The sequence below is a fragment of the Bacillus ectoiniformans genome (assembly GCF_016908875.1).
In the GTDB taxonomy this organism is placed as follows: Bacteria; Bacillota; Bacilli; order Bacillales; family Domibacillaceae; genus Bacillus_BX; species Bacillus_BX ectoiniformans.
The window spans coordinates 115,343-173,013 of sequence record NZ_JAFBES010000001.1 but is presented as its reverse complement, the minus strand read 5'-3'; the positions used below and the strand labels follow the sequence as shown (position 1 = coordinate 173,013).

At 41.2% G+C, this 57,671-nt stretch carries 60 protein-coding genes and 1 other annotated feature (2 of these 61 running past the window's edge); of the genes, 53 read left to right on the top strand and 7 right to left on the bottom strand.

The window, feature by feature from the left end; genetic code table 11:
• From ctaD to JOC78_RS00860, 5 genes are all read left to right on the top strand, one after another.
• On the top strand, positions 1 to 869 hold the end of the coding sequence (gene ctaD / locus JOC78_RS00880; RefSeq protein WP_204552105.1) for a cytochrome c oxidase subunit I. 1,003 nt of this gene lie to the left of the window's left edge; only the last 869 of its 1,872 coding nucleotides appear in the window; its start codon lies off the left edge, out of view; its stop codon occupies positions 867 to 869.
• The gene (locus tag JOC78_RS00875; RefSeq protein WP_204552103.1) at positions 869 to 1,498 is read left to right on the top strand and encodes a cytochrome (ubi)quinol oxidase subunit III; all 630 of its coding nucleotides are present in this window, start codon (positions 869 to 871) and stop codon (positions 1,496 to 1,498) included. The genes ctaD and JOC78_RS00875 overlap by 1 nt, the downstream gene beginning before the upstream one ends.
• 3 nt (positions 1,499 to 1,501) lie before the next feature.
• Positions 1,502 to 1,834: a cytochrome c oxidase subunit IVB gene (gene ctaF / locus JOC78_RS00870; protein WP_204552101.1), complete on the top strand. Its 333-nt coding sequence runs from the start codon at positions 1,502 to 1,504 to the stop codon at positions 1,832 to 1,834.
• Positions 1,835 to 2,016: 182 nt separating this feature from the next.
• Positions 2,017 to 2,940, top strand: coding sequence for a cytochrome c oxidase assembly factor CtaG (ctaG, locus tag JOC78_RS00865; RefSeq protein WP_204552100.1), 924 nt, complete (start codon positions 2,017 to 2,019; stop codon positions 2,938 to 2,940).
• Positions 2,941 to 3,016: 76 nt separating this feature from the next.
• Positions 3,017 to 3,478, top strand: coding sequence for a DUF420 domain-containing protein (locus JOC78_RS00860; RefSeq protein ID WP_204552098.1), 462 nt, complete (start codon positions 3,017 to 3,019; stop codon positions 3,476 to 3,478).
• Positions 3,479 to 3,530: 52 nt separating this feature from the next.
• On the opposite strand, the gene JOC78_RS00855 is transcribed toward JOC78_RS00860, so the two are convergent.
• Positions 3,531 to 3,890, bottom strand: coding sequence for a YugN family protein (locus JOC78_RS00855; RefSeq protein WP_204552096.1), 360 nt, complete (start codon positions 3,888 to 3,890; stop codon positions 3,531 to 3,533).
• A gap of 244 nt (positions 3,891 to 4,134) precedes the next feature.
• Between JOC78_RS00855 and JOC78_RS00850 the strand changes: the two genes are divergently transcribed.
• Positions 4,135 to 5,181, top strand: coding sequence for a CAP domain-containing protein (locus JOC78_RS00850; protein WP_420829891.1), 1,047 nt, complete (start codon positions 4,135 to 4,137; stop codon positions 5,179 to 5,181).
• Between the two features lie 41 nt (positions 5,182 to 5,222).
• On the opposite strand, the gene JOC78_RS00845 is transcribed toward JOC78_RS00850, so the two are convergent.
• Positions 5,223 to 5,711: a PaaI family thioesterase gene (locus tag JOC78_RS00845; RefSeq protein WP_204552094.1), complete on the bottom strand. Its 489-nt coding sequence runs from the start codon at positions 5,709 to 5,711 to the stop codon at positions 5,223 to 5,225.
• A 141-nt stretch (positions 5,712 to 5,852) separates the two neighbouring features.
• Here JOC78_RS00845 and ylbD point away from each other — a divergent pair, with 141 nt between their 5' ends.
• The 5 genes from ylbD (at position 5,853) to JOC78_RS00820 (ending at position 7,802) form a co-directional block, all read left to right on the top strand.
• A complete protein-coding gene (gene ylbD, locus JOC78_RS00840) occupies positions 5,853 to 6,176 on the top strand; it encodes a spore coat protein YlbD (RefSeq protein ID WP_204552093.1) in 324 nt (107 codons plus the stop codon).
• A 29-nt stretch (positions 6,177 to 6,205) separates the two neighbouring features.
• Positions 6,206 to 6,496, top strand: coding sequence for a YlbE-like family protein (locus tag JOC78_RS00835; RefSeq protein ID WP_204552091.1), 291 nt, complete (start codon positions 6,206 to 6,208; stop codon positions 6,494 to 6,496).
• Positions 6,497 to 6,539: 43 nt separating this feature from the next.
• Positions 6,540 to 6,929: a hypothetical protein gene (locus JOC78_RS00830; RefSeq protein WP_204552089.1), complete on the top strand. Its 390-nt coding sequence runs from the start codon at positions 6,540 to 6,542 to the stop codon at positions 6,927 to 6,929.
• A 55-nt stretch (positions 6,930 to 6,984) separates the two neighbouring features.
• A complete protein-coding gene (locus JOC78_RS00825; protein ID WP_338023145.1) occupies positions 6,985 to 7,422 on the top strand; it encodes a YlbF/YmcA family competence regulator in 438 nt (145 codons plus the stop codon).
• Positions 7,423 to 7,526: 104 nt separating this feature from the next.
• Complete coding sequence (locus JOC78_RS00820; RefSeq protein WP_204552086.1) at positions 7,527 to 7,802, top strand: YlbG family protein; 276 nt, start codon at positions 7,527 to 7,529, stop codon at positions 7,800 to 7,802.
• A gap of 34 nt (positions 7,803 to 7,836) precedes the next feature.
• Here JOC78_RS00820 and JOC78_RS00815 read toward each other — a convergent pair whose 3' ends face one another.
• Positions 7,837 to 8,226: a DUF7147 family protein gene (locus JOC78_RS00815; RefSeq protein WP_204552084.1), complete on the bottom strand. Its 390-nt coding sequence runs from the start codon at positions 8,224 to 8,226 to the stop codon at positions 7,837 to 7,839.
• Positions 8,227 to 8,415: 189 nt separating this feature from the next.
• Here JOC78_RS00815 and JOC78_RS00810 point away from each other — a divergent pair, with 189 nt between their 5' ends.
• The 3 genes from JOC78_RS00810 (at position 8,416) to coaD (ending at position 11,221) form a co-directional block, all read left to right on the top strand.
• On the top strand, positions 8,416 to 9,834 hold the full coding sequence (locus JOC78_RS00810; RefSeq protein WP_204552082.1) for a stalk domain-containing protein: 1,419 nt from the start codon (positions 8,416 to 8,418) through the stop codon (positions 9,832 to 9,834).
• A gap of 328 nt (positions 9,835 to 10,162) precedes the next feature.
• A complete protein-coding gene (rsmD, locus tag JOC78_RS00805) occupies positions 10,163 to 10,720 on the top strand; it encodes a 16S rRNA (guanine(966)-N(2))-methyltransferase RsmD (RefSeq protein ID WP_204552080.1) in 558 nt (185 codons plus the stop codon).
• Positions 10,721 to 10,732: 12 nt separating this feature from the next.
• Positions 10,733 to 11,221, top strand: coding sequence for a pantetheine-phosphate adenylyltransferase (coaD, locus tag JOC78_RS00800; protein WP_204552078.1), 489 nt, complete (start codon positions 10,733 to 10,735; stop codon positions 11,219 to 11,221).
• 45 nt (positions 11,222 to 11,266) lie between these two features.
• On the opposite strand, the gene JOC78_RS00795 is transcribed toward coaD, so the two are convergent.
• Together JOC78_RS00795 and ylbJ are read right to left on the bottom strand one after the other, a co-directional pair.
• On the bottom strand, positions 11,267 to 11,407 hold the full coding sequence (locus tag JOC78_RS00795; protein WP_204552076.1) for a hypothetical protein: 141 nt from the start codon (positions 11,405 to 11,407) through the stop codon (positions 11,267 to 11,269).
• Positions 11,408 to 11,483: 76 nt separating this feature from the next.
• Positions 11,484 to 12,683 (bottom strand): sporulation integral membrane protein YlbJ, encoded by a 1,200-nt coding sequence (gene ylbJ / locus JOC78_RS00790; protein WP_239586921.1) that lies wholly within the window; start codon positions 12,681 to 12,683, stop codon positions 11,484 to 11,486.
• 202 nt (positions 12,684 to 12,885) lie between these two features.
• Between ylbJ and JOC78_RS00785 the strand changes: the two genes are divergently transcribed.
• Both JOC78_RS00785 and JOC78_RS00780 read left to right on the top strand, forming a co-directional pair.
• The gene (locus JOC78_RS00785; RefSeq protein WP_204552072.1) at positions 12,886 to 13,680 is read left to right on the top strand and encodes a patatin-like phospholipase family protein; all 795 of its coding nucleotides are present in this window, start codon (positions 12,886 to 12,888) and stop codon (positions 13,678 to 13,680) included.
• Positions 13,670 to 14,704, top strand: a complete 1,035-nt coding sequence (locus tag JOC78_RS00780) for a SepM family pheromone-processing serine protease (RefSeq protein ID WP_204552071.1) — start codon at positions 13,670 to 13,672, stop codon at positions 14,702 to 14,704. Before JOC78_RS00785 ends, JOC78_RS00780 begins: the two co-directional genes overlap by 11 nt.
• A gap of 43 nt (positions 14,705 to 14,747) precedes the next feature.
• Here JOC78_RS00780 and JOC78_RS00775 read toward each other — a convergent pair whose 3' ends face one another.
• Positions 14,748 to 15,959: a nucleotidyltransferase gene (locus tag JOC78_RS00775; protein ID WP_204552069.1), complete on the bottom strand. Its 1,212-nt coding sequence runs from the start codon at positions 15,957 to 15,959 to the stop codon at positions 14,748 to 14,750.
• A gap of 477 nt (positions 15,960 to 16,436) precedes the next feature.
• Between JOC78_RS00775 and JOC78_RS00770 the strand changes: the two genes are divergently transcribed.
• The 3 genes from JOC78_RS00770 (at position 16,437) to JOC78_RS00760 (ending at position 18,093) form a co-directional block, all read left to right on the top strand.
• Positions 16,437 to 16,964: a YceD family protein gene (locus tag JOC78_RS00770; protein ID WP_204552067.1), complete on the top strand. Its 528-nt coding sequence runs from the start codon at positions 16,437 to 16,439 to the stop codon at positions 16,962 to 16,964.
• 66 nt (positions 16,965 to 17,030) lie between these two features.
• Positions 17,031 to 17,204 (top strand): 50S ribosomal protein L32, encoded by a 174-nt coding sequence (gene rpmF, locus JOC78_RS00765; RefSeq protein WP_204552065.1) that lies wholly within the window; start codon positions 17,031 to 17,033, stop codon positions 17,202 to 17,204.
• 124 nt (positions 17,205 to 17,328) lie between these two features.
• The gene (locus tag JOC78_RS00760; protein WP_204552063.1) at positions 17,329 to 18,093 is read left to right on the top strand and encodes an enoyl-CoA hydratase/isomerase family protein; all 765 of its coding nucleotides are present in this window, start codon (positions 17,329 to 17,331) and stop codon (positions 18,091 to 18,093) included.
• Positions 18,094 to 18,141: 48 nt separating this feature from the next.
• Here JOC78_RS00760 and JOC78_RS00755 read toward each other — a convergent pair whose 3' ends face one another.
• On the bottom strand, positions 18,142 to 18,603 hold the full coding sequence (locus tag JOC78_RS00755) for a GNAT family N-acetyltransferase (protein ID WP_204552061.1): 462 nt from the start codon (positions 18,601 to 18,603) through the stop codon (positions 18,142 to 18,144).
• Positions 18,604 to 18,791: 188 nt separating this feature from the next.
• Between JOC78_RS00755 and JOC78_RS00750 the strand changes: the two genes are divergently transcribed.
• From JOC78_RS00750 to carB, 34 genes are all read left to right on the top strand, one after another.
• On the top strand, positions 18,792 to 19,688 hold the full coding sequence (locus tag JOC78_RS00750) for a 2-dehydropantoate 2-reductase (protein ID WP_204552059.1): 897 nt from the start codon (positions 18,792 to 18,794) through the stop codon (positions 19,686 to 19,688).
• A 79-nt stretch (positions 19,689 to 19,767) separates the two neighbouring features.
• A complete protein-coding gene (gene bshC / locus JOC78_RS00745) occupies positions 19,768 to 21,390 on the top strand; it encodes a bacillithiol biosynthesis cysteine-adding enzyme BshC (protein WP_204552057.1) in 1,623 nt (540 codons plus the stop codon).
• Between the two features lie 294 nt (positions 21,391 to 21,684).
• Positions 21,685 to 22,116, top strand: coding sequence for a division/cell wall cluster transcriptional repressor MraZ (gene mraZ / locus JOC78_RS00740; protein ID WP_204552895.1), 432 nt, complete (start codon positions 21,685 to 21,687; stop codon positions 22,114 to 22,116).
• A gap of 23 nt (positions 22,117 to 22,139) precedes the next feature.
• Complete coding sequence (gene rsmH, locus JOC78_RS00735) at positions 22,140 to 23,078, top strand: 16S rRNA (cytosine(1402)-N(4))-methyltransferase RsmH (RefSeq protein WP_204552055.1); 939 nt, start codon at positions 22,140 to 22,142, stop codon at positions 23,076 to 23,078.
• A 20-nt stretch (positions 23,079 to 23,098) separates the two neighbouring features.
• Positions 23,099 to 23,455 carry a cell division protein FtsL gene (ftsL, locus tag JOC78_RS00730; RefSeq protein ID WP_204552053.1) on the top strand — a complete coding sequence of 119 codons (357 nt, stop codon included), beginning with the start codon at positions 23,099 to 23,101 and terminating at the stop codon, positions 23,453 to 23,455.
• Complete coding sequence (locus tag JOC78_RS00725; protein ID WP_204552051.1) at positions 23,452 to 25,725, top strand: penicillin-binding protein; 2,274 nt, start codon at positions 23,452 to 23,454, stop codon at positions 25,723 to 25,725. The genes ftsL and JOC78_RS00725 overlap by 4 nt, the downstream gene beginning before the upstream one ends.
• Positions 25,726 to 25,812: 87 nt before the next feature.
• The gene (locus JOC78_RS00720; RefSeq protein ID WP_204552049.1) at positions 25,813 to 27,729 is read left to right on the top strand and encodes a stage V sporulation protein D; all 1,917 of its coding nucleotides are present in this window, start codon (positions 25,813 to 25,815) and stop codon (positions 27,727 to 27,729) included.
• Between the two features lie 236 nt (positions 27,730 to 27,965).
• Positions 27,966 to 29,444: a UDP-N-acetylmuramoyl-L-alanyl-D-glutamate--2,6-diaminopimelate ligase gene (locus tag JOC78_RS00715; protein WP_204552047.1), complete on the top strand. Its 1,479-nt coding sequence runs from the start codon at positions 27,966 to 27,968 to the stop codon at positions 29,442 to 29,444.
• Position 29,445: 1 nt separating this feature from the next.
• Positions 29,446 to 30,420, top strand: coding sequence for a phospho-N-acetylmuramoyl-pentapeptide-transferase (gene mraY / locus JOC78_RS00710; RefSeq protein ID WP_204552045.1), 975 nt, complete (start codon positions 29,446 to 29,448; stop codon positions 30,418 to 30,420).
• Positions 30,421 to 31,773, top strand: coding sequence for a UDP-N-acetylmuramoyl-L-alanine--D-glutamate ligase (murD, locus tag JOC78_RS00705; RefSeq protein ID WP_204552043.1), 1,353 nt, complete (start codon positions 30,421 to 30,423; stop codon positions 31,771 to 31,773). It abuts the gene before it with no gap.
• A gap of 81 nt (positions 31,774 to 31,854) precedes the next feature.
• Complete coding sequence (gene spoVE / locus JOC78_RS00700) at positions 31,855 to 32,955, top strand: stage V sporulation protein E (protein ID WP_204552042.1); 1,101 nt, start codon at positions 31,855 to 31,857, stop codon at positions 32,953 to 32,955.
• A 437-nt stretch (positions 32,956 to 33,392) separates the two neighbouring features.
• Complete coding sequence (murG, locus tag JOC78_RS00695; protein ID WP_204552040.1) at positions 33,393 to 34,484, top strand: undecaprenyldiphospho-muramoylpentapeptide beta-N-acetylglucosaminyltransferase; 1,092 nt, start codon at positions 33,393 to 33,395, stop codon at positions 34,482 to 34,484.
• 24 nt (positions 34,485 to 34,508) lie between these two features.
• Positions 34,509 to 35,417: a UDP-N-acetylmuramate dehydrogenase gene (gene murB / locus JOC78_RS00690; RefSeq protein ID WP_204552038.1), complete on the top strand. Its 909-nt coding sequence runs from the start codon at positions 34,509 to 34,511 to the stop codon at positions 35,415 to 35,417.
• A gap of 135 nt (positions 35,418 to 35,552) precedes the next feature.
• Positions 35,553 to 36,344 (top strand): cell division protein FtsQ/DivIB, encoded by a 792-nt coding sequence (locus tag JOC78_RS00685; protein WP_204552036.1) that lies wholly within the window; start codon positions 35,553 to 35,555, stop codon positions 36,342 to 36,344.
• A gap of 347 nt (positions 36,345 to 36,691) precedes the next feature.
• A complete protein-coding gene (gene ftsA, locus JOC78_RS00680; protein ID WP_204552035.1) occupies positions 36,692 to 37,984 on the top strand; it encodes a cell division protein FtsA in 1,293 nt (430 codons plus the stop codon).
• A 41-nt stretch (positions 37,985 to 38,025) separates the two neighbouring features.
• Positions 38,026 to 39,183 (top strand): cell division protein FtsZ, encoded by a 1,158-nt coding sequence (gene ftsZ / locus JOC78_RS00675; protein ID WP_204552033.1) that lies wholly within the window; start codon positions 38,026 to 38,028, stop codon positions 39,181 to 39,183.
• An 886-nt stretch (positions 39,184 to 40,069) separates the two neighbouring features.
• Positions 40,070 to 40,996, top strand: coding sequence for a sigma-E processing peptidase SpoIIGA (gene spoIIGA, locus JOC78_RS00670; protein ID WP_204552031.1), 927 nt, complete (start codon positions 40,070 to 40,072; stop codon positions 40,994 to 40,996).
• Between the two features lie 45 nt (positions 40,997 to 41,041).
• Complete coding sequence (sigE, locus tag JOC78_RS00665; protein WP_204552029.1) at positions 41,042 to 41,761, top strand: RNA polymerase sporulation sigma factor SigE; 720 nt, start codon at positions 41,042 to 41,044, stop codon at positions 41,759 to 41,761.
• A gap of 155 nt (positions 41,762 to 41,916) precedes the next feature.
• Positions 41,917 to 42,693: an RNA polymerase sporulation sigma factor SigG gene (gene sigG / locus JOC78_RS00660; protein WP_204552027.1), complete on the top strand. Its 777-nt coding sequence runs from the start codon at positions 41,917 to 41,919 to the stop codon at positions 42,691 to 42,693.
• A gap of 118 nt (positions 42,694 to 42,811) precedes the next feature.
• The gene (locus tag JOC78_RS00655; RefSeq protein ID WP_204552025.1) at positions 42,812 to 43,087 is read left to right on the top strand and encodes a YlmC/YmxH family sporulation protein; all 276 of its coding nucleotides are present in this window, start codon (positions 42,812 to 42,814) and stop codon (positions 43,085 to 43,087) included.
• 67 nt (positions 43,088 to 43,154) lie between these two features.
• Positions 43,155 to 43,988 carry a peptidoglycan editing factor PgeF gene (gene pgeF, locus JOC78_RS00650; protein WP_204552023.1) on the top strand — a complete coding sequence of 278 codons (834 nt, stop codon included), beginning with the start codon at positions 43,155 to 43,157 and terminating at the stop codon, positions 43,986 to 43,988.
• On the top strand, positions 43,985 to 44,656 hold the full coding sequence (locus JOC78_RS00645; RefSeq protein ID WP_204552021.1) for a YggS family pyridoxal phosphate-dependent enzyme: 672 nt from the start codon (positions 43,985 to 43,987) through the stop codon (positions 44,654 to 44,656). The genes pgeF and JOC78_RS00645 overlap by 4 nt, the downstream gene beginning before the upstream one ends.
• A gap of 17 nt (positions 44,657 to 44,673) precedes the next feature.
• Positions 44,674 to 45,105 carry a cell division protein SepF gene (locus JOC78_RS00640; RefSeq protein WP_204552019.1) on the top strand — a complete coding sequence of 144 codons (432 nt, stop codon included), beginning with the start codon at positions 44,674 to 44,676 and terminating at the stop codon, positions 45,103 to 45,105.
• Between the two features lie 6 nt (positions 45,106 to 45,111).
• Positions 45,112 to 45,375 (top strand): YggT family protein, encoded by a 264-nt coding sequence (locus tag JOC78_RS00635; RefSeq protein WP_204552017.1) that lies wholly within the window; start codon positions 45,112 to 45,114, stop codon positions 45,373 to 45,375.
• A 68-nt stretch (positions 45,376 to 45,443) separates the two neighbouring features.
• Positions 45,444 to 46,220, top strand: a complete 777-nt coding sequence (locus tag JOC78_RS00630; protein ID WP_204552015.1) for a YlmH/Sll1252 family protein — start codon at positions 45,444 to 45,446, stop codon at positions 46,218 to 46,220.
• Positions 46,221 to 46,327: 107 nt separating this feature from the next.
• Positions 46,328 to 46,837 carry a DivIVA domain-containing protein gene (locus JOC78_RS00625; protein ID WP_204552013.1) on the top strand — a complete coding sequence of 170 codons (510 nt, stop codon included), beginning with the start codon at positions 46,328 to 46,330 and terminating at the stop codon, positions 46,835 to 46,837.
• Between the two features lie 57 nt (positions 46,838 to 46,894).
• Positions 46,895 to 47,121: a binding site (T-box leader), on the top strand.
• Positions 47,122 to 47,193: 72 nt separating this feature from the next.
• Positions 47,194 to 49,962: an isoleucine--tRNA ligase gene (gene ileS, locus JOC78_RS00620; protein WP_204552011.1), complete on the top strand. Its 2,769-nt coding sequence runs from the start codon at positions 47,194 to 47,196 to the stop codon at positions 49,960 to 49,962.
• Positions 49,963 to 50,078: 116 nt separating this feature from the next.
• On the top strand, positions 50,079 to 50,567 hold the full coding sequence (lspA, locus tag JOC78_RS00615; RefSeq protein WP_204552009.1) for a signal peptidase II: 489 nt from the start codon (positions 50,079 to 50,081) through the stop codon (positions 50,565 to 50,567).
• Positions 50,539 to 51,450, top strand: coding sequence for an RluA family pseudouridine synthase (locus JOC78_RS00610; RefSeq protein ID WP_204552008.1), 912 nt, complete (start codon positions 50,539 to 50,541; stop codon positions 51,448 to 51,450). The genes lspA and JOC78_RS00610 overlap by 29 nt, the downstream gene beginning before the upstream one ends.
• A gap of 189 nt (positions 51,451 to 51,639) precedes the next feature.
• Positions 51,640 to 52,179, top strand: a complete 540-nt coding sequence (pyrR, locus tag JOC78_RS00605) for a bifunctional pyr operon transcriptional regulator/uracil phosphoribosyltransferase PyrR (RefSeq protein WP_204552893.1) — start codon at positions 51,640 to 51,642, stop codon at positions 52,177 to 52,179.
• A 295-nt stretch (positions 52,180 to 52,474) separates the two neighbouring features.
• On the top strand, positions 52,475 to 53,404 hold the full coding sequence (locus tag JOC78_RS00600; protein WP_204552006.1) for an aspartate carbamoyltransferase catalytic subunit: 930 nt from the start codon (positions 52,475 to 52,477) through the stop codon (positions 53,402 to 53,404).
• The gene (locus JOC78_RS00595; protein ID WP_204552004.1) at positions 53,370 to 54,653 is read left to right on the top strand and encodes a dihydroorotase; all 1,284 of its coding nucleotides are present in this window, start codon (positions 53,370 to 53,372) and stop codon (positions 54,651 to 54,653) included. The genes JOC78_RS00600 and JOC78_RS00595 overlap by 35 nt, the downstream gene beginning before the upstream one ends.
• Positions 54,654 to 55,745, top strand: a complete 1,092-nt coding sequence (locus JOC78_RS00590; RefSeq protein WP_204552002.1) for a carbamoyl phosphate synthase small subunit — start codon at positions 54,654 to 54,656, stop codon at positions 55,743 to 55,745.
• Positions 55,738 to 57,671 carry the 5' portion of a carbamoyl-phosphate synthase large subunit gene (carB, locus tag JOC78_RS00585; protein ID WP_204552000.1) on the top strand. The gene runs 1,285 nt beyond the window's last position, so only the first 1,934 of its 3,219 coding nucleotides appear in the window; the start codon lies at positions 55,738 to 55,740; its stop codon lies beyond the right edge, outside the window. Before JOC78_RS00590 ends, carB begins: the two co-directional genes overlap by 8 nt.

Sequence of the window (57,671 nt, the reverse complement as noted above, 5' to 3'; positions counted from 1 at the left end):
GGGGCGGAAGCATCAAATTCACCGTTCCGATGATTTATGCGATTGCATTTATTCCATCATTTGTTGCTGGTGGGGTTACTGGAGTTATGCAGGCATCTGCACCAGTAGATTATCAGTTCCATGATTCTTACTTTATCGTAGCGCATTTCCACTACGTTATCGTAGGCGGTGTAGTATTTGCATTACTTGCTGGTACACATTTCTACTGGCCAAAAATGTTCGGTACAATGCTTAGTGAAAAACTTGGAAAAATTACATTCTGGTTCTTCTTTATTGGATTCCATTTGACATTCTTTATTCAGCATTTCTTAGGCTTAATGGGGATGCCGCGCCGTATCTGGACTTTCCTTCCAGGTCAAGGGCTTGAAACTGGAAACATGATCAGTTCTGTCGGAGCTGCTTTCATGGCTGTGGGTGTAATTGTTCTATTGATTAATGTTGTAGTTACATCTGTTAAGAATGTAAGAGTCGGCAACGATCCTTGGGAAGACGGCCGTACACTAGAATGGGCAATTTCTTCACCGCCTCCATTCTATAACTTTAAACAAACACCGCTTGTTCGCGGATTAGATCCATTATGGTTAGAAAAAATGGAAGGCAGAACTGAGTTAACACCGGCTGAACCAATTGGTGATATCCATATGCCAAATAACTCATTTGTTCCATTTGTTATTTCTCTTGGCTTGTTCATCGCTTGTTTCGGTGCAATGTACCAAGTGGATGACAAAGCTTGGGCGATTCCAGTATTAATTGCGGGTATGGCTGTAACTTTAGGAGCTATGTTCTACCGTTCTGTAAAAGATGACCACGGATACCATATTCATAAAGAAGATTTACTTGATGATGCTGATAAGGGGGGTAAGGCATAATGCACGCAGATGAAAAATTCACACCGCAAACATGGCCTGAATCGCCTGAAAAGGCAACCCTTGAAGGCAAGAATAAATTTTTAGGCTTTTGGTTATTCTTAGGCGGAGAGACTGTATTGTTTGCTTCTCTTTTTGCCACTTATATTGCACTTAAAGATAAAGTGCCAAGTCCCGATCATGCACTTGCCAAAGACTTGTTCGAATTGCCGCTCGTATTCGTTATGACGATGCTTCTTTTAACAAGTTCACTGACAAGTGTGTATGCAATGTATCACATGAAGAACTATAACTTTAAGCGTATGCAGGCTTGGTTATTGTTCACTGTTATTCTAGGATTAGCGTTCCTGGGTTTTGAAATTTACGAGTTTACTCACTATTACCACGAATTTGGACACACGTTTACAAGCAGTGCATTTGGTTCTGCTTTCTATACGCTAGTCGGATTCCATGGTGGACACGTTGCATTCGGATTACTATGGATTACTACATTGATGGTTCGAAATGCAGGCAGAGGATTGAACCTATACAACGCACCGAAGTTTTATCTTGCAAGTCTTTACTGGCATTTCATTGACGTTGTATGGGTATTCATTTTCACTGTAGTATACTTAATGGGAATGGTGGGATAACTGATGGCTAATCATACATCTAATTCAAACAACCCAAGAGTTAATTACGATTATCGCAGAAGAAAAAGCGCGGAAGAAATGAGAATGCAAGTTGTAACATTTACGATGATGATTTTCTTTACTGTCATTGCTTTCGTAAGTGTAGCTGCAGGGTTTTCTAAATGGTTTATCATCCCATTTATTTTACTTCTTGCTGTTATTCAAGTTGTATTCCAGTTGTACTACTTCATGCATATGAATCATAAAGGTCATGAAGCGCCTCAATTATTTATATGGTCAGCGGTAGTTATCGCGTTTGTTACAGTATTAGCGTTCATGACTGTTGTCTGGATCTAATAAGTTCAATCTTGAAAAAACCAGCCCTTTGAGGCTGGTTTTTTTAGTGGATTCATTTGAGATATAAGATGCAATGTAAATTAGGATTGTCAAGAACTTGTCAATACATTACATTGAAGGTCGAAATGTGTAGAGGTATAATGGTACTTGAAACATCTCAAAAAATGAAGAGGTGATAAATAATGTCCATAAGTATATTTGGGTTCCAGGCGCTATGGAGTCCTTTATTTATGTTAATGATTGCATTTGTAACGGCTCTCTACTTTTTAATTACCGTCAAATGGCGTAAAGATTTTAAGGTAAGCGAACCATTAACGAGGAAGCAGGCTGTCCTTTTTATTTCAGCAATGGCTGTTTTATATGTGATCAAAGGATCACCGCTCGATTTAATGGGGCATATTATGTTTTCTTACCACATGGTCCAGATGGCCGTTCTTTACTTAGTGGTTCCGCCACTATTAATTAAAGCAATTCCGTGGTGGGTTTGGAAACCTGTGCTTGAACTGCCTGTGATTAAACCAGTGGTGAATTTCTTCACTAAACCAATTATTGCTCTTGTCTTTTTTAATGGATTATTCTCTTTTTATCATATTCCATTAATTTTTGACTTTATTAAAGTAAGTGAGACATTGCATGGTCTGTATACGTTTGTCTTATTTATTTTCGCCCTATTTATGTGGTGGCCATTAATGAATGAACTTCCTAATGGCAAGCAGCTAAGCGGATTGAAGAAGATCGGATATATCTTTGCAGATGGTGTCCTTTTAACTCCTGCGTGTGCGCTGATTATTTTCGCTTCTACACCTTTATATGCCACTTACAGTGATTCAAGTTCATGGCTGCAGGCAATGGAGTTATGTGTGCCGGTTAACACCTTGCAAGGGTTAAATTTAAGCGGGCCAGAATTATTTTCAAATATGCCGGTTGTCGAGGATCAGCAGCTTGGCGGGGTAATTATGAAGATTATTCAAGAGATCGTATATGGAATTATTCTTGCGCAAGTGTTCTTTGCCTGGTTTAGAAAAGAAGAAGAGAACGGTGATGCGATTACAGAATCAGCGTTATTGCAGCATCAGGCAAAACTTAAAAGCGAGACTAGCCGTTAGGATATAATTTTTTGGGGGAAATCCTACATTCTAGTCCTATAAAAGAAATCATGAGCAAAAGAGAGAGAGGTTCGAAATGTCTGTTCCAATATTGCCTACTATTAGTACATCATTTATCGTGTTAAGCGCCATATTTGTAGCAATTGGCTGGGTGCAAATTTCACAAAAAAAAGTGGAAAAACATAAAAAAACAATGTTAACCGCTGCTGTATTTGCGATTATCTTTTTCATTATTTATGCAAGCCGCACGATCTTTATCGGGAATACTGCTTTTGGTGGTCCGGATAACCTGAAAATTTATTACACTTCATTTCTTGTGTTTCATATTACTTTGGCTACAACTGGAGCAGTACTCGGTATTATTACGATCATATCTGGATTGAAAGATAATTTAACTAAACATAGAAAGCTTGGGCCTATTACAAGTGTCGTTTGGTTTTTTACAGCCATTACAGGTGTGGCCGTTTATATGCTGCTTTATGTGTTATACGAAGGTGGCGAAACCACTTCTGTCATTAAAGCCATCTTAGGTTTTTAAAGAGATAATAAAAAGCGAAGAACCGATGGGTTCTTCGCTTTTTATATTGATATTAAACGGTAAATTGGCTAATTTCTTCTTTAATATCTTTCAAGATCTTCTCGCAAGTTTGAACTAATGACTCTGGGAAGTGCTCATCATCGCCATATTCTACACCATGAGGATAATAGTGCTTGCCAAGCAAAGGTTTCATTAGTTGAATATTGCCCTCAGACGCCCCGACATCACCTGTTGTTGTATAGCCTAAAACACGTAAATAGTATGTACCTTCTTTTAGTTCAAATTTGCGGTCAAAAGTTACACGCTCATAATCCCACTGACCAGCAAGAACTAAACCATGTGAAGCCATAATGTCTTCTAAGCGGTTAAAGTCAACCTGCACTGTTTCTAATTCCGTATTTTCAAATCTCATGAAATGTCCCTCCTGAATTTCATCGGCTTTGCCCGTTTTCATTAATTACAAAATAGTATATAATTCCTTCATTTTTTATAATAGTCGAAAATGAAGCTACTTGCAATCTATTGATAAGGATTGGAAGTGACAATTTAACAAAAGTTTTGGACATTCTTTCATAGGAACCCTGTCAGCTGTAATGTTATAATGTGAATGTTGAATGGCAATAATGGATACATATAGAAAGAAGGGAGGGATTCATCTGAGATCGGTGATAAGAATCTTAATTGTTATGTCAATTATTGTGATTGCCACTTTATATATGAATAATATGGAAGAAAAGCAAGTGTTAGAAAATTCTTCAAAACACCCGAAGATAGATACGAGTAATTCTGTTTCCGTTCCAGAAGAGCATCAGATATCTCCAGGCAAAATGCCCGTAAAAGGAATAGGTTCCTTCATAGGAAAGCAATCTGGAGATTTAAAGACAGCTTTTGGTGAGCCTATTAGAAAAGATCCTTCCGCCTATGAATATGAGTGGTGGGTTTATAAAGACGACAAACACTATGTTCAATTCGGTGTAGAGCATAATCAAGTAGTTACTGCGTATGCCACAGGCAAAACGGAGGTTGCTCCATTCAAAATTGGACAGCCAGCTAACGAAATCTTTGCAGCGAATGTACTCGATACTGAAATTGTTATTAATCATAAAAAAGGAAATTATCGCTTTGAGTTATCAGAAGAGGATTTCAACATTAGGCCGCTAGTGCGTCTGGGGGATATTTATGTGCAATTATATTTAGATAAATTTACTGGAACCCTTTCAAGCGTCCGATATCTCTCGAAAGAAACCTTAATTAAACAGCGTCCTTATGAAATGGTGTATCGCGGAAAGCTATTGTCTGCCCCAGAGCCAGACGACCTTACATGGAAAGAGATCGAACAGGGAAGTGAAAAACAAATCTTAGACATTACAAACATGATAAGAAAGCGGTTCGATTTAAGTTCTCTCCAAGAAGAAATAAATGCTGCAGAGGTAGCTAAGCTTCATAGCCGTGAAATGCATGATAAACAATATTTTGCACATGAATCTCCGTCTAAAGGGAATTTAGGGGATCGTTTAGACTCAGCAAATATTAACTATCGCTCAGCCGGTGAGAACATAGCAGCTAATTATGTCGATGCTCCTGCGGCCGTAGAAGGATGGCTTAATTCTGAAGGTCATCGGGAAACGCTGCTTGGAGATTTCACTCATTTAGGGGTGGGTGTCTACAAGAAGTACTACACACAAAATTTTATTACTCATTAAGAAAAGAGGTCAGCTCAACTAATCGCTGGCCTCTTTTTACGTCAGTCACCAGTTGGTTGTTTTACTATAAAAAAGCTCCCGGTCGCATGAGCTATTTTTTGCCCGTTATCCCCAAAGCATTCGCCTTCTATTACCATCGTTTTGCTTCCTTTGCGAATAACTTTTGCCTTTGTTATCAGTTCTGTTCCTTTGCCCGGAGACAAATAATGTATATTCAAATTAGTTGTGACGGCTCCGTACCCTGCTGGAGCTTTTAAATTCGCTAAATTTCCCATAGCTGAATCTAATACAGTCGCAGTAATCCCCCCATGAATGATGCCGAGAGAGTTACTTAGTAAATCTGTAATAGGAATGGTAATGATGCATTCATCTTCGGTTATTTGCCGGTTCATATGAAGAAGTCTGCCTATGTAGGAGCCGTTTCCTTCGATTTTTTCTGTGAAACCGGTTAACAGCTGGCTTAAAATCTCAAGCTCCTTCTCATTGGCAGCAGAGACAGCCTTTTCGAATAATGTGTTCAATTCTTTCATTTGTTCGTTCCTCTTTTCAATCGTGAATTTTCTGTATATTTTCATGTTATCACGTTTAAGCATTGATAAAAAAGTTTTTCACTTTTTATCTGTTTTTCCATAGAGTGTTAATAGAAAATAACATGGGCGGGGGATGAAAGCGTGAGTGCACACTTTAAACATCCAAAGATTGCTGAATTTAAACAATATATTTCTGAGCGGCCGGAATTAAAAATGCAGGTGATCAAAAGGGAGCGCTCTCTGCAAGATATGTTTGAGGAATGGTACACATTTGGAGATGTAGAAGTAGAAGAGTCCACGGAAAGAGTCCAAGAAGAATCAAGTAAAACGGAAAACGACTGGGTGAACGGGCTATTAGATGCTTTATCGTCTTTTGACGCTTCACAATGGAGTGCTTATATTAAACAGATTCAGTCGGCTTTAGAGACTGTTCAAATGGTCATTTCCACTCTAAACACCAAATAAAAGAAAATGATCGAGGAGGGCGCCAGAAAATGAGAATGGACATAATGAAGAAAATTCAAGACGATAAAGACTTGCTGGTTTATTTAAGACATGAGCCTAAATGGTATAGGTTATTGGGACGTAATCCATACGATTATTCTACATTTGAAAGAGGAAGTTTAAACTTTCATAAAAAAACGATTCCTCATCATGTTGAAAGAGTAAATGGAGGCTTGCAAATGGCCTCTTTGCTGCTATCTATGCTGCAGTCTCAAAGTCCGTCTCCCAATTCTTCCGAAGAAAATATTTCACCTGAAGAATCTCCACAAAATCATCAATAAAAATGGTCATTTCTGCTCACACTAACAAAAAGGAGTGGTGAGCATGAAATATTGGATGATAGCTTTCCTGGTCTTGATGGCGGGTTGCAGGCAGGACTTCCCAGAACCCGAGAATTTATCAGCTGAACCTATGGTAACGAATGCTGAAGAAGTCGCTGCTAAGAATGGATCGATTCGGCATCTCATGAGAGGAAAACACTTATTTGTTGAGTGTGTGGTTCCAGGTGTAACATTTTCTGATCGTGATAAAGAAGGGTCCATCTATGGGAAAGCCTCTGTTTATATAGATGGAAAGTATTACAGCAGTTATCATACGGCAGCGTTTATTGTCAAAGGCATAGAGCCTGGCAGGCACGAAGTAAAGGTCAAATTGACGGATAAAAACAACAAAGCAATTGGGTTTGAAAAACAATTTTTTGTCGTGGTTCCTTAAACCATTTTTATACGAATGAAAAATGTGATAAAATGGTTGAATGGAGGTGGGCTATGTGCTTACAGCTACTTTAGAAAAAATCGAGACGATAGAGAAAGCGGAACAACTTGCTCAAATGATCTTACAATCTGAAACCGCGGAAAACTATCGTTTATGTTATAAACTTTTATATACGACACCGGGGACAAAGGAGAAAATCAGCCGTTTCAGCCGGTTAAAGGAACAGTATGAAGAAGTTCAAAGGTTTGGACGCTATCATCCCGAATACAGCCGTGTGATGAAAGAAGTGAGGGAAGCGAAGCGTGAAATGGATTTAGATGATCATGTCACTGCCTTTCGTGTGGCTGAAAACGAGCTGCAGGAGCTGCTGGATGAAATCAGCGTATTAATTGGCCATTCGGTATCAGAGGGAATTAAAGTGCCAACGGGCAATCCATTTTTTGCATCAAGCTGCGGTGGAGGCTGCGGAAGCGGCTGCGGATGCTCCGCTTAATCTTCAAGTTAAAGATCAGCAGGTGTCAGCGGCTGATCTTTTCTTATTGATTCTCGCTTTCTGTCTATGCTAGACTTAATAAAAAGAACATTTGGGGAGATATTATGTTTACTGAGCGACAGGCCTTAATCGTTTGGCTTCACAATACCAAGCCGGCTAAATCATTGCGCAAGTATGGAAATGTTCACTACGTTTCAAAGCGCATGAAATATGCCGTCGTATACTGCAATCAAGAGGATATTGAAAAATTGGCGGAGAAGCTTTCTTCCTTGTCGTTCGTTAAAAAGGTTGAATTATCATTCAAGCCTTTCTTAAAGACCGAATATGAGAATTCAAAACCTGATAAAGCTAAAGAGTACGATTATAAAATTGGCGTGTAAAAAAGCAGAATCTAAAACGATTCTGCTTTTTCATTTATTGCATTTCCGGTATGTAATGATTAAGCCGCAGAATGCCAATTAAATACTGATAAAATAATTCTTTTTCCGCAAACAAAGCGGAAGGCTTTACATCAAACTGAATAACCGTTTTATTTAATTGTTCAGCTGTTTGCATAAAAAGGTCAAACCTTTGATTAGGCTTTTCATGCGGATAAGGAATTCCTTCTCTGCATATATAAAGGGGCTGGAACTTACCGGGATGTGTCGGCTGAAGGATCACGACCAGGGATGTCCTGGATTGATCTTCTTTTCTTGAATGCAAAGCAGCCATGTGCAGCAGTCTGTGCTTATTATTTTGAGCGATCTCGATCAATTCGTATAGATCTGAATACCCTTCACCGAGTTCAATAAAACGTTGAATCAAGGGAAAACCTCCGTTTCAATATGAGCAAATCTTTATACCAATCTTCATTGTATCTCGTGGCGGAAAGAACCTCAACCTTCAATCCCTTATAGAAAAAATTTATAAATATGTCATGATCTCCTCTCCATTCACCGGTTAAATTTGCTATCTTATATATAAGAGAAGAATTTACTATGAGGTGGGACGAATATGATTAAAAAGTCCTTGTTTGCTGTTTTTATATTATCTGTTATTTCCGGGGTAATATTGTTTGTTCAATGGCTGGGTTTTGAAAAAAGTTCTCAAGCGTTTAGTGAAATGGAGTTAGAACAATTAATTAAAGTGGAACATACAGCCAGCGGTTTTAAAATTGTCCAGCAACTAACAAATGTGCCTAAAGATAAAGATTTATCAGTTGTCGTTCCTCCACAGGCTTTAAATATTAGCTGTGAAAATAAGTCTGATCAATGCTCTTTTAGAGGCCAGCTCGGAGTGATCACTCCTGGCAAGTCAACGGTGTCTATTTCTTATACTCTTAAAGATCAGGGAGGAGCAGCCGCCTTGCTGCTTTCCGATTGGTTTATTAAAGTGAAAGAAGCCAATCTGTCCTATACAACGATTGAATTGACAGAAAGAAAGCTGCGTGAAGGAACCTGGTATTCTAATGCAGACGAAGTGAAAAATCAAAAAGGAAAACTGGTTGACTTCTACTTGTTTGAAAGAAAAGGAGAAGCAGTGGATCTATACTGGCAGAAAGAACCTTTAAGCCGCATGACGTTTAATAAGAAGATTACAGTATATGCACCAAAAGAAACAGTCATTAACAGTGAGGTATTTAGTGAAGTAAAAGGAGTAGCCGATTTAGATCCGCCGCTCGTGATTATGACAAAGGCGCATCCATCGTATTCCTCTGCTACATTGGTTCTTGTTCAGGATGAAAATCAGTTAGGGTTATTGTCAGACCAATTTTTAATTCAGTATATTCATCGTGCTTATCAATTTACAGAGGGCCAGAAATGGTTTAGTCAGCTGATTCAGGCTTATATGAAGAATCGGCCGGTTGGTTCACCGAAAGCGCAAGAAATGTATACTCATTTACAAACAAAACTCTCTAAAGATCAGCACGAGAAATGGAAAGAGAAAATTCTTCATGTGAAAGAAAGGGTGTTAACAGCGGAGGAGATGGATCAAATGCTTTCTTCCGTTGTTAAGCTAGACACCCATTTTTTCACCGAGAACAAAAATGAAAATCAGCTATTCAAACCGCTTACGCTTTATGATACTCGTCCTGTTTATATCGAAGAGGGGCGTTCAGAAGTTCAAATGGTACACCGAAATGGCATGATCTTATTTCCTTTACAAGAAACTCTTGAAGAGTTAGGTTTCTCTGTTAAAGCTGTTTCGAATGAAAGAACGCTTTTAATTAAAAAAGAGTATGATACGTACCGGTTTTTCCTTGATCAAAACCGATTCATATTAAATGAAGACGATTACGGCATTTACAATAATGCCTTGCAAACGATTGATGGCGAGGTATATATCGACAAAAACTGGCTGCAAAAAATTTTCCTGACTTCTGTTAGTGAACAATCCGACCGAATTTCAATCAATATGCTTGATTATAAATAATTGAGGTGGATGAGCAGTCTGTAAATAAAAAAATATAAATAAACAAAAATAACCCTGCTGACAATCAGCAGGGTCCTTCTATGCCTATATAGACAGAAGGCAAAGGGAGAGGAGAAATCGGAAAAGGACTTATGGGGAATCTAAGTCTTCTCCTAATCAACAACATCCCGAATGATGTTGTTAAAACTAGTATGTACCGATTAAATGATTTTTAAACGCTAAATATCTTATAAAAAAGACAGATATCTGGTTTTTTAAACAATTCTAGCTTCAAATTGGGAAGTATGATAACATAAATGAGAAAATCTAGGATGAATGGTGAGTATGTATGCGAGTTATTTCTGGTGAACACAAAGGTATTCCCTTGAAAGCGGTACCAGGGCGCGATACACGTCCAACCACTGACAAAGTAAAAGAAGCAATTTTTAATATGGTAGGCCCTTATTATTCTAAGGGGACGGGACTTGATTTATTTGCCGGGAGCGGAGGCTTAGGCCTAGAAGCACTCAGCAGAGGGTTTGACACAATGATTTTTGTAGACCGGGATATGAAAGCGATCCAAACAATAAAGGCAAATGTCGCTTTATGCCATTATGAAGACTGCTGTGAGATTTATCGAAACGACGCAGAACGCGCATTAAAGGCTATTATTAAAAGAGGCTTAGTTTTTGATGGGATTTTTTTAGATCCTCCTTATCGAAAGCAGCAGCTTGAAAAGCTTTTATCGCAAATTAGTGAACATCGCCTGCTTAGTGAAGATGGATTTATTGTTTGTGAACACAGTTCTGACATCTCTTTGCCAGAGGCAGCAGGGAATCTGAAATTGATGAGAGAAGAAACCTACGGGATCATCCGTGTCTCAATATATGAATGGTCTGAAAGATAAGGAGGAAGGACTGTGGCTAGTATTGCCGTATGCCCGGGAAGCTTTGATCCAATCACGAATGGACATTTAGATATTATTCAAAGAGGGGCAAAAGTATTTGATCAAGTGTATGTCGTCATTTTGAGCAATTCGTCAAAAAAGCCGCTTTTTTCAGTGGAGGAGAGAGTGGATCTCATTCGCCAAGTGACAGTGCATTTACCAAATGTGAAAGTAGACAGTTATAATGGCTTGTTAGTTGAATATGCCAAAAGTATACAAGCGAATGCGATTTTAAGAGGCTTGCGCGCAGTATCCGACTTTGAATACGAAATGCAGATTACTTCGATGAACCGGGTGCTTGATGATCATTTAGAAACATTCTTTATGATGACAAACAGCCAGTATTCTTTTTTAAGTTCAAGTATTGTGAAAGAAGTGGCGAAGTACCAAGCAAATATTTCAGACCTCGTTCCTAAAGAGGTTGAACTGGCATTAAAAGAGAAGAACCAAATGGATCTATAGAGACAGACAAAAAGAAAAACACCCTCAGGTTGCGAGGGTGTTTTTCTATTGATTCTCTTTTTGTTCATTTTGGTAAGCGATTAATACGATTTCTCTGCCGGTTTCTGAACGCAACTTTTCTTCAAATGACAGAATTTTTTCTACAGTGCCCGTTTCTAAATCAGCTACATTAAATTGTTGATCCATGAACTGACCTCCTTTATTTTTCTACTACAAGGATGTCCAATTTGTAAACACTATATTCTTGATCAGCCTCTCTCGTTTATTTTGCGAGCCGGGCATAGAAATACATATAAAGAACTAGGGCACCAATTGTAATGACAGGTCCGAATTGATGCAAAAAGGAAACGGCTTCTTCCCAAGGAGATTGCAAAGATTGAAAGACGGGGATCGATTTAGAACTGCCGCCTTGATAGGAATTTTCATATACTGGCTTCCAGCAAACGAATGCAATCATAGCGGAATAAAAGCCGTGCATGATGCGCGCCATAAAAAAGGGAGCAAATCGTATGTCAGTCTCTGCAAGAATGCTGGCTACTTGCGCCTGCACACTTAAGCCGCTGAACCCTAGCACAAAACTTGTCAATATCACTTGCTGCAAAAGGTTAACCTGCTGCACTTGGCTGATCATTTGGCTGCCTAGCGTAATTTCAAATATTCCTGCTATGAATGGGATGCTGATCAGAGAGGAAAGTCCGACCAAATGAAATAATTGTGCGGCACCCATAGCCAAAAACTCAGTGACATGAAGGTGGAAAAGCAGTTTGTTTATGACAGAAAATAAAATGATAAATCCGCCAATCATTAATAATGTATTGATCGATGATACCACAGCTTCGCCAATTAACTTGCCAATGGGGCGTTCATCCTTCGTCCGTTCCCGGTGCATGGCAGAAAAGGCAGATCGGAGAGTAACTCGTTTAGACCTCGCTTTTTCTTCCTCCTTTTCCCGTCCATAAAACCTCATCGTTAAACCTACGAGGAAATTACCCCCATAATGGGCAAGAGCGAGCAAAACTCCTAGGTGAGGATTATAGAAAAAACCAACAGAAACCGCTCCAAAAATAAAGAGAGGGTTAGATGAGTTAGTAAATGAGACAAGTCTCTCTGCTTCAATTCGTGTAAGCTGCTTTTCTTTACGAAGCCTCGCAGCTAGTTTCGCTCCTGAAGGAAATCCTGACGCCATGGCCATCGCCCAAACGAACCCCCCTGAGCCAGGCACCCGGAACAATGGACGCATCATTGGTTCTAACAGGACACCGAGGAAACTGACGACGCCTATCCCAATCAGCATTTCTGAAATGATGAAAAAAGGCAGCAGCGAAGGAAAAACAATTTCCCACCACATATTTAATCCCCGAATGGATGCTTCAAAAGAAGCTTCTGGAAATGCTATTAATGAACCTGCAAAGACTGTGACGAAAATGGCTAAAAGAATGGTTTTCGCTCGAGAAGCTGCCAATCCTTCAATCCCCCTTATCCTCCCTGTAGGCATGCACTGAAGCTAGGATTCATACCAGCATTCATGTACAATATTAGTAACAGGCTTAACGTTTTAATTTAATTTCCCGGTATCAACTTGTCCGGCTTTATTTCAATATACTCATATAAAAATGAAATAGACCATATCCTTAAAGAGAATACCGGAGACGGAGGGAAATACATTGGAGCGACCGAAGATAGGAATTGCTTTAGGCTCTGGCGGAGCGAGAGGCTTTGCCCATATCGGTGTATTAAAGAAGCTGCAGGAAGCATCTATCCCTATCGATATGATTGCCGGCAGCAGCATGGGTTCCTTAGTCGCCAGCTTCTATGCGATGGGCCATGATATGGATCAATTATATAAATTATCAACAGCTTTTCGCAGGAAATATTTCCTTGACTTTATTGTTCCAAAAATGGGGTTTATTTCTGGAAAAAGAATTAAAGATTTCATAAGATTGTTCACCCATGGAAAGAATATTGAAGATTTAGCTATTCCTATTGCCATAGTAGCGACAGATATAAAAATGGCGGAGAAAGTGATTTTTACTGATGGCCCGATTGCAGAAGCTGTAAGAGCGAGCATAGCAATTCCAGGTATTTTCGTTCCTGAAAAAATTAATGGCCGCCTTTTGGTGGATGGAGGGGTCATAGACCGCGTTCCTGTTTCGGTAGTCAGGGATATGGGAGCGGATATTATCATTGGAGTGGACGTATCATCGGTGAAAAAGAACGCAGAGATTTCGACGATATTTGATGTCATTATGCAAAGTATCGATATATTACAATTAGAAATTATTGAAAATCGCCATTTGGCTTCGAATGTCATGATTCGGCCATCGGTAGATGAATATAGTTCGAAGACATTTACTAACATTGAAGAAATTATTAAAGCAGGGGAAATAGAAGCAGAAAAGATGATTCCGGATATACTGGAGGAAATGAACCGCTGGAAGGAGAAGCAGAATGAGAAATAAATGGACACCATTTGCTGTCATTTTATTAATGGTCATGATTGCAGCGACTTTTATTCGATTGCCCTATTATGTAACGAAGCCTGGAGATGCCCATGACCTAGATCCCATTGTGGAAGTGGCAGGAGGGGACGATGATCCGGGGACATTAATGCTGACAACCATTAAAATGGGGCAGGCGAATATCTTTGCTTATGCACTGGCTTCTTTTAGGGATTATGAAGAAATTTTGCCTGTAAATGATGTCAGAAGTCCCCATGAGTCGGATGAAGAGTACAATGTAAGACAGAAGTATTTAATGGATAATTCACAGCAAAATGCGGTTACAGTCGCTTTTGATGCAGCGAAAAAACCTTACGAATTACTATATAAAGGAATTTACATACTGAATGTCTTTCCGGACATGCCTGCCGAAAAAATTCTAAAAGCAGGCGACCGAATTATTGCAATTGACGGAAAAGAATTTGAATCTTCCCAGCAGTTTACGGAATATATTAAAAGCAAACAGCCTGGAGAAGAAGTAGCGATCAAGTTTGTCAGAGACGAAGATGAAGATGAGCAGAAAATCAAACTCAAACAATTTACTGAAACAGATTCAAAGCCAGGAATCGGCATAAGTTTAACAGATGACAGAGAATTAATCAGCAAACCTAAAGTAAAGCTGCATACAGAAACCATTGGCGGACCTTCAGCGGGATTAATGTTCAGTCTGGAGATTTATAATCAGCTGGTAAAAGAGGATATTGCAAACGGGAGAAAGATCGCAGGCACTGGAACGATTGCTCCTGATGGCACCGTCGGAAGAATTGGCGGAATCTCTCAAAAAATTGTTGCGGCAGACAAAGCTGGAGCTGAAATATTTCTAGCGCCTGATGATGAATTGTCGGAGGAAATAAAAAAGAAAGTTCCTGGCATTCAATCTAATTATCAGGAAGCAGTTATAACTGGGAAGGAAATAGGCACATCCATGAAGATCGTTCCTGTTAAAACCTTTAACGAAGCATTAACCTACTTAATGAATAATTAAAAAATCTCCATTAAAGCACCGGCTTTAATGGAGATTTTATTTATTAATTAATAATAGGAGATTGTTTATATTCATTCAGCATAAGGGAATCGTAAGAATGTGGAGGAAGGCCAAGTGCATAGACTTCTGTCGCTTTTAAATCTTGAGCAAGCAATTTCTTATGGGCTGATGCTTTAGAGATGATGGGAAGCCTGCAGTCTTTCTTGATGGTATTAAGATAGTTCCTTCCTTTTGTATTCATGCCTAACAGTCGAATGAACTCGACTTCTTTCGACCGGGCGAGCATCTCTTCCCTTGAAGTATTCGTTAAAATATGGACAAGCATTCGCTGAATTCTCGTCCATGTATAACGCTTTGTTTTCACTGCTTCCATGAATTCATTAAAGCTTTTCGAGTGGTGAGCGGCCTCCTTTAAACGATGCTCAATCCCTTCTGTTACCTCATAGATTAGGCTCAGATCTTGAGGGGTGGATGTGATCAAGCGATATTGCAGAAAGGGCCAATAGCGCTCCCAAGTATGAAAAACACGATAAGTCGTTAAGTAATCTTGCAGCTGCTGAGAGACTGCTTTGGGAACATAGGCGGCAATCGGCTCTACATGATCGCTGCCGCTGCTTATTAATTGTTTGCGGATGCTTGTCGCACTCGCGATCGTGCCACTGCCTAATTCTGTTTCGTGGTAATCGGCAGCTTGTCTTTTAATAGTATAAGGTGTCATGTTGGCATTCAGCATGTTATTTGCTTTAACATAATGATAGCCGAGAATATTATTGGGCTGTGATAAGTCAAGAGGCAACCCTTCAGAAAATACTTGGTTTCTTGCTAACGTTTGTGCTTTTGGAAAGCTATAGCCTTCTTTCATATAGGCGTGTATAAGAGGCTCTAATGAGGCGGATGCTGCTTGGATTTTTTTTTCGGTCTCAATAAAAGGTTCTATACGCCCATCTTCTGAGCCAAAGCAAAAAGTGTCACAAAACAGTTCCTGCAAAATAGAAATAGCACCAAAAGAAAACACCTCAGCTTTTTGTGTCGAAAAATAATAAGGCAGTTCAGCGACGAGATCTGCCCCATGATCTAGAGCCATTTTTGTCCGAGCCCATTTATGAACAAGAGCGGGCTCGCCCCGCTGCAGAAAATGTCCGCTCATGACAGCGATCACGACATCTGCTCCTGTCTGTCTCTTAGCTTCTTGGACATGGTAATGATGTCCGTTATGAAAAGGATTGTATTCAACAACGATACCAACTGTTTTCATTTGTATGTTCCTCTGTTATAGTTATTAGATATGCCAAACAAAACGAGTATCTAGTCATAGTATCCGGCAATCACTTTTATTGTCAGATATCTATGGTTAATTGTCAATTCACCTGGTTGTTTGCCTGAGGGACTGAACAGCGGAATTTGCTTTTCGGTGGTGTCTAGCAAAAGCCGTTAGGTGCTTGGGACAAAAGATCTTTTACCCTAAAGGCAAAGAGCGCCTTGAGGGTAAAAGCCTATTTGCCCTTCACACCTGAGCGAGCACGTTTTGCTTTTCGGTGGTGTCTAGCAAATCCCGCTAGGAGCTCGGGTCAAAAGATCAGCCACCATAAAGGCAAAGAGCGCCTTTTTGGTGTCTGCCTATTTGCCTGTCGCTCCTGAACAGCGGAATTTGCATTTCGGTGGTGTAAAGAAAAAATATTGACAAACGTTTGAGTGAAAGCTATAATTACTTTTGTTGCCTTGAGGTGATAGTATGAAATGGTCAATTGTTCAGCTGCAAAAATATCGTGATAAAGATTTTGTTCTGGATGAAATGGAAGATATGAGCCATTTGAAGAAACGTGAACCAGAGATCCGTGATATTTCTTTAGTCCATGTGACGGGAAGAGCGGATATTGCTCAGGAGAAGGTTACTTTTCATTTAAATGTATCGGGTGAAATGATTTTGCCTTGTTCAAGAACATTAGTGGATGTAACATATCCTTTTGAGGTTCAAATGACAGAAACGTATTTGTTGAAGCCTTCTTTATTCAGTGAGTATGGAGATGACGTTCATAAGGTTGAAGGTGATGTCATTGATATTACTCCAGCAATGGAAGAAGAAATTATTTTAGCAATACCTATGCAAATCTTCAGTGAAGATGCTGATCAGCATTTAACCCCATCAGGTAAAGGCTGGGAGTATCATAGTGAAGAACAGCTGTCAAAAGAGGAAGGCGAGAAGAAGGTTGATCCGCGCTTAGCGGCTCTTGCTGACTTTTTTGATGAGAAGAAAAAGTAAAAACCCGAGAAGTACCAGCTAACTCTGGCTTCACATATTAACATTCTCTTTAAGGAGGTGGAAATAATGGCAGTACCTTTTAGAAGAACATCAACAACTAAAAAGAACAAACGCCGTACTCACTTCAAATTGCAAGTACCTGGTATGGTAGCATGCTCAAACTGTGGTGAAATGAAATTATCTCACCGTGTTTGTAAAGCTTGTGGAACTTATAAAGGAAAAGATGTTGTTAGCAAATAATTTTTGCAATGAACATACTCCTAAATATAAAAAACGCGAAGAGGCCATGGCTCTTCGCGTTTTTTATATTTTCTATTGTTGTCCACGGGGTTGTACCCTACAATAATAAAAAGGGGTGGAAACTATGGATTACAGTCTTCAACGATTACATAATGGCATACTGGAGTTCAAGATTACAAGACAAGATAAGCGAAATGCAGTCAATTTCGGTGTCATGGAAGGGCTGAAGCAAGCTTTAAAACAGGCGAAGGCAGACGATGTCCGGGCTCTGGTTATCACGGGTGAGGGGGATCAAGCTTTTTGTTCTGGCGGCGATCTATCTGTTTTTCATGAATTGCGCACAGAAGAACAAGCCTACAGCATGCTTTCGCAAATGGGGCATATCCTATACGAACTTGCTACTTTGCCGAAGCCGACAGTAGCTCTTATTAATGGGACAGCAGTGGGAGGAGGCTGCGAAATTGCGACAGCCTGTGATTTCCGTATCGCGAAAGCAGGAGTGAAAATGGGGTTTATTCAAGGAACTCTGGCGATCACTACTGGCTGGGGAGGCGGAACATTGTTGTTTGAAAGAATTGCTCATGGGGATGCGTTAAAACTTTTGACTGCAGCTCACGTGCATAAGGCGGAGGAATTGGAATCTATTGGATTCATTAATCGTGTGGTAAACGAAGCGAATCATGAGGCAGCTGAAGAATTTTTAAAGGAAGAACTGGCTATCCACAGCACGGTTTTATCTGCCTACAAACAAATGCTGATTCGAAAATGGCAAGAAACGAATATTGCAGAACGGATGGAAAAGGAAACAAGGCAATGTGCGATTTTATGGGAAGCTGATGCTCACCACGAAGCGGTTGACCGATTTTTAAATAAAAGCAGCGCTAAATAATCAAAAGACCTCCTGGCGTTTCATCAGGAGGTCTTAAAGGTATGCCGCTTAACCAATCTTTTGAGTGTTAACTGTTGCTGGATCCCACAGCAGGCGAGAACTGTTTTCGTTGAAGCTTGCAAAGCCAATTTTCTCCCAGAAAGTATGGGACTTTACGCGCGGTTTCGTTAATATTGGCAATTCAAATGATTTAGCATAGTCGACTAACAGTAAGCCGAATCCTTTATTTTGATATTGAGGCAGGACCTCAAGCTTCCAGATCTCTAAATATTCATCACCGCTGTAATCGGGCAGCAGGAGGGCAGCGTCTTTTTTTACATATAAACACATACGGGCTGCAAGCTTATCTCCATAATAGATGCCATAAAAAGGAGAAGATGAATTGTCTTCCACCATCGTGATCTCAAGTTCTTCAAGCATGGATAACTCTTCTATTCCATATTCTTTAAACGATTTAAATTCTTCAATCGTTTTAAAATTCATTTTTAAATTCTCTACTTTTAAAGCCATGATAGTTCCCCCTTATTCGGTGTTTGAAAGCAAGATGCTAAATACAAAACATTTTAATTATTTCCTATTTAATTTATTTTCATTATATAATAGAACATCGAAGAAATGAATATTAGATTGATAACGCTTTCATTTTTGTGTGTAATCCACAAAAAAATAGAGTTTTTTTGTGAAAGAGAGGGAATGCAGTGAAAATAGGAGTTATTGGCGGGGGCGCCATCGGTATGTTGTATGCCACACGATTAAGTGAAGAATTCTCAGTTATGTTGTTTACACGAACGAGGCAGCAGGCGGAAGCCATTTCGAGAGATGGCGTGACAGAAATCGCTGAAGGACAAGAGAGGAATATAAGAATAGAAGCAAGGCCTATTGAAGAACTAGGTTCAAGCGAACTAGACATTGTGTTTGTCGCTGTGAAACAATATCATTTAGCAAATATTCTTTCTCAGCTGAATCAGATAGAAAGACGGACCCCCCTAGTTTTTCTTCAAAATGGGATGGGACATCTTTCATTGCTTCATGACCTTTCTTTTTCTGCTATTTATGTTTCGACAGTCGAGCATGGAGTGCAGCGAGTCGGGGAGACAGCTTTTCGATTAAGCGGACTGAATAGGACGAATATTGCCTTGTTCAAGGGAGGTTCGCCAATTCTGCCTGTCTTTCTTCAAAAAGTGCCGCCTCATTTTCCGTTTATATATAAAGAAAACGCTCGAGACATGCTTTTAGAGAAAATGGCAGCCAATGCTGTGATTAATCCATTAACAGCTATTTTGCGAATTCCAAATGGGGAATTAATCAGTAATCGTTCGTTCTTTCCATTAGCTCAACAGGCTTTTCGTGAATTTGAAGCTGTCTTCTATGAAGGAGAGAGGATGGAGGCATTTGAAGCTGTCATTGAGATATGCAAAAAAACTGCCGCCAACCGATCCTCTATGCTGAAGGATATGGAAGAGGGGAGACCAACTGAAATTGAAGCCATATTAGGCTACGTTCTAGAAGAAGCTGTGAAGAAGGAAATAAACACCCCCCTTTTACATTCTCTCTATCTAATGATTAACGGGCTGCAAGCGGAGATAGAACGCTAGAGCACATTGTTTTTCCATTTCCTTAGAGAGATGGTATACTCAACAGAGTATAAAATGCACGCAGAAAGGAAGTACATATATGCAATTGGAACGCCTTTTTGTTCCTGCTATTAACCGTTTTGCTTCTCAGTATACGAAGCAGGAAGCTCCAGTGACGGAATTCTTTCACTATAATTTAGCAGAGAAAGATCTATATATAAATCGAGTGGCGGATTTGAAAAAAAGAAATTTCATGAGACAGCCTCTTGCTGATTGTGTGGCTTCTTATATGAAAGCATTTCCGGCGTCAGAAGCAGTTAATGAATCTATACAAAAATTAAAAGACGAACGATCTGCTGTTGTCATTGGCGGTCAGCAAGCAGGTTTACTAACGGGACCTCTATATACAATCCACAAAATCATTTCGATTATACATTTAGCGAAACAGCAAGAAAAGCAACTCGACATACCTGTGGTCCCGGTCTTCTGGATTGCAGGGGAAGATCATGATTTTCTTGAAGTGAATCATGTGTTTGCAGAAGAAGGAACCGAGATGGTCAAGAAAGGATATCCTGAACGAGTTCTTGAGAAAAAAATGGTATCGGACATTGAATTTGACCCGAATGAAATGAAGCGTTGGGTAGAGGAAATCTTTTCTGGTATGGAAGAAACCAAGCACACGAATCCATTGCTTGAAACGATCTATGAAGCGATTGACCAGCATCAAACGGTGACCGGTTTTTTCAGTGCACTCATTCATTCTCTATTTCAGCAATATGGACTTTTATTAATAGATGCTGCCTACCCTCCTTTAAGAAAACTCGAATCCGCGTTCTTTAAAGAATTAATGAATCATGCAGAAGAAATTACGGATGCTGTATTGACGGCACAAAAGAATATCGCAAGCTACGAATTTAAGCCGGCCATCGAGCTGTCTCGGGCAGCTGCCAATTTATTCATATATAAAGATCAGGAGCGGATGCTGCTTGAGTATGACCAGGGAGTATTTAAAGATAAGCAAGGAACAGTCAGTTATACGAAAGAAGAGCTGGGACATTTGCTAGATGAATCGCCTGAACTATTCAGCAACAATGTGGTAACTCGTCCGCTGATGCAGGAGTGGCTGTTTCCTACATTGGCTTTTATCGCAGGTCCAGGTGAAATAGCTTATTGGGCAGAGCTTCAAAAAGCATTTGAACTATTCGATATGAAGATTCCTCCGATTGAAGCGCGGTTAAATATGACTGTGGTAGAGAGACCTGTTAAAAGAGAGCTTGACCGCATGAACCTGTCACTCGATTCTGCACTTATAAATGGAGTAGAAAAAGAGAAACATGAATTTTGGCTTACTGTTAAAGATGAACATTTTCATGAAATGATTGAGTCTTTGAAGGAGACTTTAGAAAAACAATATGCAGAAATAGAAGAGCGTGCAAAGGGGCTGCATAGAGGTTTAGCTCCTATCATCGAAAAGAATATGGATTTTCATTTAAATCAGCTCAACTATTTACAAGACAAAACAGATCAATTGCTTAAAGAGCAGCATGAATCTGTATTAAATCGTTATGCGAGAATACAAAATGCCTTAAGGCCTAATGGCGGACCACAAGAGAGAACGTGGAATATTTACTATTATTTAAACAAGTATGGTTCAGCCTTTATGGACGATCTTATAAATCTAGATTATCAATTTACCGGAGAACACCAAATTATTCATTTGTAAGCAGGATAGCCGCACACAGTTTGCGGCTATTTTTTTGTGTCAAAATGATACAAATTTCATAGGAAAGGTGACAATTTTTTGAATTACGCTTTGTTTGTGGTCATTTAGACATACTGCGAGGCACTTTGATTCTAGTGCTGTAGAAATCGTTAGTAAAATGATGCTTATTAGCGAAATAAAAGGAAGAAAAAATCCTTATAGATAAAGGGAAAAGATCATAAAAAGCCGAAATGAAAAGAGTGGAGAAAAGTGGGGGGATGTGGTACAGTTAGGGGAGAAAGTGGGGTATTGGCTATGTTCATGGGTGAGTATCAGCATAATGTAGATGCTAAAGGACGTTTAATCATCCCTGCTAAACTGAGAGAGCACTTAGGTGAATCTTTTGTGTTGACCAGAGGCTTAGATCAATGTCTGTTTGGATACCCTATGAACGAGTGGAAAGTGCTTGAGGATAAAATGAAGGCGCTGCCGCTCACTAAAAAAGATGCCCGTGCTTTTATAAGATTCTTCTTTTCCGGAGCTAGTGATTGTGAACTAGATAAACAAGGGAGGATTAACATCCCTTCCACTCTTCTCAGCTATGCGAAGCTTGAGAAAGAGTGTATCATCCTTGGCGTATCTAACCGGATAGAAATTTGGGATAAATCTATATGGGAAGATTACTTCATGAAATCAGAAGAGTCATTCTCAGAAATTGCTGAAAACATGATCGACTTTGACATTTAAGGATTTGATTGGAATGGTGACAGATGAATTTTGAACATACAACAGTGTTACTGAAAGAAACGGTCGATGGTTTGAACATTCGTCCGGATGGTGTATATGTAGATTGTACACTTGGCGGTGCGGGACATAGTGAATATCTCCTATCCCAGCTGAATGAGGACGGGAAACTGTATGCATTCGACCAAGATGAAACAGCTTTAAAACATGCGAGTGAGCGTTTATCGCGTTTTGGCGATCGAGTGACGTTTATTAAAAGCAACTTTCAATTCATTAAAGAAGAGCTCCAGAAGCTTGGTGTAGAAAAAGTAGATGGAATTTTGTACGATTTGGGTGTTTCTTCGCCCCAGCTGGACACGCCAGAAAGAGGGTTTAGCTACCACCACGATGCTCCGCTCGATATGAGAATGGATCTAACTGGCGGGGTAAGTGCGTATGATGTCGTCAATCATTGGGCGTATGAAGATCTCGTGAGGATATTTTTTCAATATGGGGAAGAGAAATTCTCTAAGCAGATCGCTCGAAAAATTGAGGCGGCCCGGGCCGTTGCTCCCATTGAAACGACAAGTCAATTAGTGGAGCTGATTAAGGAAGGAATTCCTGCACCGGCAAGAAGAAAAGGAGGCCATCCGGCAAAGCGGGTATTTCAGGCGATCCGGATTGCGGTGAATGATGAACTGGGTGTGTTTAAACAGTCTTTAAAGGATTCCATTGACCTGTTGCACCCAAAAGGACGAATTAGTGTCATCACCTTCCATTCTTTAGAAGATCGAATTTGTAAAACCATCTTTAAAGAAGCGAGCAGCGGGCCTGAGCTTCCGCCAGGACTTCCGATTATACCAGAAGAATACCAGCCGGATTTAAAGCTGGTTACAAGAAAACCAATCCTGCCATCAGAAGAGGAACTTGCTATAAATAACCGAGCGAGATCAGCGAAATTACGAATTGCAGAGAAAATAAAGTGATGAGATAACGGGGGGAGAAAATGAGCAATTTAGCAAAAACGCAGCCGCTAATGCCTGAAGCGGAGCGGCTGTCGCCACCAAAAAAGCAGAAATTAAAAAAACGTTGGTTTACTCCTGGGGAAAAAATTCTATTTCTAGTTTTTAGTTTTATGATTTGTTTTATGGGTGCAAAGATTGTTTCGACGGAAGCGGCGATTTACGAAACGAATAAACAAATTCAAGATGTAGAGGTTCAAATTAAAGATCAAGAAAAAATAAATCATGACCTGAAAGTTCAAATCAGTGAAGAAAGTACATATGAAAAGATATGGAAACGCGCAAAGGAACTAGGTCTGAACTTAAGTGAACAAAATGTTAAGGTTGTGCAGCCTCAATGAACCAAAATAGAAAGAATATGAAAAAAGGAGCAGCGATATTATTCTCAATATTCGCGTTGCTCTTTTTTGTCTTATTAATGCGTTTTGTCTATATCCAAATAACCGGCCAGGCAGACGGTCACTCATTAAAAAATGAAGCGCTTCAAAAATACTTAAAAACGGATGTTTTAGAAGCTAAGCGAGGGAATATCTATGACCAGCATGGCCAGGTCATTGCCGAAGATACAAGTTCCTTTACAATTGCCGCTATTTTAAGTCCGTCGATGACAACCAATCCTAAAAAGCCAAAGCACGTGGTCGATCCAGAAAAAACCGCGGATGTGCTCGCTAAGTATTTAGATATGGATGAACAAGATATTGAAGAAAACTTGAAGAAAAAGGCGTTTCAAGTGGAGTTCGGTTCGGCAGGCCGTGATTTGTCTAATAGTGTCAAACGGAAAATAGAGGAAGAAAAACTGCCGGGAATTATCTTTATTAGAGATTCCAAAAGATTTTATCCAAATGGGAAATTTGCTTCGCACTTAATCGGCTTTACACAAAAGCTGGAAGAAAAGAAAGATGGTAAAGTCATTCATGAAACAAAAGGCCAAATGGGCATTGAAAAAACGTATGAAAAATATTTAAAGGGAAAAGACGGAAAGATTCAGTATAAGAGCGATCTGTGGGGCTATCTCCTTCCTAATAAGAAAGAGATGATTGAAGAACCCGATAACGGAGATCATGTCTATTTAACGATCGATTCTAAAATCCAGACATTTTTAGAAGACTCTTTAAATGAAGTAGAGAAACAATACAAACCAGGAAAAGCTTTTGCTGTGGTAGCAGAAGCAGATACAGGCAAGATTTTGGCTATGAGCCAAAGGCCTTCTTTTCACCCGTCAACGAAGGAAGGGCTTGGGGATAACTGGAACAATGATTTAACAGCTTATTCCTTCGAGCCAGGGTCTACGATGAAGATCTTCACATTGGCCGCAGCCATTGAAGAAGGAGTCTTTAATCCCAATGCGATGTATAAGTCCGGTCGTTATAAGGTTGGTTCTGGGTCCATTCGTGACCATAATGGGGGACGAGGCTGGGGAGACATTACCTATTTAGAAGGAGTGCAGCGTTCGTCCAATGTAGCGATGGCCAATCTGCTTGAAAAAATGGGTCCTGATGTCTTCAGGCAGTATTTAGAAGACTTTCATTTTGGCAAACAAACGGGCATCCGCCTGCCGAATGAAGCGAAAGGAAGCATTTTGTACCGCTATCCAATTGAACAGGTTACTACGTCATTTGGCCAAGGGACAAGCACTACTCCGCTGCAGCTTGTGCAGGCAGCTTCATCTGTTGCGAATGACGGTAAAATGATGAAACCATTCATTATTGATAAAGTTGTCGATGATCGGACGAAAAAACCCATTCAAGATACCACACCTGAAGTGGTTGGAGAGCCAATTTCAAAAGACACGGCGAAACAGGTCCGCGATATCCTTGGAACGGTTGTATCGTCTGAACATGGAACAGGAAGACCTTATCAAATTCAAGGCTACGAGGTAGCAGGAAAGACAGGAACCGCACAAATAGCGGGCCCTGACGGCAAGTATATGACCGGCGTAAATAACTATGCCTTTTCTTTCTTAGGAATGGCTCCAAAAGATGATCCTCAGCTCATTATGTATGTAGCAGTGGCTCAGCCGCACCTTAAAGGAGAATCAGGTTCAGCACCGGTATCTAAAATATTCAACCCTGTTATGAAAAACAGTCTGCAGTATTTGAATATTAAACCGCAGCAGTCCATTACGAAAAAAGTCATTAAAATTAAAGATCTTCAGGGAGAAAATACCGAGGAGACTGTAAAAAAACTTCGAGCAAAAGGCTTGAATCCTATTGTAATAGGAAAAGGCAAAGAAATAGAGAGCCAGCTGCCTTCAGTTGATGGAAGTTTGCTGCAGGGAGAAAAAATCATCATAAAAACAACTGGTTCAGCCACGATGCCGAACATTGAAGGCTGGTCGCTCCGAGATGTCATGAAGGTAGCGAAAGTCGCTGATTTAAAAGTCAGCTATTCAGGTGAAGGATATGTCATCAGGCAAAACATCAAACCGGATGCTCCGCTGAAAAAGGATCATAAGCTGATTATTTCGCTAGCTGGACAAAAAGAAATCATGCTGGAAAAACAAAAGAAGGAAGAAGAATTAAAGAAACAGCAAATAGAAAATGAAAAAGAAACCGAAACCGATCTTCCGAAAGAACAAGACTCGGAATCCGTTGAAGAAAATGAACAATAAGAAAGCTGCCAATGCGCAGCTTTCTTTTTTTCATATTGTTTTTTTCTGGGCATATATTGGACAAGAGAGAGTGGAAGGAGGGACAAGATGAAAAGAGTATCAACCGTGACAGTCAGAAAAAGACTGATCTTTATTTTATTGGCAGGTTTATTCATCTTCTCAGTTATTGCTTTCCGGCTAGGCTATGTTCAGTTTGCCCTCGGAGACAATTTGACCGATAAAGCAAAAGATTTATGGAGCCGAAATATACCCTTTGAACCTGAGAGAGGAAAGATCACGGATCGAAACGGAGTAGCGCTGGCTTCTAATAAGAGTGCCCCGACTGTGTATGTGGTGCCGCGTCAAATTAAAAATCCGGAAGAGGCGGCTAAAAAACTGGCAGCTGTACTAAATATGACAGAAAAAAAGGCCTATATGCACATAACTAAAAAATCTTCTATTGAAAGAATCCATCCTGAAGGCCGGAAGATTACGTTTGAAAAAGCGGAAGAAGTGAGGAAGCTTGGGATTGAGGGAATCTATATTGCGGAAGATTCCAAAAGACATTACCCATTTGGCAAGAACCTGGCTCATGTGCTTGGTTTTGCAGGTATTGATAACCAAGGACTGATGGGTCTAGAAGCATATTACGACAAGGAACTAAGCGGTGATAAAGGATCTATGAGATTCTTTTCTGATGCCAAAGGGCAAAGGATGCCACAAATGGCAGATGGCTATGCGCCTCCTGTAGATGGACTTGATTTGAAATTGACGATTGATTCTAAAGTGCAAACGATCGTAGAAAGAGAGTTAGATTTGGCAGAAGCCAAGTATCAGCCAGATGGAGCGATCGCCATTGCGATGAATCCAAATAATGGGGAAATCCTTGCCATGGCAAGCAGGCCATCATTTTCTCCGGAGAATTTTCAACAAGCTTCTCCCGATGTGTTCAACCGGAACCTCCCTATATGGAGTACATATGAGCCGGGGTCTACTTTTAAAATTATTACTTTAGCGGCAGCTCTTGAGGAGAATAAAGTGGACTTGCATAAAGACCATTTCCATGATCCAGGCGCTGTGGAAGTGGGGGGAGCAAGACTTCGGTGCTGGAAAAAAGGCGGCCATGGGCATCAGTCCTTTCTTGAAGTCGTAGAAAATTCATGCAACCCGGGGTTTGTGGAGTTAGGGGAGAGATTGGGAAAAGAAAAGCTGTTTGATTATATACGAAAGTTTGGATTCGGAGAAAAGACTGGCATTGACCTGCAGGGGGAAGGAAGAGGGATATTATTTGATATAAAGCGTGTAGGTCCGGTTGAACAGGCAACAACCGCTTTTGGACAAGGGGTGGCAGTGACGCCGATTCAGCAAGTAGCCGCTGTGTCTGCTGCGGTAAATGGAGGGATTCTTTACCAGCCGTATGTGGCAAAAGAATTGATTGATCCTATAACGGGAGAAGTAGTCAAGCGGAAATCGCCTATTGCCAAACGCAGAGTGATCTCACCTGAGACATCGAAACAAATACGGACGGCGCTTGAAAGTGTAGTAGCGAAAGGAACAGGAAGAAACGCATTTGTGGAAGGGTATCGAGTAGGAGGAAAAACAGGTACGGCGCAAAAAGCGAAGGATGGCCGTTATTTAGAAAATAATCATATCGTTTCATTTATTGGCATGGCACCGGCAGATGACCCGCAAATCGTTGTCTATACAGCTGTTGATAACCCAAAAGGAACCATTCAGTTTGGCGGAACAGTTGCTGCTCCAATTGTTGGGAAAATTCTAGAGGATAGCTTGCAGGTGCTGAACGTCAAGCCTCGAGCGAAGCAAATAGAAAAAGAAACACAATGGAATGATCCGCAAATTGTGGAAGTGCCGAACTTAGAAGGATTAACGAAGAAAGAATTGACACAGCAGCTATTTGAGCTGAAACTTCAATCCTCTGGTGATGGAGATAAAGTGTTCAAGCAGTCGCCGGCTGCTGGAACGAAAGTGGAGGTAGGCTCAACAATTAGAGTCTATTTAAATTAAAAATAATACGACATGATCGACACCTACTCGTTAATATTGCGGGCAGGTGTTTTCGTTTTATCAATAAAACGATGGAAAATAAGACAAAAAAATCATGCAAAAGATTGAAATTGTGATAACATGGTCGTTGTGTGTCTTGGAAAAGAAGTCGCATCTATTTGTTATTTTAGATAAAATAATAAAGTAATTTAATTGAGGAAAATACATATGTTCTGTAGTGGAAGGGACTGACAAGAATGGAATTGTTGGATTTATTGCAATCATTGCCTTTTTATCAAATGGCAGGGGAAGAAAACCCTGTTATTTCAGCCATAGAGAATGATCACCGTTTAGTGGATGAAGGTGCGCTGTTTATTTGTATTAAAGGATATACGTTTGATGGCCATACGGCCGCACAGGAAGCTGTTAATCGAGGAGCGAAAGCGATTCTAGCGGAGCGGGAGGTAGAGGTGACAGGCGCTCCAGTTATTTATGTGCCTGATACGAAACGGGCGATGGCGCCGCTTGCCGATTCTTTTTATGGATCACCTACGCATGCCATGAACCTGATAGGGATTACTGGCACAAACGGCAAGACGACGACTAGTCATTTAATCAGTGAGATCTTCACAGCAGCTGGTGAAAAAACAGGGCTAATCGGTACGATGTATATGAAAATCGGTGAAGAAAAAATAGATACAAAGAATACGACGCCTGAGAGCTTAACACTTCAAAAAACATTTAAGCAAATGAAAGACAAGAACGTTACAACGGCGGTCATGGAAGTGTCTTCTCATGCGTTGACAGAAGGGCGGGTTCTTGGCTGTGATTATAATGTGGCTGTGTTTACAAATTTAACGCAGGATCATTTGGATTATCATAAAACGATGGATGAGTATCGCCAGGCGAAAGGACTCTTGTTTGCTCAGCTTGGGAATACGTATCAGCCGTCGGAGCCTAAGTTTGCTGTTTTTAATGCAGATGATGAAGCGACCGCAGTTTACAAAAAACAAACAGCGGCTCATATTGTGACATACGGCATTGATCAAGAGGCCATGTTCCATGCGAATCAAATAGAGTTAACGGCAAAAGGAACTGTGTTTAATTTGAGATATCCAGATGGACAAGTGAAAGTGACTACTCAGCTTGCCGGGAAGTTTAACGTATATAATACGCTGGCCGCTATTGCTGCTGCCTATGCATCAGGGATTGAAATGAGCATTATCTTATCAGCTATTAAGGAAATTAAAGGTGTAGACGGCCGCTTTGAGCTTGTTTCGAATGATCAAGGTTTCGCAGTCGTTGTCGATTACGCGCATACTCCGGATAGTCTGATCAACGTGCTAAAGACCGTTCAGCCATTAACAAAAGGAAATGTGTTCGCCGTTGTTGGCTGCGGGGGAGATCGTGATCGAACGAAGCGTCCATTAATGGCACAAGCAGCCTGTGAGCATGCGAGCCATCCGATCTTTACCTCTGATAACCCAAGAAGCGAGGACCCTGCTGTTATTTTACAGGACATGGAAGCAGGTGTAGAGGGCAAAGAGTACGAAGTTATAATAGACCGTAAAGAAGCCATACATCGCGCTGTCAGTCAGGCGAAATCTGGAGACGTCGTAGTCATTGCAGGCAAAGGTCATGAAACCTACCAAATTATTGGTGATGAAGTGCTCGAATTCGATGATCGGGCGGTTGCGAAAGAGGCTCTTGACAGCCGGAAAAAAGAGGAGAAATAATATGCTTGAAAGAGATGTCTTATTAACAATGGTTGTATCTTTTTTAATCACGGTAGCTGTAGCGCCCATGTTCATCCCTTTTTTAAGAAGGTTGAAATTCGGACAAAGCATTCGTGAAGAAGGGCCTGAATCTCATCAAAAGAAATCAGGAACACCAACGATGGGCGGTATTGTGATCTTGCTTTCCATCCTGATTACTACGCTGTTCATGGTGCAGATCTATGCACAAATCGGCACGGAAACCTTTTTGTTGTTGCTTGTTACGGTTGGATTTGGAATTCTTGGTTTCTTAGATGATTTTATTAAAGTAGTCATGAAGCGCAACTTAGGCCTTACGTCTAAACAAAAGCTGTTTGGACAGATTTTAATTTCTATTGTTTTTTACTGGATTTATTCACAAAATAATCTTTCAACTGAACTGGCGATTCCGCTGACAAACATTACATTTGATTTAGGTGTTCTCTATGCGGTCTTCATCATTTTTTGGCTGGTGGGCTTCTCGAATGCCGTCAATTTAACAGATGGACTTGATGGATTAGTGTCTGGCGCAGCGGCTGTTGCGTTTGGTGCTTACGCTGTCCTTGCTTGGAGTAAGGGAATGGATGAAACAGCGATTTTCTCCTTTGCGGTAGTTGGCGCTGTCCTAGGGTTTTTAGTGTTTAATGCCCATCCGGCAAAAGTCTTTATGGGAGATACAGGCTCCCTTGCCCTAGGGGGAGCAATAGCAGCAATTTCATTATTGACGAAGTTTGAATTCTTGCTGCTGATTATTGGAGCCGTGTTTGTAGCGGAAACTCTTTCTGTTATTCTCCAGGTGGCTTCATTTAAAACGACAGGTAAGCGGATTTTTCGGATGAGCCCTCTGCATCATCATTTTGAACTGGGCGGTTGGTCTGAGTGGAAAGTAGTCGTTACGTTTTGGACCGTTGGTGTCATTTGTGCCGTCATCGGAATATATATCGGAGTGTGGATTTAAGTGAAAAATATAAAAAATTTTGAACATAAAAAAGTGCTCGTTCTTGGGTTGGCAAAAAGCGGAGTCAGTGCGGCGATGCTTTTGCATAAGCTTGGCGCATTTGTCACAGTGAATGATATGAAATCTTTAAATGAAAACCCTGAAGCTCAAGGACTGCTTGAACAAGGGATTAAGGTCATCTGCGGAAGCCATCCGATCGAATTATTAGAGGAAGGCTTTGAAGTGATCGTGAAAAACCCGGGAATTCCCTATTCAAACCCGATCGTTCATGGAGCGGTGGAGCGCGGCATTCCTGTGTTAACAGAAATTGAGCTTGCCTATTTAATTTCAGAAGCTCCTTTTATTGGGATTACTGGCACGAACGGCAAAACAACCACGACAACATTAATTCACAAAATGTTTGAGGCGGATAAGAAGAAAGCGATTTTAGCTGGAAATATTGGCGAAGTAGCTTCCGAGGTTGTTCAAGAAGCTGCGGAAGAAGATCATGTAGTCATTGAATTGTCTTCTTTTCAGCTAATGGGCATAGATGCTTTCCGTCCGCATATTGCTATTATCGTCAACTTATATGAAGCTCACCTGGACTACCATGGTTCAGCTGGTGAGTATGCAAAAGCGAAATTGAATATCACTAAAAATCAGACAGAAGATGATTATTTAATTATCAATGCGGATCAAAGTCATTTAATGGAGCTCGCTAAAGGCTCCAAAGCTAAGTTAATTCCATTTTCTACAAAGGATGTGCTGGATCAAGGTGCGTCTGTGAAGAATGGCCACATTTATTTTCAAGGTGAAGAAGTGATTTCGCTCAATGAAATTGTTCTGCCTGGAGAGCACAACCTTGAAAACATTTTAGCGGCTGTTTCTGCTGTTAAGCTTGCCGGTCTGTCAAATGAGGCAGTGGCAGCTGTGCTAACGAGCTTTACAGGCGTGAAGCACCGGACTCAATATGTGCGCAAACTGAATGAAAGAAAATTCTATAACGACTCTAAAGCTACCAATTCATTGGCAACTAAAAGCGCACTGCAGGCCTTTAGCAGTCCGACTATTCTGCTTGCTGGCGGTTTAGACCGGGGCAATGGATTTGATGATTTAGTGCCTTATTTAAAAAATGTCAAAGCGTTAATTACATTTGGCCAAACAGCGGAAAAGCTTGCAGCGACTGCGCGGCAGGCCGATATTCAGTCGGTTGTGCAAGTGGAAACGATGGATGAAGCGGTCCAAGAAGCTTATGGTTTGTCGGAAGAGGGGGATGTTATTTTATTGTCTCCTGCATGCGCAAGCTGGGATCAATATAAAACTTTTGAACAGCGAGGAGATATATTTATCGATGCGGTGCATAGACTGAAGTAAGAGCTTGGCCTTATTTCAGCTGTCACTGTCATCGAGAATAGCAAGGCAGGCTCTGATTCTAAGAATTAGAGGTGTTAGCCATTGCCAGCTAAAAAAACTGCTCCCGATTATTTGCTGCTCATATTAATTCTCAGTCTGCTTTCGATTGGGATCATGATGGTCTACAGTGCAAGTGCCATCTGGGCTGAGTATAAGTTTAATGATGCTTTTTTCTTCGCAAAGAGGCAGCTGTTATTTGGAACAATAGGGATTGGCGCTATGCTCTTTATTATGAACGTGGAGTACTGGACGTGGCGCCACTTGTCTAAATCAGCTATTATCATTTGTTTTGTCTTGTTAATCCTCGTATTAATTCCCGGAATCGGTATGGTCAGAAATGGTTCGCAAAGCTGGATCGGAGCAGGTGCCTTTTCCATTCAGCCATCCGAATTTATGAAATTGGCCATGATCATTTTTTTAGCCAGATTCCTGTCAGAAAATCAAAAGAATATCATTTATTTCAAGAAAGGATTATTTCCTTCCTTGGCCTTGGTCTTCACAGCATTTGGTTTAATCATGCTGCAGCCGGACTTGGGGACTGGTACAGTAATGGTTGGGACATGCATCGTCATGATTTTTATTTCTGGCGCACGGATTTTTCATTTTGCAGTAATGGGTGTAATAGGAATCGCCGGATTTGCGGCCCTTGTTTTATCGGCTCCATATAGGATTAAACGAATTACATCCTTTCTAGATCCGTGGTCCGACCCGCTAGGCAGCGGCTTTCAAATTATACAGTCCTTGTATGCGATAGGCCCTGGAGGTTTGTTCGGCCTTGGCCTTGGTGAGAGCAGACAAAAGTTTTTTTACTTGCCTGAGCCCCAAACAGACTTTATATTCGCTATTTTAGCGGAGGAACTTGGCTTTATCGGTGGAGCATTTGTTTTATTTTTATTTTCCTTGCTGCTGTGGCGAGGAATGAAGATTGCTTTAGGCGCTCCTGATTTGTATGGCAGTCTGCTTGCAGCGGGAATCATCTCCATGCTTGCCATTCAAGTGATGATCAATGTAGGAGTCGTTACAGGGCTAATGCCGGTTACTGGCATCACACTGCCATTCTTAAGCTATGGAGGATCTTCACTGACCCTCATGCTCATGGCTATGGGGATATTATTAAATATTAGCCGCTATGCGAGATATTAAAAGAAACCTATATAATGGTTTCTTTTTTTTAGTGAAATATGAAAGGTGAGGGGCACTGATAGAAGGGGAATCGTGCGTTAAAAGAGTGAATGATTCAAGGAAACAGGAAATGTTTCTCTTTTTTTAAGATATTATTTGCTTATCGATACACATTGATTTAAGATGAGATTGCACTCATCCTTGCACATACATCTAGACAGAAGAAGAATAAGAAAAAGTATAACAATTACCACAGAAATGCTACATTCTTGTTGTTTATATTTCAATTCTTTTTAAATCTACTTGTTTACGAGACATTGTAGTATGATAGGACGGATACTCTTCATCCTCATTTTTAAAAAAGAACGAAGAGTCGAAGTGAAACATTTTCCACATAATAAACATACAAATACATAGAGATGCAGTGCATGCAGTGATTAATTAGAGGTGAAGTATATATGAAAATCGTTGTCAGCGGCGGCGGAACAGGAGGACATATCTATCCGGCCTTAGCCCTTATTCGAACGATCAAAGAAAAACATCCTGAAACATCTTTTTTATATATCGGGACAGAAAAGGGACTGGAATCGAAGTTAGTAACAAGAGAAAACATTCCATTTCGTTCTATTGAAATCACAGGCTTTAAACGTTCTGTATCATTTGAAAATGTAAAAACAGTTATGAGATTTTTAAAGGGTGTTCAAGATTGTAAAAAGATGCTGAAAGAATTCAAACCTGATGTCGTGATAGGCACCGGCGGCTATGTTTGCGGACCAGTTGTCTACGCAGCAGCCAAATTAGGCATTCCGTCAATCGTTCATGAACAAAACAGCGTGCCTGGCCTTACGAATAAATTTTTGAGCAAATACGTGGATAAGGTAGCGATCTGTTTTGATTCAGCCAAAGAATTCTTCCCGTCAGGCAAAGTGGTTCTTACTGGCAACCCACGAGCATCGGAAGTCATTAATGCTCGTCCCGCAGGGCAGCTAAAGGCTCATGGTCTTGAAGAAGACAAGAAGACAGTGTTGATTTTTGGCGGCAGCCGAGGCGCGCGGCCAATTAATGATGCGGTAGTGAAAGCCATTCCTGCACTAGCTAAAAGAGACTATCAAGTTCTTTATGTAACGGGAGATGTCCATTACGACAAAGTGCTGGAGGAAATCAAGGCTGCTGGTGCGCCGTCTAACGTGGCCATTACTCCATTTATTCATAATATGCCCGAAGTGCTGGCAGAATCTGACCTTGTGGTATCAAGAGCAGGGGCTACCACTTTGGCAGAATTAACAGCCTTAGGACTGCCAAGCATCCTTGTTCCGAGTCCTTATGTGACAAATAATCATCAAGAGAAAAATGCGCTCTCACTGACAAGCAGAGGAGCAGCCTTCTTACTAAAAGAGCAAGAGCTCACAGCCGATTCATTCATTTCGCAGTTAGACCGGATTTTAATGGACGAAAGTGAACTGGAAAATATGAAACAGGCTGCTGCAGATCTTGGCATTAAAGATGCCTCTGAACGATTGTATTCAGTCATGCTTCAGCTGGCGAAATAACGAAAGGAAAAGGAGCGGTTCAGCTTGGAGAAAATCAAACAAGAACTATTGGCGCAGAAAGTTGGAGCGGTTAAAGAAGATGAGCCATTAGCTAATCATACAACGATGAAAATTGGCGGACCGGCAGACCTGTTAGTGGAGCCGGACTCCATAGAAAATATTAAAAAAACGATGGATATTGTAAAAAAATATAATCTCCCTTGGCGTGCCATCGGCAGAGGGTCTAATCTTCTAGTAGCAGACGGTGGGATCTCTGGTGTTGTGATTAAGCTTGGAAAAGGACTTGATCATATGGAGATGAACGAAACAAAAGTAACTGTAGGAAGCGGCTACCCATTAATCGTACTTTCTACGCAAGCGGGACGTTCAGGATTAAAAGGCCTTGAATTCGCAGGCGGCATCCCGGCATCCGTAGGCGGAGCTGTATATATGAACGCGGGAGCACATGGCTCTGACATTTCCAATATCCTTGAAAAAGCGCATATTCTATTCCAAGATGGAACGATGGAATGGCTTTCTAAAGAGGAGATGGACTTTTCATACAGAACTTCACTGCTGCAGAAAAAGCGTCCGGGAGTCGTTTTAGAAGCGGTGTTTAACCTTGAAAAAGGAGACCGGTCTGAAATTACAGAGATGATGAAGAAGCATAAAGACTACCGCCGGGATACCCAGCCATGGGATCGTCCTTGCGCAGGCAGCATCTTCCGTAATCCGCTCCCTGAACATGCAGGAAGTTTGATCGAGCGTGCTGGGCTGAAGGGACATCAAATTGGCGGTGCGCAAATCTCAGAACTGCATGGTAATTTCATCGTTAATACAGGAGGAGCTTCTGCGGAAGATGTTCTCGCGCTGATTGAACATGCCAAAACTGTGATTAAAGATAAATTTGGAATTGAAATGGAAACAGAAGTGGAAATAATAGGCCGAAAATAATTAGGTATTTTTCTTTTATCCTGTATTCCTCTGCTTTACAATAGAAGCATTAGATAAAATAAATGGCATGATTTTTTTCGTGCCATTCTTCCGTTTATATTTTTAAGTATGTTCGTTTGATCGGGAGGAAAGGGAATGGAAAAAGGAAAATTAGTGTCGATTGAAGAACGAATTCCAAAGCTCAAACATATGAGAAAGAAAAAAGCGAATAGGCGTCTCATCGCGCTGATCACAGTGTTTTTCTTGCTCGTGCTCACAGTCATTTATTTTCAGTCTTCATTAAGCCGAATACAAAAAATTGAAGTGAGCGGCAATGTCTTGGTCGATGAGAAAGAAATTGTTGAACAAAGCGAAATAGAAAGCGGCATCAGTGTATGGAAAGTAAATCAAGGCAGCGTTCAGGAGAAACTTCAAAAAAATCCAAAAATCAAAGAGGCGGAAGTTTCTTTAGGCTTTCCAAACAAGGTCAAAATTAAGGTGACGGAACAAAGCAAGCTTGCGTATTTGGCTAAAGGAATTCTATTCTACCCGGTGCTCGACAATGGAAACATTGTGCAAAAGCCCGATACTTCCGCTCCGGATCAATTGCCGATCATGTATGGGTTTAAAGAAGGCAAAGCCTTAGAGCTCATGATGAAAGGTTTAGAGGAACTGCCGGAAGAGATCACTAATTCTATCTCAGAAATTCATTATGCGCCGAAGAAGTCAGACCCTTATCATATTAGTCTATTTATGAATGATGGCTTTGAAGTGTCAGCAACAATGAAAACATTTTCTGAAAAAATGACCTATTACCCGTCAATTGTCAGCCAATTGAATCCGAATGTGAAAGGGGTCATTGATTTAGAAGTGGGTTCTTATTTTAAAGCGTATAAAATTGATGAAAAAAAGAAGGCAGAGGCTGAAGAAGTTCAAGAAGAGCAATAAGCATTTTTTAATGAGCAGTATATATTACCTGTTTTAGCACAAAACGTTCATTATGTCTTTATTTCTCAAGGTTTCTTTGCAAGTTTGCCTTTTCTAGGTATACATCTTGGTGTAGACTTAGTGTGACAGCAAGCAGCCTGTCTTTTGCCGCTTTTCAACATTATTTAAGTCTCGCACTTAAAAATGATCGCCTGTTTGATAGCAAATTAGATAAAAAGATAAAAAATGTGAAAATTTTAAAGGGAATTACGTTGAAAATGCCGAATATTTTTGTATAAAAATTCGATAATTAACAACAGTTGTTGTTCGAACTAATAGTTTTTTGGAGTCAAAGGAGGTGCCAAAGAATGAACAGCAATGAAATACTAGTGAGTCTTGACATCGGTACATCCGCTATTAAAGTAATCATCGGAGAAATGAATGGTGATTCACTAAATATTATCGGTGTGGGGAATGTCAAATCTAAAGGAATTCGCAAGGGTTCTGTCGTCGATATTGACGAAACCGTTCATTCAATAAAGAAGGCAATTGAACAAGCAGAGAGAATGGTTGGCATGGAGATCAAGCAGGTTATTGTCGGAATTGCCGGAAACCATGCTATACTTCAACCATGCAGCGGAGTAGTAGCCGTTGCAAGCGACAATAGAGAAATCAATGATGACGACGTATCAAGAGTGATGGATGCTTGCCAGGTCATGTCGATTCCGCCTGATCGGGAAATTGTGAATACTATTCCTAAACAGTTTATCGTGGACGGACTAGATGAAATCAATGATCCTCGTGGCATGATTGGTGTCCGTTTAGAAATGGAAGGCATTATTGTAACTGGTTCAAAAACTTTTTTACATAATACATTGCGTTGTGTAGAACGAGCTGGACTGGAAATCATGGATATCGTTCTTCAGCCTTTGGCGGCAGGAGAAATTGCATTATCGAAAGATGAACAAAACCTTGGAACCGTACTCATTGATATCGGCGGCGGTTCAACCACGCTCGCTGTATATAACCAAGGGCACATTAAAGCTGCTGCAGTCTTTCCAATCGGCGGAGACCATATTACTAAAGACTTGTCTATTGGTCTTCGTACAACGACAGAAGATGCAGAGCAAATCAAGCTCAAATATGGACATGCCTTTTACGACTTGGCATCTGAAGAAGAAATCTTCAGCGTGCCGATTATTGGAAGCGATCAGCATCAGCAATTTAATCAGCTAGAAATTTCTGATATCATTGAAGCTAGATTGGAAGAAGTCTTTGACATGGTGATTGAAGAACTAAGACATCTCGGAATTAACGATGTGCCTGGAGGTTGTGTGCTAACAGGCGGAACTTCCGCTATTCCAGGTATCTTGGATTTAGCTCAAGATGTCTTCCAAAACCGTGTAAGAGTCGCTATACCGGATTATATTGGTGTAAGAGAGCCTCAATACACGACAGCTGTTGGTTTAATTAAATATGCGTATAAAAATGCTAGATTAGTAGGCAGAAAAGTAAGTGCTACGCCAGAGCCTATATCTGTTCCAGAAAATCGGAAGCAGGAAAATACAGCGCAGCCTAAGAGGGAAAAACCTGAAAAGCAGCAGGACGAAAAGCTGACTTCTAAAGTGAAGAAATTTTTCGGGTACTTTTTCGAAGAATAGTCATCGCAGAGAAATAAGGACGAATTAGGAGGATTTGTCATATGTTAGAATTTGATACTAGTTTAGACTCATTAGCTACGATAAAAGTAATAGGTGTCGGCGGTGGCGGTAACAACGCAGTAAACCGCATGATCGAGCATGGCGTTCAGGGAGTAGAATTTATTGCAGTTAATACAGATGCTCAAGCCTTAAATCTCTCCAAAGCTGAAATTAAAATGCAAATCGGTTCGAAATTAACTCGCGGCCTAGGTGCCGGCGCTAACCCAGAAGTGGGTAAAAAAGCGGCAGAAGAAAGCAAAGAACAAATCGAAGAAGCTCTTCGCGGAGCCGATATGGTCTTCGTAACGGCAGGAATGGGCGGCGGTACTGGTACCGGTGCAGCTCCAGTTATTGCTCAAATCGCAAAAGATCTTGGCGCTTTAACGGTTGGTATCGTTACTCGCCCGTTTACATTTGAAGGACGCAAGAGAGCTACTCAAGCTGCTGGCGGTATTGAAGCTATGAAGGCAGCTGTAGATACGTTGATTGTCATTCCAAATGACCGTCTATTAGAAATCGTTGATAAAAGCACGCCGATGCTTGAAGCGTTTAGAGAAGCCGACAATGTGCTTCGCCAAGGGGTTCAAGGCATCTCTGAACTAATCGCAGTTCCTGGTCTGATCAACCTTGACTTTGCTGACGTGAAAACGATTATGGCCAATAAAGGGTCTGCCTTAATGGGAATTGGTGTCGCTTCCGGTGAAAACCGTGCGACAGAAGCAGCAAAGAAAGCCATCTCCAGCCCATTGCTTGAAAAATCAATTGATGGAGCTCAAGGTGTACTAATGAATATCACCGGCGGCACAAACCTTAGCTTGTATGAAGTACAAGAAGCAGCCGATATCGTTGCTTCCGCTTCTGATCAAGAAGTAAACATGATCTTTGGTTCCGTTATTAACGAAAACCTAAAAGATGAAATCATCGTTACTGTGATCGCTACTGGATTCAAAGAGTCTGATCTGCAGCCTTCCAAGCAGCCGCGCGCATCATTTGGACAAATGAAGCAGCCAGACCCTGCTCCAGCTGCTCCAAAACGCGAGCGCGAGCCAAGAAGAGAAGAGCCTGTTCAGCAAGAATCAATGCACAGACCATCTTCACAGCCAGTAGAAGACACACTAGACATCCCAACGTTCCTAAGAAACAGAAACAGACGCAGGTAACACGAAAAGCATATCCAGCTGTTCAGGAGTGAAAGGCAAATAGGCAGCCACCAAAAAGGCGTTTTGTGCCTTTATGGTGGCTGATCTTTTGCCCGAGCTCCTAGCTGGATATGCTGGACAACACCGAAAAGCAAAAGCCGTTTGTTCAGGTGTGAAGGGCAAATAGGCTTTTTCCCAAAAGGCGCTCTTTGCCTTTAGGGAAAAAGATCTTTTGACCCAAGCACCTAGCGAGATTTGCTAGACACTATCGAAAAGCAAATTACGCTGTTCAGGAACGACAGGCAAATAGGCAGCCACCAAAAAGGCGTTTTGTGCCTTTATGGTGGCTGATCTTTTGCCCCGAGGACCTAGCTGGATATGCTAGACAACACCAAGAACGGAAGCTGCGTTTTTCAAAATTAGAATATCTTTACACAAAAACACCTGTCGTCCCGACAGGTGTTTTTGTGTGGGGAAATAAAAGTGCGGATGAAAAGTTAAGAAGTCTCAGTGTAAATAAGCAGTGCTGTATGAAAAGAACTAGAGAGCGAGTGAAAAGAAAAACGTTTGTATGAAAAGAAATCACCAATGGCCGAAAAGAACCCTTCATCAATGAACCAATACATTCACAGAAATACACTTGTACGTCTTAAATGATTCCCTGCAGAAAAAAACCCGCTCTTCACGACAAACAAAACCGCCTGAAAATGCAGTTTCTACCCCTGCTTCTCCAATTAATTCTCCTCAGCTGTTCATCCATTGCTTGTTTTGACAAACTTCGAATTCTTCTTATAAAAATTGTTCCACTTCCCTTCTAAATTGTGACAGACTTTTAATTTTTTGCCCTATATACTTTAGAAAGAACAAAAGACTTGTATTCGTGAAAGGAATAGAAAGGAGGCAGACAGTGGTACTTTATTTAGATGCCTTATGGCTTCTGAATTTCCTTGCTGACAGTTTATTGTTGTGGATGACTGCCATTTTCTTGAAGCGGACGTTTAAATGGCCCCGTTTGATTCTCGGGGGACTGATAGGAAGTCTAAGTATCTTGGCAATGGTGACGCCTTTTGCAGAAACAGCCGGACAGCCATGGGCCAAGCTTATTCTTTCTTTGATGATGGTTTACACGGTCTTTGGGTACAAACGCTTTCGCTATTTCTTTAGTAATCTGCTAGCTTTTTATTTTGCTACTTTCTTATCAGGGGGTATGCTGCTCGGAGCTCATTATTTTATCAGCTTTGATATGCAGTTGGATTCAGCTTTCTTTTTAGCAGGGTTAAATGGTTTTGGGGATCCTGTCAGCTGGCTGTTTGTCATGTTTGGACTGCCGATTGCCTATTATTTTGCTAAAAGCCGGGTAGATGATTTCCAGTCTGTCAAAATTCAATATGATCAAATGGTTGATGTCTTTATTCATATTAATGATTGCAAGATCAAGGTAAAAGGGTTGATTGATTCGGGGAATCAGCTGCAGGATCCTATATCGAAATCACCTGTTATGCTGGTTTCGATTAAAGAGATCAGGGACTCTATCCCAGAAGGTGTCGTGATGTCTGCCGAACACCCTGATCAATTTTTATTTGAAAATCAGCACCTTTCAGAGGATTGGCTCGCGAGAATGCGGTTTATTCCGGCAAAATCGGTTGGCAATGCTCATCAGCTTTTAGCTGCATTTAAACCGGACGAGATTAAAATCAGCACGGGGTCAAACTGGGTGACTGTACCGAAAGGACTTGTATGCTTTACAAATCTTCCATTATCTTCAGATGACCAATTTTCTTGCATCGTTCATCCGAAAATGGCATTGGTGCTGTCATTTGAAGAAGTTTCATAAAAAAATGAACAGCTCATTTATTTCTATTAATCAGGGGGTTGCTTTATGAGAAGTCTTCGCTTAAAAATCACGTATTTTTGGTACAAATTATTAATGAAACTTGGACTGAAAGCAGATGAGATCTATTATATAGGCGGCAAAGAAGCTCTTCCTCCGCCTTTGTCGAGGGATGAAGAGGAGCAACTCCTTATAAAGCTTCCTACTGGTGATAAAGCCGCGCGTGCATTATTGATTGAAAGAAATTTAAGGCTTGTCGTCTATATCGCTAGAAAGTTCGAAAATACAGGGATCAATATTGAAGATCTCATTAGCATCGGGACGATTGGACTGATTAAGGCGGTCAATACATTTAACCCTGAAAAGAAGATTAAACTTGCAACCTACGCTTCTCGCTGCATTGAAAATGAAATCTTGATGTATTTAAGAAGAAATAACAAAATCAGATCGGAAGTTTCTTTTGATGAACCGTTAAATGTCGATTGGGATGGCAATGAGCTCCTGTTGTCAGATGTTCTTGGCACGGATGATGACATTATTACAAAAGATATCGAAGCAGGGGTCGATCGCAGTCTTCTATTTAAAGCAATGGAGCAGCTTTCAGCACGTGAGAAACAAATAATGGAGCTTAGGTTTGGGTTAAGAGGCGGAGAGGAGAAAACGCAAAAAGATGTGGCGGATATGCTCGGGATTTCTCAATCTTATATTTCAAGGCTTGAAAAAAGAATTATTCACCGTCTTCAGAAAGAGTTTAATAAGATGGTCTAAAAACCGGCTGAGCCGGTTTTTTTCGTGCGCTCGTTCTATATGACAACTGCATTGCGGGGGTTGATAAATTCCTGGCCATTTTTTATTTGCATAAGTTTCTTTTTGTGAGGAGATACTGATTTTGTACAGCAGTTCCTGCAAGGAGGGAATTCATAATGGCGCGCAATAAAGTTGAAATTTGCGGTGTAGATACTTCAAAGCTCCCTGTTTTAAAAAATGAGGAAATGCGGGAGCTGTTTCGCCGGCTGCAAGCGGGAGAGCTGGCTGCCAGAGAAAAACTGGTTAATGGCAACTTACGGCTAGTTCTAAGTGTCATTCAGCGGTTTAATAACCGCGGAGAATACGTAGATGACTTATTTCAAGTAGGTTGCATAGGGTTAATGAAATCTATTGATAATTTTGATTTAAGCCATAATGTCAGATTTTCTACGTATGCGGTTCCAATGATCATTGGAGAAATCCGCCGGTATTTAAGAGACAACAATCCAATACGAGTATCACGTTCATTAAGGGATATCGCCTACAAAGCATTGCAGGTCCGTGAAAGATTAACGAATGAAACTTCACGGGAACCGACAGCCGAAGAAATCAGTAAAGAGCTGGATGTAACAAAGGAAGAAATCGTTTTCGCGCTTGATGCCATTCAAGATCCCGTCTCTCTTTTTGAACCTATCTATAATGATGGGGGAGATCCAATATTTGTTATGGATCAAATTAGCGATGAAAAAAGCAGAGACACAAACTGGATCGAGGAAATCGCTTTAAAAGAGGGTATGAAACGATTGAATGACCGGGAAAAAATGATTATTAGAAAGCGTTTTTATCAAGGGAAAACACAAATGGAAGTGGCCGATGAAATTGGCATTTCACAAGCGCAAGTCTCCCGGTTGGAGAAAGCAGCGATTAAACAGATGAATAAAAATATTAATTAACTTAGTATTTCATTACATAGACTCTTTAGCGGAACACGCAGAAAGAGTCTTATTTTTTTATGTCTGCATATAGTATCTATAACTGTCTTTCATTTTAGAGAATAAAGGGGGGCGTGATGTGGCTAGAATTTCAGAATTTCAGATAAAAGATATTGTAAATGTCGGAGATGGGAAGAAACTAGGCAATATATCAGATATTAATTTAAATTTAGCTGCTGGAACCATTGATTCCATTGTGATTAGCCGGTCTGGGAAAATGTTTGGTTTGTTTGGCAAGGAAGAGGAAGTGGTCATTCCGTGGTCACAAATCGTGAAAATCGGTGAAGATGTGATACTAGTCAGGTACTCTTCCTTGCAAACAGTGCCGTATGATGTCAAACCGAAGGGGGAATAAAGTGATTTTCGGTGACGTTTTTTTTCATATTGTGTTACACTAAAAGAAAACGTTCGGGAGCTAAAAAATGACAGAACCATTCATTTCTCTGCATAACAGTTTTTATACTATTAAAGATTGGACCGATCAAGATCCCGAGCTTGCCGCAGGTTTTACTACGAAGCTTGGCGGCGTGAGTTCCGGTGATTTTCACAGCTTAAATCTTGGTTTTCATGTGAAAGATAAAAGTGAGGATGTTTGTGCAAATCGCCGCCTAGCCGGTGATTTGCTGGACTTTCCTGTAGAGAATTGGGTGGCTGCAGAGCAAACTCACGGCAGTCGCATCGTACAGGTTTCCACTTTAGATCGAGGCAAGGGTGCATTAAACTACGAGGAAGGCTATCGGGGCACGGATGGATTCTATACGGATGAGAAGGGCGTTTTATTAACCCTCGGCTTTGCAGACTGTGTACCTTTATACTTTTACTCAAAGAATAGAGACAGAATTGGAATTGCGCATGCAGGATGGAAAGGAACCGTTTCGGGTATCGGTCGAGAGATGATTAAAGCTTGGCAGAAAGATGGAATAGATGCAGAAGATATACTTGCAGTGATTGGGCCTTCGATTTGCAGTCAATGCTATATTGTAGATGAACGCGTCATTCGCGAAGTGAGACCATGGGTTCACCCATCAGAAACACCGCCGTTTCAGCCTGTGCCGGGTAAGTCTTCAGAATATCATCTATCTCTTCAGCAGCTTAACGAAAGCATCTTGCTTCAATCGGGTTTGAAGAAGGAACAGATCCAGACGACTTCCTTGTGTACAAGCTGCAGCAGTGAATTCTTTTCGCACCGCCGTGATCAAGGACGTACAGGCAGAATGATGAGCTTTATTGGCTGGAAGGAGAATGCAACATCATGAAGGTAATAGACAAACTGCAAACGATACAAGAACAAGTAAATCAAGCATGTGAGAATGCAGGGAGACACCCTGATGAAGTAAAGATTATTGCGGTAACCAAATATGTGTCGATTGAAAGGGCACAGGAAGCCATAGAAGCCGGACTTCGGCATTTCGGTGAAAACCGAGATGACAGCTTGTTAGAAAAATGGGATGTCTTAGAGGACAAGCCGACATGGCACTTCATAGGCAGTTTACAAACTAGAAAAGTCAAAAATATAATCGATAAAGTATCATACATACATTCTTTGGATCGCCTATCGCTTGCTAAAGAAATTAATAAGCGTGCAGAGAGCCCTATTCAATGCTTTGTGCAAGTCAATGTATCGGGTGAGGAATCCAAACACGGGTTAAATCCAGAGGATGTTTTAGCGTTTGTGCAGGATCTTCAAGGCTTAGAAAACATCAAGATTTGCGGTTTGATGACTATGGCTCCTTTAACAGATAACGAAGAGATGCTGCGTCAATGCTTTAAAAAACTTAAAAGTCTTCAAACTGAAGTTCAAGATCTTCAATTAGATGAGGCCCCGTGCAAGGAGCTATCAATGGGGATGAGCAATGATTTTGCCATTGCGATAGAAGAAGGTGCAACAATGATTCGTCTTGGAACTGCCCTTGTTGGTGAATAGACCTGGGAGGTGGAATGGTGGGAATTAAGTCAAAGTTTAAAGCTTTCTTTCTTTTAGACGATGAAGATTATCGGGAAGCTGAAGGGCTAGAAGCGGCTTCGTATGAAGACCAGACTCCAGCCCGATCAGCTAAAAAGAATGTACTAAGCTTACAAAGCGTACAGAAAACGTCAAAGGTCATTTTAGTAGAGCCGCGCGTCTTTGCCGAGGCACAGGAAATCGCAGACCATCTAAAAAGCAGAAGAGCCGCTGTCGTAAACCTGCAGCGAATTCAGCATGACCAGGCAAAAAGAATTGTTGATTTTTTAAGCGGAACCGTTTACGCCATTGGCGGGGAGATTCAGCAATTAGGCCCGAAAATATTTTTGTGCACACCTGATAATGTTGAGGTATCAGGAAATATATCTCAATTTCTTTCAGAAGAAGAAGTTGATCAGTCGAGGTGGTAATAAACAGTGGAAATAGTAATTGGGCTTTTAGTCAGAGCTATTGAAATTTATTCTTGGGCATTAATTATTTATATATTGATGTCTTGGTTTCCTAATGCGCGTGAATCAAGCATTGGACAGTTTCTTACAAAAATTTGCGAACCGTATTTGGAGCCGTTCAGACGTATTGTTCCGTCTATCGGAATGATTGACATTTCACCTTTAGTTGCATTTTTCGTATTGAATCTAGCTACTAGAGGGTTATACCAGTTAGCATCGTGGTTTGTATAGTATGAAAAAAGAGGAAGCGGGATGCTTCCTTTTTTGATGCCGAATAATATATAAAGGAGGTCTGCTTTGTGTCATCCATTTATCAGCATTTTCGTCCGGAAGAAAAGGAATTTATTGATCAAGTGCTCGAATGGAAAGATTCTGTAGAAGAGATGTATGCCCCGAAGCTGACAGACTTTCTTGATCCAAGAGAGCAGATGATTGTTCAGTCTATCATTGGCTCTCATGATGAACCGCTTGTCTCCTTTTTTGGAGGGGCCAAGGCAGCAGAAAGAAAACGTGCGCTGATTTATCCTGCTTACTATGAACCAGCTGATTCTGATTTTGAAATGGTGCTGTATGAAATTAATTATCCGCAAAAGTTTACTTCACTTGAACATCCGAAAGTGCTGGGGAGTATCATGGGCCTCGGACTTAGACGCGGGAAGTTCGGCGATATTTTGACTGATGGGACAAGGTTCCAATTCATTGCGGCGAGTGAAGTAAGCAGTTATGTGGAACTGAATTTGCAAGCGGTAGGTAAAACCGCAGTCACCCTTGAACAGACTTCTTTTCAAGAAGCCATTCGTGCGATGGAAGAATGGAAAGACATGACGACAACAGTCAGTTCTCTTCGTCTTGATGCTGTACTTGCCGCTGTTTCGAAATTATCTAGGCAGAAAGTTCAAGCTTTAATAAAAGGCGGTCTTGTCAAGGTGAACTGGAAATACGTAGAAGACATTTCTTATGAGTGTTCAGCCGGTGATGTATTTTCTGTCAGAGGGGTAGGAAGAAGCAAACTTTTAGAAATCGAAGGAAAAACAAAGAAGGAAAAATGGCGGATTGTGTTAGGAATTTTGAAATAAATTCTTAAAATTGCAGGAATTTACCCACAAGCTACCGAAAAACCTTTATAATATGAAGCAGTGAGATGTAAAAATGAAAGTTTTAGAATTGCCGTGGAGGTGGCCGTATGCCGTTAACGCCGTTAGATATACATAATAAAGAATTTAGCCGTGGGTTTCGTGGATATGATGAAGACGAAGTAAATGAATTCTTGAACCAGATTATTAAGGACTATGAATTAATTATTCGGGAAAAGAAAGAGATTGAAGATCAGCTGAACGCCCAACAGGAAAAACTTGGCTATTTTACAACGATCGAAGAGACATTAAACAAGTCGATTATTATCGCTCAGGAAACAGCGGAAGATGTGAAGCGGAACGCTCACAAGGAAGCGAAGCTTTTGATCCGCGAAGCGGAAAAAAACGCAGATCGGATTGTAAATGAATCTTTATCTAAAGCGAGAAAGATTGCTGTGGAGATTGAAGAGTTGAAAAAGCAGTCTAAAGTATTCCGTACTCGGTTTAAAATGCTGATGGAAGCTCAATTAGATCTTTTAAGCAATGATGATTGGGATACGTTGATGGATTTTGAAGTAGACGCTAATGAATTAGAGAAATTAAGCGAAGAAGACAGGTAAACTTGACGAACGAGTCTGCAATTTTTATAATTGTACTATTACGAATGAGCCTATAAATGAAAAACGATGATAGGGACAGTACATTTATTCACTTTTTTTAGCGAGTCAGGAGCTGGTGGAAGCCTGGCAAAAGGAATAAATGGAAGATCACCCTGGAGTACTCCTTTTGAACATTTTCTTATAAGTAGAGGGGAGCGCATCATTCACGTTACGAATGATTAAGTGAACAGGCGCAATCTGTCTGTTAATCAGGGTGGTACCGCGGGAACCTTCTCGTCCCTTATTTTTGGGATGAGAAGGTTTTTTTGTATTCATTTTTAGTTGCATCGAGGATTAAAAAATTTAGGAGGATCATGATGGAATATAAAGATACGCTATTAATGCCAAAAACTGAATTTCCGATGCGCGGGAATTTACCTAAGCGCGAACCAGAAGTGCAAGAAAAATGGAACGAGATGGATATTTATAAAAAAGTACAGGAGCGCACGGAAGGCAGACCGATGTTCGTACTTCATGACGGACCTCCATACGCCAATGGCGATATTCATATGGGCCATGCCCTGAACAAAATTTTAAAAGATTTTATTGTGCGTTATAAATCAATGAGCGGCTTTCATGCTCCTTATGTGCCGGGCTGGGATACTCACGGATTGCCAATTGAGCAGGCGCTGACGAACAAAGGCGTTAAGCGAAAAGAAATGACTGTGGCTGAATTCCGCAAATTATGTGAAGAATACGCGTATGAGCAAGTTGACAGCCAAAGAGAGCAATTTAAACGTCTGGGTGTTCGCGGAGATTGGGAAAACCCTTATATTACCTTAAAGCCGGAATACGAAGCGCAGCAGATTAAAGTGTTCGGAGATATGGCGAAAAAAGGCTATATTTACAAAGGCCTTAAGCCGGTTTATTGGTCTCCATCAAGCGAATCAGCTCTAGCTGAAGCAGAGATCGAGTATCAAGACAAGCGCTCTGCATCCATTTATGTGACATTTGATGTGACAGATGGAAAAGGCGTGCTTGAAGAAGGCACAAAATTTATTATCTGGACGACAACGCCATGGACAATTCCTGCCAACCTGGGAATTTCTGTGCATCCTGAACTGACGTATGTAGTCGCTGAAGCAAATGGCGAAAAATACGTGGTAGTAGAAGATCTTTTAGAAGAAGTAGCTTCTATGACAGGCTGGGAAGCGCCAGAAGTAACGAAAAAAGTGAAAGGTGCAGAGCTTGAATATGTAGTAGCTAAGCACCCGTTATATGACCGCGATTCCCTTGTTATGCTGGGTGAGCATGTAACAACAGATTCAGGTACAGGCTGTGTGCACACGGCACCTGGACACGGGGAAGACGATTTCCTTATTGGGAAGAAATATGGACTTGACGTACTATGTCCAGTGAATGACCGCGGTGTAATGACAGAAGAGGCGCCTGGATTTGAAGGGCTGTTTTACGATGAAGCGAATAAACCAATTACAGAGAAGCTTAAAGAAGCAGGCGCTCTCTTGAAGCTCAACTTCATCACTCATTCCTATCCGCACGATTGGCGCACGAAGAAGCCGGTTATTTACCGTGCAACGGCTCAGTGGTTTGCCTCAATTGATAAATTCAGAAGTGAACTTCTTGAAGCGGTAAAAGAAACGAAGTGGATTCCTTCTTGGGGCGAAACGCGTCTGTTTAATATGATTCGTGACAGAGGCGACTGGTGTATTTCCCGTCAGCGTGCATGGGGTGTTCCGATTCCGGTCTTTTACGCGGAGAATAATGAACCGATCATTACCGATGAAACAATTGCTCATGTGTCTGCAATGTTCCGTGAGCATGGATCAAATATCTGGTTTGAAAAGGAAGCAAAAGACTTGCTGCCGGAAGGATTTACACATCCGGGAAGTCCAAATGGCCAGTTCTCTAAAGAAACAGATATCATGGATGTATGGTTTGACTCAGGATCTTCTCATCAGGCTGTGCTGGAAGAACGTGACGACCTTCAGCGTCCGGCGGATCTTTACCTAGAAGGTTCGGATCAATATCGCGGCTGGTTTAACTCTTCTTTAACAACAGGTGTGGCTGTAACAGGAAAAGCGCCATATAAAGGCGTATTAAGCCATGGTTTTGCTCTTGATGGGGAAGGGCGCAAGATGAGTAAGTCTTTAGGAAATGTAGTCGTTCCTTCTAAGGTTATGAACCAGCTTGGCGGAGATATCCTGCGTCTTTGGGTAGCGTCTGTGGATTATCAAGCAGATGTGCGTGTGTCAGATCCAATCTTAAAGCAAGTGGCTGAAGTGTACCGTAAGATCCGCAATACGTTCCGATTCTTGCTAGGAAACCTGGCTGACTTTACGCCAAAAGAGAATGCGGTGCCGTTTAATGAACTTCGTGAAGTGGATCAGTTCATGATGGTGAAGCTGAATGATCTAATTAAAGAAGTGCATAATCACTATGAAAATTATGAGTTTGCAGCGATCTATCACGCGGTTAATAATTTCTGCACGGTTGATTTAAGCTCGTTCTATCTTGACTTTGCAAAAGATATTCTCTACATTGAACCGGAAAACCATGAAGATCGCCGTGCGATTCAAACCGTTCTTTATGAAACGCTGCTTGCATTAACGAAGCTTTTATCTCCAATTCTTTCTCATACAGCAGACGAAGTATGGGCATACGTTCCAGAAGTTACTGAAGAGAGCGTACAGCTGACGGATATGCCTGACTATCAAGAGCTTCCGAAGGCTGAAGAATTAAAAGTGAAGTGGACAAAATTCATGGACCTTCGCGACAATGTGTTAAAAGCATTAGAAGAGGCCCGTAATGCTAAAGTCATCGGTAAATCATTAACGGCTAAGATCGTATTGTTTGTGAACGATGAAACGAAAGAACTGTTAGACTCAATTAATGAAGATTTAAAACAATTATTTATTGTTTCTAGCTTTGAAATCGGCGGTTCAATCGATGAAGCTCCTGAACAAGCATTAAAGCTTGAACGCGCAGCTATTGTGGTTGAAAAAGCCGAGGGTGAAACTTGTGAGCGCTGCTGGATTGTTTCTGAGGAAGTAGGACAGCACGCGGATCATCCGACACTTTGTCCTCGATGCGGCAATGTGGTGGCAGAACACTATACTGAAGTGTAAGCCGATGTATATGGAGCAGTAAGAATTGACTGGAGGTTAGCGTGACTGGTGCTAACCTCTTTTCACCGTAATGGTCAATTATTCACGCATGAATTTCATTGAATTGAGGTGCCTGAATGTACTATGTACTGGCGTTATTTGTAATATTGCTTGACCAGTGGACAAAGTGGCTGATCGTAAAAAGCATGGAAATTGGAGACAGTGTGGAGGTTATAAAAGATTTTCTCTACATCAGCTCACACCGTAACCGAGGAGCTGCGTGGGGAATGCTTGAAGGCCAATTTTGGCTTTTCTATTTAATAACAGTTGCAGTTGTCATTGGAATTGTTTATTATATGCAAACGCAAGCGAAACATAATCCTCTCATGCAAAGCGCTCTTGCCTTGCTTTTAGGAGGAGCGATTGGAAATTTTATCGATCGATTATTTCGCAAAGAAGTAGTTGATTTTATCAACACTTATATATTCAGCTACGATTTTCCGATTTTTAATATTGCAGATGCCGCGCTAACCATAGGAGTGGTATTATTAATGATTGCAATGTTTATAGAAGAACGGAAAGAAAAGGAGAAATTGAATGGAAAAAATGGAGCACAACATACTTGAAGAAGAAGCGGGCGCAAGGATCGATAAAGTAATTGCCGGCTTAAATGAAGAATGGTCACGGACACAAGTACAGGATTGGGTGAAAGAAGGGCATGTGACAGTAAACGGCCGTTCAGTTAAGCCAAATTATAAATGTCAGTCTGGAGATCAGCTGGTTATTACTATGCCAGAACCAGAACCGCTGGATGTAGAACCGGAAGAAATGAATTTGGATATCTATTATGAAGACAGTGACGTACTGGTTGTTAATAAACCTCGCGGGATGGTCGTTCATCCTGCACCAGGTCATTTGTCAGGTACCCTTGTCAATGGTCTAATGGCGCACTGTAAAGATTTATCTGGCATTAATGGTGTGATGCGTCCCGGGATTGTTCACCGTATTGATAAAGATACTTCGGGGCTCTTAATGGTCGCTAAAAACGATTTAGCCCACGAAAAACTTGTGCAGCAATTAGTTGATAAGTCTGTCACAAGAAAGTATAAAGCGATTGTTCACGGTGTCATTCCTCATGATTATGGAACGATTGAGGCGCCAATCGGCAGAGATCAAAAAGACCGCCAAAGCATGACGGTCGCAGATAGCGGCAAACATGCAGTCACTCATTTCCAAGTGATCGAACGTTTTAAAGACTTCACGTTAGTTGAATGTGTGCTTGAAACAGGAAGAACACATCAAATTCGTGTCCATATGAAGTATATTGGTTTTCCTCTTGCCGGCGATCCGAAGTATGGTCCGAAAAAAACATTAAATCTTAATGGACAGGCTCTTCATGCAGCCATCCTTGGTTTTGTTCATCCGAGAACGGAAGAATATTTAGAGTTTGAGGCGCCACTGCCGGAAGAATTCACGCAGCTTTTAAAATATTTGTCGGAAAGTAATTGACAAACATATAAATAGCAGGTAATCTTGTATAAGTTGAATATGACCTTTAAAAACAGTCCCGTGAGGCTGAGAAGGTATCGGATAATTAGCTAGAATACATGTCTATGTATTTTGTTACGGCTTAATTCTGCCCTCTCACCTATACGGCGAGAGGGCTTTTTTTGCAGGAAAGTGTGTGAGGTGATTAAGTTGGAAAAAGCAGTTGTTTTAGATGAACAAGCCATTCGCAGGGCATTAACAAGGGTCGCCCATGAGATTCTCGAAAGAAATAAAGGGGTCGAAAATTGTGTCCTCGTCGGTATTAAAACGAGGGGAATTTATTTAGCGAAACGCTTGGCAGAACGCATTAAACAGATCGAAGGCCAGGAAGTTCCGGTTGGAGACTTAGATATTACATTATATAGAGATGATTTAACGATTAAAACAGCAAACAAGGAACCGGAAGTAAAGGGTTCAGATATTCCAGTAGATTTGACAGGCAAGTCTGTCATACTTATAGATGATGTTCTTTATACAGGAAGAACCGTTCGTGCGGCGATGGATGCAATTATGGATCTCGGCAGACCATCAAATATTCAAATGGCTGTCCTTGTAGACAGAGGTCATCGGGAACTTCCGATTCGCGCGGATTACATTGGCAAAAACATTCCATCTTCAAGCAGTGAAAGAATCGTTGTAACACTGCAGGAAGTGGATTCTAAAGATCAAGTCAGCATTCATGAAATGTAAATAATGCTCTTTTAATCAGGTCCAGAGAGGCCGGCAAAGAGGAAACGAAAAGTGCAGCATGACCCGAATGAATACGGGAATCAGTATGCATGAACAACCTCTTTGTACCATTTCAGCGTACAAAGAGGTTTTTTTATAAAGATGACAAATGAATAAACAACCTTTTAATTATGTCCAGAGAGGCATACAAGGGTGATCGCAGGCAGCATTACAGAGGACTTCTTCAAGTTTGCCGCAATCAAAACACCCTTGTGAAATGGGTGTTTTTTTTTATGAAAATGGAGGAGGAATAACGATGGTAGAAAATTTAGTTTCAATTAAGGATATGCATAAAGATGAAATTCTGTTAATATTAATGCAAGCAAAGAAGTTTTCTCAAGGCGCATCATGGCAAGCGGGCAAGCAAACGTTTGTGGCCAACTTATTTTTTGAAGCAAGCACCAGAACAAAAATGAGCTTTGAAGTGGCTGAAAGAAAACTTGGGCTTGATGTCATTCCTTTTGAAGCAGGAAGTTCAAGCGTTCTAAAAGGTGAAACACTATATGATACAGTTCGCACGCTTGAGTCCATTGGTGTCAATGCCGTCGTTATTCGCCACGAAGAGAATGAATATTACAATCAGTTAATCAATAAAGTGAACATCCCGGTTATTAATGCAGGGGATGGCTGCGGCCAGCACCCTACACAGTGTCTCTTAGATCTATTCACCATCCAGCAGGAGTTTGGAAGGTTTGAAGGATTGAAAGTGGGAATTGTTGGAGACATCAGACATAGCCGTGTGGCGCGGTCAAATGCCGACGCTCTCAGGAAGCTTGGAGCGGATGTTCGCTTCGCGGGTCCATCAGATTGGTTTGAGGAAGAGTACATAACTGCCGGTGAAGTGGCTGATATAGATGAACTGATTGAAGAAGTAGATGTGTTAATGCTCCTGCGAATCCAGCATGAGCGTCATGGCAGCGAAAGCGCGATGACAAAAGAACAGTATCATCAGCTGTTCGGTCTGACCATTGAACGTGAAAAACGCATGAAAGAGAACAGTATTATTATGCATCCGGCCCCTGTTAATCGCGGGGTGGAAATAGCGGATAGTTTAGTAGAATGTGAACGTTCGAGAATCTTTAAACAAATGGAAAACGGTGTATACGTAAGAATGGCTGTATTGAAAGAACTACTTGAAGGAGGAATGACAAATGAGCTGGCTATTAAAAAACGGAAAACTTCTTAATGAGAATGGGGAACTGATTCAGCAAGACATTCGAGTACAGGGAAAACACATCACTGAAATGGGAGCCGATCTTGAAGAGAAGGGCGAGGAAATCATTGATGTGAAAGGCCAGCTGATCGCACCTGGACTGATTGATTTGCATGTACACCTTCGCGAGCCTGGCGGAGAGAAAAAAGAAACGATTGAAACGGGTACAAAGGCAGCAGCGAAAGGCGGCTTTACCACAGTGGCTGCCATGCCTAATACGAGGCCGGTACCGGATACAGAAGAGCATTTAACAAAGCTAAATGAAAGAATTAAAGAAACGGCTCAAGTTCGTGTCTTGCCCTATGCTTCTATCACGATAAGAGAAGCGGGGAAAGAAATGACTGATTTTGCAAAATTGAAATCAGCTGGCGCCTTTGCTTTCACGGATGACGGCGTAGGTATACAAGAAGCCGGTATGATGTACGAAGCCATGAAGCAAGCGGCAGACCTTAATGCAGCTGTAGTCGCTCACTGTGAGGACAATTCATTGATCTACGGCGGCGCTGTGCACGATGGCCAATTTGCCAAAGAAAATAACATAAAAGGGATTCCCTCCATTTGTGAATCTGTACATATTGCAAGGGATGTATTAATTGCTGAAGCGGCAGGATGCCATTATCATGTCTGCCATATCAGCACGAAAGAATCGGTTCGGACGGTGAGAGAAGCGAAAGCAGCCGGCATCCGTGTGACGGCTGAAGTGACACCGCACCACTTGCTTTTATGCGATGAAGATATTCCGGGGCGTGACACCAATTATAAGATGAACCCGCCTTTAAGAAGCAGGGCAGATAGAGATGCGCTGATTGAAGGTCTTTTAGATGGAACGATCGATTTCATAGCAACGGATCATGCGCCGCATACAGCGGAGGACAAAGCAGCTGGCATGGAGAAAGCACCATTCGGCATTGTCGGATTGGAAACAGCTTTCCCTCTCATGTACACACATTTTGTAAAAAATGGAAAAATGTCATTGAAGCAGCTGGTAGATTGGATGACGATCAAACCAGCTAACGCTTTCGGCTTACCATATGGAAAATTAGAAGCAGGAAGTCTTGCTGACATTGTATTGATTGACCTTGAAAAAGAAAAAAAGATAGATGCAAAAGAATTTGTTTCCAAAGGAAAAAACACTCCATTCGGCGGATGGGCATGCAGCGGATGGGCAACGGCAACATTTGCAGAAGGAAAACTTGTATGGCAGGAAAGGAATGAAGCATAAATGAAGAAACAGCTAGTATTAGAAGATGGAACAATCTTTATCGGAAAAGGTTTTGGAAGCGATAAGGATACAACAGGCGAGATTGTATTTACAACAGGTATGACCGGCTACCAGGAAGTGCTGTCAGACCCTTCATACTGCGGTCAAATTGTGACATTCACTTATCCTTTGATCGGCAACTACGGCATTAACCGTGATGACTTTGAAACGATTCACCCGGCAGTTAAAGCGTTAATTGTGAAAGAAGCAGCAGAATATCCATCTAATTTCAGAAGCGAAATGACACTGGATGCTTATTTAAAAATGAAAAATATCCCGGCGATTGCTGGAATTGATACGAGAAAGCTGACAAGAATTATCCGTGAGCACGGAACGATGAAGGGTGCGATTGTGTCCCTTGAGGAAGATGCAGAAAGCTTGATCCACCGTTTGCAAGCGACTGTGCTGCCAAACAATCAAGTATCACAAGTTTCCACAAAATCGGCTTATCCAAGCCCAGGCCGCGGCCACCGTGTAGTATTGATGGACTTCGGCATGAAGCACGGCATTCTTCGAGAGTTAAACAAACGCAACTGTGATGTCATTGTTGTTCCTTACGATACAACAGCAGAAGAGATTATGCAGTTTAATCCGGACGGCATTATGCTGACGAACGGACCGGGAAATCCAAAAGATGTTCCGCAGGCGATTGAAACGATTCAGCAATTAATCGGCAAAGTTCCGATATTCGGCATTTGCCTTGGTCATCAGCTCTTTGCACTTGCATCTGGAGCAGACACCTTTAAGTTGAAGTTTGGTCACCGCGGATCGAATCATCCTGTGAAAGACCTTGAAACTGGAAAAACAGCGTTAACCTCTCAAAACCACGGATACGCGGTTTGTGAAGAATCTATTAAAGAAACGAACTTGAAAGTCACTCACGTGGCGTTAAACGATGGCACTGTGGAAGGACTTGCTCATAAAGAATATCCGGCCTTCACAGTTCAGTATCACCCTGAAGCATCTCCAGGACCGGAAGATGACAATCAGCTATTTGACAAATTTATCAACATGATGAAAGCGAACGCAGGAAAGGAGCTTCAAAATGCCTAAACGTACAGACATTAAAAGCATTCTAGTGATTGGATCAGGACCGATTGTCATCGGTCAGGCAGCTGAATTTGATTATGCGGGGACACAGGCTTGTCTCGCCTTAAAAGAGGAAGGGTACCGAGTGATCCTGGTAAACTCCAATCCGGCAACTATTATGACAGATACAGAGATTGCAGATGCCGTATACCTTGAGCCGCTGACTTTAGAGTTTGTGAGCCGCATCATTCAAAAGGAACGCCCAGATGCCGTTCTTCCGACACTTGGAGGCCAAACGGGATTAAATATGGCAGTGGAGCTTGCTAATGCGGGAGTTTTGGAAGAATACAATGTTCAAGTATTAGGAACAAAGCTGTCAGCCATCGAACAAGCAGAAGACAGAGATCTGTTCCGTCAATTGATGAATGAATTAAATGAACCAGTACCAGAAAGTGAGATCATTCATAACCTTGAAGAAGCCTTTGCTTTTGTTAAACAGATTGGCTATCCAGTGATTGTCCGTCCAGCTTACACGCTTGGAGGCACTGGAGGGGGCATTTGCTCTAATGAAGAAGAGTTAGTTGAAATCGTAACAAGCGGTTTGAAATACAGTCCAGTAACACAGTGTTTGCTTGAAAAAAGTATTGCTGGCTTTAAAGAAGTTGAATATGAAGTTATGCGTGACTCCAACGATAATGCCATCGTGGTTTGTAACATGGAAAACATCGACCCAGTCGGCGTTCACACAGGCGATTCTATCGTAGTTGCACCGAGCCAGACGTTAAGCGACCGTGAATATCAGATGCTTCGCAACACATCTTTGAAAATTATTCGCGCACTAGGGATTGAAGGCGGCTGCAACGTTCAGCTGGCACTCGACCCGCACAGTTTTCAATATTATATTATCGAAGTAAATCCACGGGTGAGCCGTTCATCTGCATTGGCTTCAAAAGCAACAGGATATCCAATTGCGAAACTTGCGGCAAAGATTGCTGTAGGGTTAACATTAGATGAAATGATGAACCCGGTAACAGGCAAAACATACGCATGCTTTGAACCAGCTCTTGATTACATCGTATCGAAGATCCCGAGATGGCCTTTTGATAAATTTGAGTCAGCGAACCGTACGCTCGGCACTCAGATGAAAGCCACTGGGGAAGTAATGGCTATCGGACGCACATTCGAGGAGTCGATCTTAAAAGCTGTCCGTTCACTAGAGAGCGGCGTGAGTCACCTTGGACTTGATGAACTGAAAGAGAAGGAAGACGCTTTTATTGAGAAGCGAATCAGAAAAGCTGGCGATGAACGCCTATTCTATATCGGAGAAGCGCTGCGCCGCGGGATCACGATTGAAACTTTGAATGAATGGTGCGAAATCGATCTATTCTTCTTGAAGAAATTCTCGAATATTATCGAGTTTGAAAAAGAAGCAGCAGCGAATCCTTTTGTGCCGGAAGTTGCTAAAGAAGCGAAAGAAATGGGCTTCTCTGATGAAACCTTAGCTAAACTATGGGGAGCGTCTGAGAAGGAAATCTATGACTGGCGGAAAGAAAATAAAATTGTGCCGGTATTTAAAATGGTAGATACATGTGCAGCTGAATTCGAATCTGCGACTCCATATTACTACGGAACGTATGAGGATGAAAACGAGTCGATCGTGACAGACCGCAAAAGTGTCGTGGTGCTGGGATCCGGACCAATTCGAATCGGTCAAGGTGTTGAATTTGATTATGCAACAGTGCATTCAGTATGGGCGATTAAAGAGGCTGGATATGAAGCGATTATTGTCAACAATAACCCAGAAACAGTTTCAACGGATTTCAGTATCTCTGACAAACTATACTTCGAGCCGCTGACAATCGAAGATGTCATGCACATCATCGACTTAGAACAGCCGGAAGGTGTTGTCGTGCAGTTCGGCGGACAAACAGCTATTAATCTAGCAGAACA

Coding starts and splice junctions, on each gene's coding strand:
- JOC78_RS00875 (WP_204552103.1), top strand. CDS start 869: ATGCACGCAGATGAAAAATTCACACCGCAAACATGGCCTGAATCGCCT.
- ctaF (WP_204552101.1), top strand. CDS start 1,502: ATGGCTAATCATACATCTAATTCAAACAACCCAAGAGTTAATTACGAT.
- ctaG (WP_204552100.1), top strand. CDS start 2,017: ATGTCCATAAGTATATTTGGGTTCCAGGCGCTATGGAGTCCTTTATTT.
- JOC78_RS00860 (WP_204552098.1), top strand. CDS start 3,017: ATGTCTGTTCCAATATTGCCTACTATTAGTACATCATTTATCGTGTTA.
- JOC78_RS00855 (WP_204552096.1), bottom strand. CDS start 3,890: ATGAGATTTGAAAATACGGAATTAGAAACAGTGCAGGTTGACTTTAAC.
- JOC78_RS00845 (WP_204552094.1), bottom strand. CDS start 5,711: ATGAAAGAATTGAACACATTATTCGAAAAGGCTGTCTCTGCTGCCAAT.
- JOC78_RS00835 (WP_204552091.1), top strand. CDS start 6,206: ATGAGAATGGACATAATGAAGAAAATTCAAGACGATAAAGACTTGCTG.
- JOC78_RS00830 (WP_204552089.1), top strand. CDS start 6,540: ATGAAATATTGGATGATAGCTTTCCTGGTCTTGATGGCGGGTTGCAGG.
- JOC78_RS00820 (WP_204552086.1), top strand. CDS start 7,527: ATGTTTACTGAGCGACAGGCCTTAATCGTTTGGCTTCACAATACCAAG.
- JOC78_RS00810 (WP_204552082.1), top strand. CDS start 8,416: ATGATTAAAAAGTCCTTGTTTGCTGTTTTTATATTATCTGTTATTTCC.
- rsmD (WP_204552080.1), top strand. CDS start 10,163: ATGCGAGTTATTTCTGGTGAACACAAAGGTATTCCCTTGAAAGCGGTA.
- JOC78_RS00795 (WP_204552076.1), bottom strand. CDS start 11,407: ATGGATCAACAATTTAATGTAGCTGATTTAGAAACGGGCACTGTAGAA.
- JOC78_RS00780 (WP_204552071.1), top strand. CDS start 13,670: ATGAGAAATAAATGGACACCATTTGCTGTCATTTTATTAATGGTCATG.
- JOC78_RS00775 (WP_204552069.1), bottom strand. CDS start 15,959: ATGAAAACAGTTGGTATCGTTGTTGAATACAATCCTTTTCATAACGGA.
- JOC78_RS00770 (WP_204552067.1), top strand. CDS start 16,437: ATGAAATGGTCAATTGTTCAGCTGCAAAAATATCGTGATAAAGATTTT.
- rpmF (WP_204552065.1), top strand. CDS start 17,031: ATGGCAGTACCTTTTAGAAGAACATCAACAACTAAAAAGAACAAACGC.
- JOC78_RS00760 (WP_204552063.1), top strand. CDS start 17,329: ATGGATTACAGTCTTCAACGATTACATAATGGCATACTGGAGTTCAAG.
- JOC78_RS00755 (WP_204552061.1), bottom strand. CDS start 18,603: ATGGCTTTAAAAGTAGAGAATTTAAAAATGAATTTTAAAACGATTGAA.
- bshC (WP_204552057.1), top strand. CDS start 19,768: ATGCAATTGGAACGCCTTTTTGTTCCTGCTATTAACCGTTTTGCTTCT.
- mraZ (WP_204552895.1), top strand. CDS start 21,685: ATGTTCATGGGTGAGTATCAGCATAATGTAGATGCTAAAGGACGTTTA.
- rsmH (WP_204552055.1), top strand. CDS start 22,140: ATGAATTTTGAACATACAACAGTGTTACTGAAAGAAACGGTCGATGGT.
- ftsL (WP_204552053.1), top strand. CDS start 23,099: ATGAGCAATTTAGCAAAAACGCAGCCGCTAATGCCTGAAGCGGAGCGG.
- JOC78_RS00725 (WP_204552051.1), top strand. CDS start 23,452: ATGAACCAAAATAGAAAGAATATGAAAAAAGGAGCAGCGATATTATTC.
- JOC78_RS00720 (WP_204552049.1), top strand. CDS start 25,813: ATGAAAAGAGTATCAACCGTGACAGTCAGAAAAAGACTGATCTTTATT.
- JOC78_RS00715 (WP_204552047.1), top strand. CDS start 27,966: ATGGAATTGTTGGATTTATTGCAATCATTGCCTTTTTATCAAATGGCA.
- mraY (WP_204552045.1), top strand. CDS start 29,446: ATGCTTGAAAGAGATGTCTTATTAACAATGGTTGTATCTTTTTTAATC.
- murG (WP_204552040.1), top strand. CDS start 33,393: ATGAAAATCGTTGTCAGCGGCGGCGGAACAGGAGGACATATCTATCCG.
- JOC78_RS00685 (WP_204552036.1), top strand. CDS start 35,553: ATGGAAAAAGGAAAATTAGTGTCGATTGAAGAACGAATTCCAAAGCTC.
- ftsA (WP_204552035.1), top strand. CDS start 36,692: ATGAACAGCAATGAAATACTAGTGAGTCTTGACATCGGTACATCCGCT.
- ftsZ (WP_204552033.1), top strand. CDS start 38,026: ATGTTAGAATTTGATACTAGTTTAGACTCATTAGCTACGATAAAAGTA.
- sigE (WP_204552029.1), top strand. CDS start 41,042: ATGAGAAGTCTTCGCTTAAAAATCACGTATTTTTGGTACAAATTATTA.
- sigG (WP_204552027.1), top strand. CDS start 41,917: ATGGCGCGCAATAAAGTTGAAATTTGCGGTGTAGATACTTCAAAGCTC.
- pgeF (WP_204552023.1), top strand. CDS start 43,155: ATGACAGAACCATTCATTTCTCTGCATAACAGTTTTTATACTATTAAA.
- JOC78_RS00645 (WP_204552021.1), top strand. CDS start 43,985: ATGAAGGTAATAGACAAACTGCAAACGATACAAGAACAAGTAAATCAA.
- JOC78_RS00625 (WP_204552013.1), top strand. CDS start 46,328: ATGCCGTTAACGCCGTTAGATATACATAATAAAGAATTTAGCCGTGGG.
- ileS (WP_204552011.1), top strand. CDS start 47,194: ATGGAATATAAAGATACGCTATTAATGCCAAAAACTGAATTTCCGATG.
- lspA (WP_204552009.1), top strand. CDS start 50,079: ATGTACTATGTACTGGCGTTATTTGTAATATTGCTTGACCAGTGGACA.
- JOC78_RS00610 (WP_204552008.1), top strand. CDS start 50,539: ATGGAAAAAATGGAGCACAACATACTTGAAGAAGAAGCGGGCGCAAGG.
- JOC78_RS00600 (WP_204552006.1), top strand. CDS start 52,475: ATGGTAGAAAATTTAGTTTCAATTAAGGATATGCATAAAGATGAAATT.
- JOC78_RS00595 (WP_204552004.1), top strand. CDS start 53,370: ATGAGCTGGCTATTAAAAAACGGAAAACTTCTTAATGAGAATGGGGAA.
- JOC78_RS00590 (WP_204552002.1), top strand. CDS start 54,654: ATGAAGAAACAGCTAGTATTAGAAGATGGAACAATCTTTATCGGAAAA.